Here is a 57,310-nt window from a genome sequence, read left to right as displayed (position 1 = left end):
ATGGGGATGGACTGGTGGACGAACGACCCGTTCTTCACGCCGAAAGCGGTGGAACCGGCGAGTGAGACGAACGAGCTCGCCCGCCAGAACGCCGTGCTGCGCGACCGCGTCGCGCAGCTGGAGCAGGCCGTGGCGGACGGGCGACGATGAGCCGCGGTCTGTACGCCTACGCGATCACCAGAGATCAGCCGGTCGATCTCGCCGGACCCTGGCTGATCGGCCATCGCGGGCTGGCTCTCGTCGTGGCCGAGGTCGAGCTGCAGCGGTTCGCCGGACTCGATGTCGAGGAGCCCACCGAGGACAGTCCGCTGGCCGTGCTGGCCCGCTACCACGACGCCGTGGTGCGTGCGGTGTTCCGCCACGCACCGGTGCTGCCGCTGCGGTTCGGCACCGTCCTCGACGGCGTCGACGCGGCCGTGCGGCTGCTCGCCGCTCGCCACGAGGAGGTGTCGGCCTGGCTGAGCCGCGTAGAGGGACGACAGGAGTGGGGAGTCAAGGTGCGTGCGGTGCAACGGGAACCGGTGCAGCTGGACGCGGTGTCCGGAACGGCCTACCTGACGCTGCGCCGTCAGCGGCTCGTCGACGCCGACCTCGCCCGCCGTTCCGCCGCGACACTGCACCAGGCGCTGAGCGAACGGGCGGACGAGAGCGCGTGCCGTGACCTCAGTCGCGATCTGCTGCTGGAAGCGGCGTATCTGGTCGGCGACGAGGACGGGTTCCACGCCGAGCTGGCCCGGCTGACCGCGGAACTGGGGCTGTCAGTGGAGATCACCGGTCCGTGGCCGCCGTACTCGTTCACGAAGGTGGAGTTCGCCGATGCCTGAGCACGGCACTGCGAGTCTGGTCGACCTGCTCGACCGGGTCGTGCACCGGGGTGCGGTCGTGCGCGGCGACGTGGTGATCACGCTGGCGGGCGTGGAACTGATCCGGCTCGACCTGAGGTTGCTGCTGGTCGGCATCGGTGGCGACGTCCGATGAGCGCGCAGGACGCGGGCCGCGGCCTGGGCCGGATCGTGGTGGCCGTGCTGGAGATCGTGTGTGAACTGCTCGAGCGTCAGGCGCTGCGCCGGGTGGACGCGGGCACCCTCACCGCGCAGGAGGTGGAGAACCTCGGTCAGGCCCTGATCTCGCTGCAGCGCCAGTTCGCGGCGTTGCGCGAAGCACTCGGAGATCCCGACACGTCCGGTGTCCGGCTTCCGGTCGACATCGCGGGCCTGTCGCACCAAGAGAGGACATCACCGTGACCGCACCAGCCATCCCGAACTCCGGCGGACTCGCCGACGTGCTGAACGTCCTGCTGGACAAGGGACTCGTGATCGACGCGTCGGTGAAGGTCTCGCTGATCGGCATCGAGATCCTGAGCATCGACATCAAGGTCGTGATCGCGAGCGTCGACACCTACATCCGTTATCTGGAGGCGATGCAACGGCTGGAGGCCGCCCGCCGCGGCCTGGTGACGTCACCGCCCGCCGCGCAGGGCATCGGCGGCACCTACGGCCTGCTGGCCTCGGCGGTCCCGGCCATGGTCACTCCCGCCGTGGTCACGCCCGCGCCCGCCATGGTCACGCCGGCACCCGCCCCGGTGGAGGAACCCCAGTCGTGAGCCTGTACCTGCACGGCGTGGTGCGGGCGGGGCACCGGCTGCCGGAGGGGTCGCCGTTCCGGCTGCTCGGCCTGGACGAGAACGCCGTCGTGGTCAGCGCCCGGCCCGCGGACCACGGGCTGACCGAACAGGAGGCCACCGCGCACCTGGCCGCGTTGTGCGCGCTGCTGCCGGGCGGGCCGGTGCTGCCGTTGCGGATCGGCACGACCGCGGTGGACGAGGCCGCCGCCCGCGCCGCCGTGCTCGCGCTGGGGCCGTCGGTGTTGCGGCACAACCTCGAACGGCTCGACGGAGTCGCGGAGATGCACGTGCGCCTGGTGTTCGACGAGGACACCGCGCTGCGCGCCGTCCACACCAAGGGGACGTTCACCGGACGGGGTGGCGACCTGACCTCCACCATCGCGCAGGGCGAGCTGATCGCGCGGGAAATCGTCGCCTGGCGCGAAAAGCAGGCCGACGTGATCCTCGCACCGGTGTCAGCGCTGGCACGGTCGGTGGCGGTGGCCACCGCGCCGGAACACACCGAGGAGGTCCGCGCGTTTCTCGTGCCGCTGGACCGGGTCGAGGCCGTGCGGAACGCGGTCGCCGGACTGGGCGACGCCGACGCCGTGGCGACGTGCACCGGCCCGCTGCCCGCGTTCCACTTCCTCGATCTGGCACCGCGAAACGCGCAACGGAACGAGGACCGACCGACGTCGCGGTGGGGTTGGTAGGTCGTGGGGCGGAGGCGCGTCCGCCCCACGACCGGTCGTGATCAGCGGGTCGGGCCGGTCCAGTCCGCTGAGATGCGGGCGACGCGAACGCGCTGCGGGTGGTCACCGACTGGCACGGAGACGACCTTCTGGCCGGTGCCGAAGTCGATCGCGGTCACCTGGTCGGAGCCGCTCTCGGAGATGACGCACGCGCGGCCGTCGCCGCTCACGGTGGCCCAGTACGGCTTGGAGGCCGTGACGAGCGGGCCTTCCTGCAGGGTGTCGCGGTCGACGACGGTGGCGTAGTCGTCCATCGTCCCGGCGACGCACAGCTTGCTGCCGTCCGGGCTCATCGACAGGCCGTGGTGGCGCGAGTCGTTGACGTACGTGGTGCGGTCGTCGCTGGTGTTGGAGTTCTTCGGCAGGGTCTTGACCCGCGTGACCTTGTCGGTGGCGACGTCGTACTCGACGAAGCCGTTGAAGAACGACACCTGGAAGTACAGCTTCGAGAAGTCCGGGCTGAACATCGCCGGGCGCACGGCGTTGGACAGGTCCTTGCGGCCGTAGGCGTCCAGCTTGCCGCGCATGTCGATGGTCCGGACGATCTGGAACGTCGTGGCGTCGACGACGGTGATGTGCCGGTCGCCCTTCATGAAGTCCTGCCACGGCGCGTCGAAGTTGTTGTTGACCTCGCCGATCGACATGTTCCAGATGTACCGGCCGCCGTTGGTGAAGACGTTCTCGTGCGGCTTGTCACCGGTCTTGAACGAACCGAGCTGCTGGCCGGTGTTGATGTCCAGCACGTGCACGGTGTTGGAGGTCGACGCCGAGACCGCGATCCTGGTGCCGTCCGGGGAGACGGCCATGTGGTCGGACCGGAAGCCCGACACCGGGAACCGCCACTTGATCTTCCCGGTGGCCAGGTCGAGGGAGACCACGTCGGCGAAGCTGGGCCGCGAGACGACCATGGCCGTGCCGTCGGGGGTGGCGTACATGTCGTCGACGAACTGGTCGTGCCCCTCGCCGGGGCCCGACCGGATGCCGAGGAAGAACGCCAGCTTGATCGGGTTGAGGTAGATCTCGGTCAGCCGCGCGTCCTTGTCCGGGATGACGTTGAGCCGGCCGATCTTGGCGAAGTCACCGGTGGACTTGATGACGTCGGCGGTGCCGTCCCAGTTGTTGCCGACGAACATCACCTCCCGCAACGGCGCCGCGGAGGCGGCCGGGGCGGTGACGCAGGCGGCGAGCACTGCCGCCGTGGCGGCGGCGTGGATGAGGCGACGGCGCCTGAGAGCGCTTCCGCGGGCTTTCCGGGCAGGGTCGGACATGGCATCTCCGAGTGAGGTGGGCGCCGGCTGGGAAGGCGCATGCCGCAGGGGAAATCTGAACTTGGCCAAGTTCAGATCTTGGCTACTGGATAGTAGGCTGGTGTGATGCCAGCCACAAGACCAGTGGAGAAAACCGGTCCGCAGCTCCGCTGGAGGCGCGATGGCAGGCAGGATCACGCCGGCGGAAGGCCGTTACGGGGGCAAGGACGCGGCGCAGCGCCGGGACGAGCGGCGCGGGCGGTTCCGGGCGGCCGGCCTGGAGACGTTCGGCGCGGAGCCGGGCTACCGGGGCACCCGCCTGGGTGATCTCTGCAAGGCCGCCGGGCTGTCGAGCAGGCAGTTCTACGAGGAGTACCGGACCCTGGAAGACCTGCTGGCCGACCTGCACCTGTACGTCAACGACGTGGCGGGCCAGGCGGTCGCCGCCGCGCTGCCCGCGCTCGGGCACCTGACCCTGGCCGAGTCGTTGCCCGCGATGGTGCACGCCTACGTGAAGGGCGCCTGTGCCGACCTGCGCCACGCCCGCATCGCCTACGTCGAGGTGGTCGGCGTCAGCCCGCGGATGGACCGCCAGCGCCTCGAACGCCGCGCCATCTGGGTGGAGTTGATCAACCGGCTCGCGGCGGAGGCGGTCAGCCGCGGGGAGATCCCGCCGGGCAACTACCGGATCACCGCGGCGGCCATCATCGGTGCCGTCAACGGGCTCATGCACGACTGGGTCGTCGGCTGGGTCGACGCGACGCTGGACGAGGTCGCGGACGAACTGGCCCAGATGGTGCTCGGCAGGTACCAGATCGCCACGTGAGCACGGCGAAGGACCGCCCGGGTCGCCCCGGACGGTCCGATGTGGACGGTCAGCCGGTGTAGCGGAGGTCCGCCTTCGGGGCGTAGCCGTAGCCGCCGGTGCTCAGGTACACCTCCCACCACGCGTTGTTGACGGGCACGCACGTGGCAGGTCCGGTCAGGTGCTCGCCCTTCACCTTGGTGCGCACGACGGGGTACGACGTGCCGGGGCCGCTGCGGATGGACGTCCTGGTCGCGACGACCACGTAGTTGCAGTCGGCCGCCACGGACACCTCACCCGTGCCGGCGGCGGAGGGTGCGGCCTGAGCGGCCGTGACGCCGACACCCAGCGCCATCAGCGCCGCCGCGGCGAACGTCGCCGTGCGCACCAGGAAGTTGTTACCAGACATGGTTTTCCTTCCCCCATCCTTGCTCGTCCCCGGCCAGTTCCGGGGCCGTGCCGACCACTCTGGCCGCGCCGGGCGCCGTGGCGGAGGGAGGAAACCGGGGAGGATTCGGCCGCTGATTCCTCCCCTCGCGGTTGACAACCCGTCCCGGCCTGCCGAGGCTGGTTGGCCTGGGGTGCCGCGACAGGGGGAGGTCCGCGGTAAATGGGGGAGAACGAGCTGTTGCGCGCTGCTCGTGAACGGACGGAGTCGAGACGACACGCGGGGGAGCGACTGTCCCGCCACGAACTGGCCGAGCTGGCGAACGCCCATCTCTGGACGCGCCACGGCAGGAAGGTGGAGCTGGACGCGCACTACGTGGCGAAGCTGGAACGTGGTGTGATCCGGTGGCCCAACGCCCGGTACCGCGAGGCGTTCCGGGCGATCCTCGGGAACGCCTCCGACGCCGAGCTCGGGTTCGTCAACCCGCGCCGCGCCGCCGAGCCGGTTCGCGAGGATTCCGTCGTGACACCGGTACCGCGCCAGCTTCCGCCCGCGTCGGGACGGTTCACCGGTCGCGCCGCGGAGCTGGCGGTGCTCGGGGAGTGCGGCGCGGGCGTCACGGTGCTGTCCGGTGCGGGTGGCATCGGCAAGACCTCGCTCGCCCTGCACTGGGCCCACCGCGCCGCCGGCGACTTTCCGGACGGGCAGCTGTTCGCGGACCTGCGCGGGTTCGGTCCCGACGGCCCGCCGATGGATCCTTCGGTGGTGCTGGGCGGTTTCCTGCGGGCGCTGGGGGTCGCCGCGGCCGACCTTCCGGCGGATTCCCCGGCACAGCAAGGTCTTTACCGCAGCCTGCTGGCCGGCAAACGCGTGCTCGTCGTGCTGGACAACGCCTCCGACACGGCTCAGGTGCTGCCGTTGCTGCCCGGCGCGGGTTCGTGTGCGGCCGTCGTCACCAGTCGCCGGGTGCTGACCGGTGTGGTCACCGCGGTGGGCGCGCACCACCTCGCCGTCGATCCGCTCGGCGACGACCAGGCACGTGCGTTGCTGGAAAGGCATCTCGGCGTGGCGAGACCGGCGGCGGAACCAGTCGCGACGGCGGAGCTGATCAGGTTGTGCGGCGGGTTTCCGCTCGCGCTGGCGGTGTTCGCGGCGAGAGCGGCGGCCAGTCCGCGCGTGCCGCTCGCCGCGTTCGCCGCGGAACTGCGCGATCTCGGCCTCGGCGCCTTCGAGAACGACGACCCGGCTGCCAGCCTGCCCGCCGTTCTCTCGTGGTCGTGCCGGGCGCTCACCGAGGAAGAACGGTTCGTCTTCGCCCACCTCGGCGTCGCTCCCGGCCAGGACATCGGGCTCGCGTCGGTGGTCAACCTGACCGCGCTGCGACCCGCCGGGGTCCGCAAGGCGTTGCGCGGCCTGACCGAGGCGTCGCTGGTCACGCGAAGCGCCCGGGACCGGTACGCGCTGCACGACCTCGTCCGGCAGTACGCGGCGACCTGTCTGCCGGGAACACCGGAGCCGGCGTTGCGGCGCCTGACCGATTTCCAGCTCGCGACCGGCCACGCCGCCGATCGGCTGCTGGCTCCACACCGCCCGCGCCAGGTGGTGTTCCCCGAGGTGACCCCGCACCACGCGGACCTGCCCGCCGACGCCACCGCCGCGCTCGCGTGGTTGGACGACGAGCACCAGAGTCTGCTGGCCGCCCAGCACGCGGCGCAGGAGAGGGGCTGGCACGACGTCGTGTGGCGCATGGCGTGGGTGCTGCACACGTACACATATCGCCCGGTCAGCTGTCCCACCGGATCGCCACGTGGGAGGCGGCGCTGGCCGTCGCCGGCCACCTGGACGAACGCGAGCGCGCGGTCGTGCATCGCTACGCGGGCAACGCCTACGTCGACGCACAGCGCGCGGAGGAGGGAGTGTGGCACCTGCGCCGCGCCCTCGACCTGGCCGAGCGGCAGGGAGACGTCGTCGCCATCGCGACCACCCACCACGACCTCGCGGGCGCCTGGGAGGAACGGGGCGACGACCGGCGGGCGCTGGCCCACGCCCGCCACGCCCTGAAGCTGTTCCGCACGCTCGGCAACCCCGTCTGGGAGGCCTTCGCCCTCAACGACGCGGGCTGGTACGCGGCCCGCGTCGGTGACCACGACACGGCGCGAAGACATTGCCGGGAAGCTCTGGAACTGCACCGCCGGCACGGCAACCACGTCGGCGAGGCCGCGACGCTGGACAGTCTGGGCTACAGCCACCACCACGGCGGCGAGCACGAGTCCGCCGCCGAGCACTACCGGGAGGCGTTGAACCTCTACCGTGCCATCGACCACCCGTTCCAGGTCGCTCGCACACTGGCCAGGCTGGGTGACGCCTACGCCGCCATGGGAGCGCGCGACGGTGCCAGGGAGGCGTGGCAGGAGGCGCTGGAGCTGTTCCGTTCCCAGCACCGCACTCGCGAGGCGGAGCGGGTGCGCGTCCGGCAGCGCGAAGTTCTGTTCGCCGGCAAGGTTTGAGCCCGGGACGGTCGACGCGGTGCGGTTCCAGCGGCTCGCGCGGGAAGGTCACACGACGCTGGCGGCTTCGCGCACTGATCCGCAATTCGGTGGACCGCAGGAGCCGGCCCGGCCACAGTGGTGATCGTGGACTCCAGCACCAGGCACAACCGGATCGCGTGGGAAACGGCGTCGCGGAAGTACGTTCACGAACACGAGGAGCTGCTCGAACAGGCCAGGAACACCTCGTCGCTGGTCGAGTGCGAGCTCGCCCTGCTGCGGCCTCTGCTGGCGTCCGCGCCCGCTGTGGTGCACCTGCAGAGCGGCCACGGACTGGACGACGTCGACCTGATCGCGCACGGCGCCCGGCAGGTCGTCGGCGTCGACTTCAGCGAGGTCGCGGCCACCGCGGCGCAACGCAGGGCGGACGAGCTGGGCGTGCGGTGCCGGTACGTGGTGGCCGCGCTGCCGGGTGCGCCGTTGCGCGACGGGTGCGCCGACCTCGTCTACACCGGCAAGGGCGCGCTGATCTGGATGCCGGACCTGGCAGCGTGGGCCGCTGACGCCGCCCGCCTGCTGCGACCGGGCGGTCACCTGTTCGTGCACGAGGCGCATCCGATGGTGCCGTTGTGGACGTGGGACGAGGACGAGCCCAGGATCCGGCCGGACCGCGGCTACTTCGAGCGCTCACACGTCAACGACTCGTTCCCCGCCAACGGCGCGGTGGAGTACCAGGCGACGCTCGGCGAGATCATCACCGCGGTCCTAGGAGCGGGGCTGGAGCTGCGGCACGTGGCGGAGCACCCGGAACCGTTCTACCGGTGGGGCGCGCTCGACGCGGCGGCGTGGCGCGGACGGCTGCCGAACACGTTCACCTTGCTGGCGCGCAGGCAACCCTGATCCGATACGTCCTAAGTAGACGGTGCCGTGGTGCCGCGCGGCAGGTATCGGGCGGTGGGGGACCAGCGCGGCGTGACGGGAACTCCGTCGACGCGTTCGAGCACCGACTCCGCCACCGACACGCCGAACTGGTGCACGTCCACGCTCATCGTCGTGAGCGCGGGGGAGGCCAGGCGGCACAACGTCGAGTCGTCCCACGCCACGAGGCTCAGTTCAGCCGGCACCGCGACGCCCAGTGCCGCGGCGGCGGCGAGCCCGGCCACCGCCATCACGTCGTTGTCGTAGAGGATCGCGGTCGGCGGTTCCGGACCGCTCAGCAGCGAGGTGGTCAGCTTGGCGCCCGCTTCCTCCGAGTAGTCGCCCTCCACGATCACCGGCTCGACGCCGGCCGCCGCGCAGCCCGAGAGCAGCGCGGCGGTGCGGGCGCGGGTGTGCTGGAGCGCGGAGGGTCCGGTGACCCTGGCGATCCGGCGGTGGCCCAGGTCGAGCAGGTGCCCGAGCGCCTCGGTCATCGGGCCGGCGTGGTCGGTGCGGACCGCGGGCAGGTCCGGGTCGTCACCGACGACGACGGCGGGCAGGCCGAGTTCCTGGAGGACGGCCGGGCGTGGATCGTCCACGACGGGATTGACCACGACGGTCGCGTCGACCAGGCTTCGGCTCGCCCAGCGGCGGTAGGCGGCGATCTCGGCCTCGTGGTCCGCCACCACGTGCAGCAGCACCGAGAGGTCGCGCTCGGCGAGCCGTTCCTCGATACCCGCGATGAACTCCATGAAGAACGGCTCGACGCCGAGCAGCCGGGCCGGCCGGGCCAGCACCAGCCCGACCGCACCGGTCGACTCCTCGTGCATCAGGGCACCACGCCGAGGTCGTTGGCACAGCGCAGCACCAGCGGATCGGTGAAGGCCGCGGGATCGACCACGGCGTCCGTGCGGATGTGGAACACGCGCACCTCGCCGGCGAGCATCGGCACGAGCATGTCGTCCACCACGGCGTCGGGCGCGACCCGGTCCGCCAGGATCGCCACGTCCTGGGCGAACGAACTCGCGCGCACCTCGACCTCGTAGCCGCCGGGCACGGCTTCCGCCTGGGCGGCAAGGGGATTCGGGTGGTAGTCCAGCTCGGTGTCCTGGCGGAACGGCAGGATCGCGCGCGCGTCGGCGGTGGTCGCCACCATCACCTCCGCGTCGTCGTGCGCCGGCTGCAGTAGAGCTTCGTCCAGGTCGAGCACCAGGGTGGACCTGGGCGGAACCGTCCGGCGCAGTCTAATCAGGTGCAGCGTGACACCGCGGAACGTCTGCCGGTCGAGCGTGATGTGCGCGTCCCACGGTTCGTCGTGGTCGTTCACCGCGACGAGCACGAGCCTGCCGTCACGCGGCTGGAAGGTGAGGATCCGGGGCGCGAACGCGTGCCGCAGCCCGTACCACAGGGGCTTGCGGCGCTCCTCGCTGTCGATCGCCGCCCACGACGTGACCGGCCAGCAGTCGTTGAGCTGCCACATGATCGCGCCGGCCGTGCGCGGCCACCAGGAGCGGAAGTGCTCGATGCCGAAGCTCACCGCGCGCGCCTGGTTGAGCTGCGTCGCCCAGTGCCAGTCCGGGAACCGTTGCGGGACCGGCAGGTGCGCCGCCAGGCCGCGGTCGAGCTTCCCGTTGCCGTCCTCGGCCTTCTGGTGGACCAGGAAGCTCGGTGAGGTCGGGCTGAGCGGCTCGTCGTGGATCCAGCGGGTGAGCGTGGCCCAGGCCGGCGGGCCCTGGAACCCGAACTCGGAGCAGAACCTCGGCACGTGGTCGCGGTAGTGCGTGTAGTCGACCTCGTTCCAGACCTGCCACTCGTGCCGCGTGCCGTGGTTCTCGTCGTTCGGGTGCAGGCCTTCCACCGGGCTGTACGGGCTGCTGGGGCAGTAGAACCGGGTCGGGTCGAGCTCGGCGACGATCCCCGGCAGCAGGTCTTCGTAGTAGCCCAGTCCCCAGGTCCGGCCCTCCAGCTGCCAGGGCCAGCCCCAGTCGGCGAACCCCCACAGGTTCTCGTTGCCACCGTTCCACAACGCCAGCGAGGCGTGCGACATCAGGCGGACGACGTTCTCGCGGGCCTCGGCCTCCAGCTCGCCGCGCACCGGCTCTTCCTCCGGGTACGCGGCGCACGAGAGTGGGAAGTCCTGCCACACCAGCACACCGCGTTCGTCACACACGTCGTAGAAGTCGTCGGACTCGTAGATCCCGCCACCCCACACGCGGAGCAGGTTGACGTGCGCGCCCACGGCCTGGTCGACGCGCCGGACCAGCCGCTCGCGGGTGATCCGGGTGAGGAAGTGGTCGTCGGGAATCCAGTTGGCGCCCTTGACGAAGATCGGCTTGGAGTTCACCACGACGGTGAACGGCGTGCCGATCTCGTCGGGCGTGGTGTCCACGGTGATCGTCCGGAAACCGATCCGCCGCGTCGCACCGTCCACAACGGCCGATCGGCCGCGCAGCACGACTTCGAGGTCGTAGAGCGGCTGCCGGCCGTATCCGGTGGGCCACCACAGGTCGACGTCGGGGACGTCCACGCGGGCGATGACCGTCGTCTGTCCGGCCGGGACGGTCACCGTGTGCTCGCGGGCGCCCACGGTGATCTCCAGGGTCAGGTTCTCGCGTGGTGCCGCCGCCCACTCGACGTCGACGTGCAGCTCGACGTGCCCGGTGCCGTCCGGGGACACGGTCACGACCGGGCGCACCTGAGCGAGCCGGGCGGTGTGCCAGCGCTCCAGCCGGACCGGCCGCCAGATGCCCGCGGTCTGCAGGTCCGGGCCCCAGTCCCAGCCGAAGCTGCACGCCATCTTGCGGATCATGTTGAACGGGTGTGCGTTGACGTGCGCGCGCGGCCCGAGCCCCGCCTCGACCTTTTCGGCGTGCGCCAGGGCGGACGAGAACGACACGGCGAGGTCGTTGCCGCCGTCGGTGAGGTGCTGCCGGACGTCGAAGCGGTAGCTCCGGTGCATGTTCGCGGTGTGGCCGAGCAGGTGGCCGTTGAGCTCGATCGCGGCCATGGTGTCCAGGCCGTCGAACACGAGGTCCACCCGCTCGTCCGGCGGCACCGGCGCGGCGAGGAACGTGGTGCGGTAGCGCCAGTCCGCGCGGTGCATCCAGGCCAGCTCGGTCTCGGCCTGGTCCAGGAACGGGTCGGTGATCAGCCCGGACGCCAGCAGGTCGAGGTGGGTACTGCCGGGCACGGTCGCGGGCACGGTCCTGCCCCTGACCTGGTCCGGTACCTCGTTCGTCGTCGCGGTCAGCTGCCAGCCGTCGTGCAGGTACTGGCGGATCAAGACGGACCTCCCTGGCGGAAACGGGCTTCGGGGTCGGGCGCGGCGGCGGCCAGCTGCCGGGTGTACGGGGCTTCTGGACGCACGAGCACGTCGTCGCTCGGGCCGCGTTCGACGATCCGGCCCCGATGCATCACCAGGACCTCGTCGGAGAAGTGCCGTGCGGTGGCCAGGTCGTGGGTGATGTAGAGGACGGCGAGGTTCTCCTCGCGTTGCAGGCGGGCGAGGAGTTTCAGCACTCCCAGCCGGATCGAGACGTCCAACATGGACACCGGCTCGTCCGCGATGATCACCCGTGCGCCCGGAGCGAGTGCGCGGGCGATCGCCACCCGCTGCCGTTGGCCGCCGGACAGCTCGTGCGGCCGCCGGCGCGCGAAGTCCGGGCTGAGGCTCACCTTCTCCAGCAGCAGAGGCACTTCCGCGCTCGTCCGCCCGTGCAGTCGCAACGGCCGGGCGAGGTGGTGCTCGACCGTGTGGAACGGGTTGAGCGAGGCGAACGGGTCCTGGAAGATCATCTGGACGTGGTCGCGGTAGTTCCGCCGGGGCACCGGTTCGCCGTCCGGCCCGGTCAGCAGGATCTCCCCGGAGGTGGGGCGGACCAGGCGGGCGATCATCCTGGCGATCGTCGACTTGCCGGAACCGGACTCGCCGACCAGCGCCACCGTGCGGCCGGGCGTGAGCGTGAACGACACGTCGTCCACCGCGCGCAACCTGTGGAACGTCTTGGTGAGGCCGCGAACTTCGAGTGTCGTCATCGGGTCAGTGCTCCCGGTTCGCCGGTCAGGCTGGGGAACGACGCCAGCAGCTCACGGGTGTACGGGTGCTGGGGCCGCAGGTACAGCTCCTCGGCCTCGGCGTACTCGACGACCTCGCCGTCGCGCATCACCGCGATCCGGTCGCTCAGCTCCAGCAGCAACGGCAGGTCGTGCGTGATGAACACGACCGCGAACCCCAGCTCGTCGCGCAAACGTTTGATCTCGTTCAGGATCTCGCGCTGCACCAGGACGTCGAGCGCCGTGGTGGGTTCGTCCATGATCATGACCTGCGGGTCGAGCAGCAGGGCCATCGCGATCATCACCCGCTGCCGCATGCCGCCGGACAGCTCGTGCGGGTAGGCGCCGAGCCTGGCCGGGTCGACGCCGACGAGCCGCAGCACCTCCGCACAGCGCAGCTCACGGTCCGGAGTGGACATTCCCGGTCGATGGGTGCGCAGGACGTCCTGCAGCTGGGCGCGGATCGGGGTGACCGGGTTCAACGAGTTCATGGCGCCCTGGAACACCATGGAGAGCCGCACCCAGCGGAACTCCCTGAGCTCCTCCGGCCCCAGCGCCAGCACGTCGACGTCCTCGAACGTCACGGAGCCGGACGTCACCTCTGCCGGTGGCCGGTGCAGGCGGTTGATCGCGTAGGCGAGCGTGGTCTTGCCGCACCCGGATTCCCCGGCCAGGCCCAGGATCTCGCCCCGCCGCAACGTGAACGACACGTCCTTGACGGCGTGCACCGGCTTTTCGCCCTGGTACACGACGTTCAGGTTCCGGACCGTGAGCACCGCATCGGGTTCCGCTGGGGTCGGTTCCGCGGCGACGACATCGCGTTCGCGCCGGGCCCGGTCACGCAGCTTCGGGTTGATGATCTCGTCGATGCTGAAGTTGATGAGCGCCAGCGCACCGCCGAACAACGCGATGATCAGCCCGGGCGGCACGAACCACCACCACGCTTCGCGTTGCAGCGCGAAGCCGTTCTGGGCGTAGTAGAGCATCGTGCCGAGGGTCGACGAGTTGGCCGCGCCGAGTCCGAGGAACGACAGTCCCGCCTCGCTGAGGATGGCCAGGACGACCGCGAACACGAACTGGGAGGCGAGGATCGGCAGCAGGTTCGGCAGGATCTCCACGCAGATCACCCGCCAGGTCTTCTCGCCGGACACCCGTGCCGCGGCCACGTAGTCCCGGTTGCGCAACGACAGCGTTTGCGCCCGCAGCACCCGTGCGGCCGCGGCCCACCCGGTGATCGCCAGCACCAGCGAGATCGTCCACGTGCCGCGCTGGTCCGCCGGGACGAACCCGGCGACCACGATGACCAGCGGCAGGCCCGGGATCACCAGCATGACGTTGGAGAACAACGAGAACGCCTCGTCGACGAACCCGCCGGCGTAGGCACCGACGATGCCGAACACGCCGGACAGCACGGTGGCCATGACCCCGACCAGCACCCCGATCCACAGCGAGCCGCGAGTGGCGTGGGCCAGCTGCGCGAGGACGTCCTGGCCGGTCAGCGTGGTGCCGAGCAGGTGCTCGCCGCCGGGCGGGGTGAGACCGATGTCCCTGATCGTGGCCGGATCGCCGGTGAGCAGCGGCCCGACGAGTCCGAACAGGACGATCAGCGCCGCCAGGCCGAGACCGGCGCCGAGTTTTCCTGACCAGGTCATGACACGCTGCTCCGATCCCTCGTGCGGGCGTCGATCAGCCCGTACAGCAGGTCCACGACGAGGTTCGCGCCGAGCACCGCGATGGTGATCACCAGGAAGATCCCCTGCATGAGCGCGTAGTCGTTGTTCTGCACGGCCTGCAGCAGCTTCGACCCGATGCCGGGGTAGGAGAACACCTGTTCGGTGACGATCGACCCGGACACCACGAAGCCGAGCGAGATCGCGAACCCTGCGACCGACGGCAGCACCGCGTTGCGGGCCGCGTACCGGATCATGATCCGGCTGTCGGTCAGGCCCTTGGCCCGCGCCGTGAGCACGTAGTCCTCCGACATGGCCGAGACCATCATGTTGCGCATGCCCAGCAGCCACCCGCCGATCGACGAGATGACGATCGTCAGCGCGGGCAACGCGCCGTGGTAGATCGCCGAGCCGATGAACTCCGGATCCCAGCCGGGATCCAGCACCACGTCGTAGCCGCCGTTGAGCGGGAACCAGCCCAGCCCCGACGAGAGCACCGCGACCAGGAGCAGCGCCAGCCAGAAGTACGGCACCGCGGACAGCACCGTGGTCGCCGGCACCAGCGAGTCGAGCCAGGTGCCGCGCTTCCAGCCGACGACCGCGCCCAGCCCGACACCGAGCAGGAACGAGATCAGGGTCGCGAGCCCGACCAGGACGACGGTCCACGGCAACGCGTCGGCGATCACGTCCGACACCTTCGCCGGGAACGCGCTGACCGACACCCCGAGATCGCCGCGCAGCAGGTTGCCGAGGTACGCCAGGTACTCCTCGGCGAACGACTCCTTGCCGCCCGTGCCGAGCAGGGTCTCGTAGGCCGTGCGGGCGGCGGGGTCGACCGATCCACCGCGCTGCTGGAGCTTGGCCATCAGGATGTCGACCGGGTTGCCCGGCAGCATCCGCGGGATGACGAAGTTCAGCGTCACCGCCGCCCACAGCGCCGTCAGGTAGAAGGCGAGCTTGCGCAGGTAATAGCCCATGGTCAGTTACCGGCGGGCTTGAGCTTCATGTACACCTGGGAGGCGTCCGGCCGCTTCCACACGGCGGGGAACGCGTAGAGGTCGTCCTTGCTCGGCCAGCCGGTGAAGGCCTTGGCGTTGAACTCGCTCGGGATCCCGCCGGTCAGCACCGGGATGTACGGCAGGTACTTCTCCAGCTCGACCTGGATGGCGTCGTAGTGCGGCTGCCGCGCGGGGTCGCCGCGGTCGGTCTTCTTCAGCGCGGCCAGCGCGTTGTCCACGATCGCGTTGCTGAACCGGGCGAAGTTCGGGTTCGCGGGCTGGCCGACCGGCGCCGTCGTCGCGGTCGAGAAGAAGTAGCTGTAGGTGTAGTACGGGTCCGGTGCGGGGCCCTGCTCCACCGAGTCGATCAGCAGCTCGTACTGGCCGCGGCCGCGGGCGTCGGCCCACTCGTTCCACGAAAGCTGCTGCGGGGTGATCTTGATGCCGATCTTGAGCAGCTGCTGGCTCAGCGTCTCGAGCGTGGTGATGTAGTCCGTCCAGCCGGCGACCACCTTCACCGTGAGCGCCAGTGGCTTGCCGTCCTTGGCGTAGAGACCGTCCGCGCCCTTGACGTAGCCGGCGGAGGTGAGGATCTGGTCGGACTTGGCGACGTTCGCGTCCATCGGCGCCATGCGGTCGGTGAGCTTGCTCGACAGCAACCCCGCGTCGCGCGGCTGCAGCGTGAAGCCGGGGGACATCTCGCTGTTGACGTTCTGGAACGCCAGCGAGTTGATCTGCGTCCGGTTCATGCCGTAGTAGATCGCCTTGCGCACGGCGGGGTCGGTCTGCGCGCCCTGGCAGCCGAGCTGCGCGTTGGAACAGGTGAACAGCGCGACCTGGTTGAGCGGCAACGTGATCGCCTTGTAGCCGGGGTAGTTCTTCTCGATGTCCTTGATGTCCGGGATCGGGCCGGTCTGCCAGTCCACGGACCCGGCCTTCAGCGCGTCGACGCCGGCCTGGTTGCCGGACAGCGACAGGTACCTGACCTGCTTGAGCGCCGGCTCGCCGCCCCAGTACTTCGGGTTGGCCTTGAGGGTGAACGACTGCGCCTTGAAGTCGCCGAGCTGGAACGGTCCGGTGCCGACCGGGTTCGGGTTCACCTCGGTCGCCGGCGTGGCGTAGTTCTTCCAGATGTGCTCGGGCATGATCCAGAGCTGGCCCAGCACCTGCGGTCCGTCCATGTAGGACGGTTCGGGGAACTTGACGGTGACGTGGGTGTCGTCGACCGCGGTGACCGTGCCCTTGAAGCCGGTCTTGTTGACGGCCGGGGTCTTGGCGACCATGTCGAGGGTGAACTTCACGTCCTCGGCGGTGAACTTCTCGCCGTCGGACCAGGTCACGTTGTCCCGCAGGGTGACCGAGAGCTCGGTGCCGTCCGCGTTCCACTTGAACTCGGTGCCCAGCATGGGTTTCGGCGGCTGGTCCTTGGCGATGTTGAAGAAGAACAGCGGCTCGTAGATCGTGCCCGGCCCCTCGATCTGGGTGGGGGCGTACGGGTTGAAGTTGAGCTGGAAGTCGCCTGCCTGCCCGGTGTAGACGACGAGGGTGTCCCGGCTGCCACCACCTCCGCCGGATCCCGAACAGGCCGCGGTGCCCGCAAGGACCACCGCCAGACCGAGTGCGCAGAGCTTCTTGAGCATCGTTGATCCTCCCCGTCGCTGGGTGGTTCGCGGCGAGGATTCTTCAGTTGATAAACAAAGAAAGTCAACGGTCCGAGATGCTTTACTGGTTGCCACTTGTCGATGAGGACAAGTTCGTCGTTCGACGGAGGAATGCGGTGAGCGGACCGGCGCGGGTGACCCACGCCAGCACCAGAGCGGCCGTGCTGGACCTGATCCGCGCGGCCGGCATGATCAGCCGCGTCGGGCTGGTGAACGCCACCGGTCTCACCGGCGGCACGATCTCCACCGTCGTCCGCGGCCTGCTCGACGAGGGTCTGGTCGCCGAGACCGGGCACGCCGAGTCCACCGGCGGCAAACGCCGAGTCATGTTGCAGCTCAACCACTTCGCGCGTTATGCCGTCGGCGTGCACCTCGACGACGCGCGGATCACCTACGTGCTCACGAACCTCGGCGGCGCCGTCGTCGCGCGCATCTCACGTGCGGGCAGCGGCACGGACGAACCCGCGGCCGTGGTCGCGCGGATGGCTCGCGAGGTCGGCGCGCTGATCGAGAGCGTCGGTGTCGAACGCGATCGAATCCTGGGCCTCGGCCTGGTGTCGGCCCGCCCGTCGGCGCACGACTCGTTCGCCCGCGAGGTCGAACTGGCCACCGGGCTGCCGGTGGTGCTGGACGACGACGCGACCGCCGCCGCGATCGGCGAGCACTGGTCCGGTGGCGTCGGGGCCACGTCGACGTTCGCCGCGATCTACATGGGCACCGGCCTCGGCGCCGGTGTCGTGCTGGGCGGCGCCACGCACCGGGGACCGAGTGGCCACGCCGGTTCGATCGGCCACACGTGCCTCGACGTGGACGGACCGCGGTGCTGGTGCGGCGGGTCGGGATGCCTGGAGGTGCTGGCAGGTCCCGCCGCGGTGGTCGCGCAGGCGCGGGCCGACCGGTCGCTGTCCCGCGCGGCCGGCCTGGTGGGTGGCCGGACCCGTGGCGTGGCACCGGTCGCGGCGGACTTCGCGGCGATCAGCAGGGCGGCCCGGCAGGGCAACGCGCGGGCGCTGGCGTTGCTGGAGCGGTCCGCCCGGTACATCGCGGTGGCCGCGCGCTCGCTGGCCAACGTGCTGGACCTCGAGGTGCTGGTGCTGACCGGCCCGAGTTTCGCCATCGCGGGCTCCGTCTACCTGCCGGTGCTGCGCGCCGAGCTGGACAGCGCGTTCATCGCCCGCGACGCGCACCCGGTCTCCGTGCGGTTGTCGGCCTCGGCCGCGTCGGCCCCGGCGATCGGGGCCGCGGCGATCGTGCTGCAGTCCGAACTCGTGCCGCGCCGGCAGGCCCTCCGCCTACCGGACGACCTGGCCGCCGACGAACCCCCGGTCTTCGTCCGCTGACCGTGACGGCCGCCCGCCCCGAAGCGCCCCTGTTGCCGGCCGGCACGCGGGGCCCCTTCGTGCTCTCATGCGAAACGAAAGGTCCCCGCGTGTCCAAAAATGGGGCTGGTGGGGAGCATGTGGGTGAACGGGCACTAGGCCTTACGGGCAGACGTTCGAGGTGCTGTTGTTCAGCTTGAGGTTGCGGAACGTCGTGTTGGTGCCGCAGGGGCTTTCGCGCACCGACGAGTTGGTGACGGTCAGGTTCTGGATGGTGATGTCGCTGTTGTTCGGGAACTCCGAGCGCGCGGCCAGCCGGATCTCCCCGCCGCCGGTCACGGTGCCGCTCTGGGCCGCGAGGTTCACGTTGTAGCAGTTCTCGATCAGGACGGCGTTGTTGCCGGTGTTCGCCAGATCGATCCGGTCGATGGTGAGCCCGCCGCTCTCCGACACGCAGAACACGCCGCGGCCGCCGCCACGGGCCCGGACCGTGCCGACCCGGATGTTGGTCGGATAGCCCGAGCCGACGCGCCCGTTGCGGTTGGCCGTGCGGAACGCCGCGTACCCGGTGCCCGCGCCGGCGTTCTCGGCGTCCACCGTGCCGACCGTGGCGTTGATGGTGTCGTTGAGCAGCAACCCGGACTCACCGACGTTGCGAGCCGTCACTGTGCCGACGGTGAGGCCGTCCACGCCGTACGTCTCGACGGCGTGGCTGCCGGCGCCGGACACGAAGACGTTGTCGATCCTGATGTTGCGGCTGCGCACGCTGGTGTTGCCGCGGTTGTCGATCCGCACGCCGAGGCCGCCGGACAGCCTCATGTCGATCTGCCCGAGGACGAGGTTGTCGACGTTGCGCATGAAGATCCCGTACAGCGGGCGTCCGGTGAGGCTGAGGTAGCGGACCTCGACGTCGCGGGTGCCGCGTGAGTAGATCGGGGCCTGGTCTCCGGAACCGGTGCCGGTCACGTTGATCGTGCCGCAGACGTCGATGCCGGTGTAGCTGGGCAACGAGATCCGGGCGCCCGCGCTCACCGAACCGTTGCCGCGCACCACGACCCACTGTTTCGAGGTGCGTCCCGCCGTGAGGCTGTCCACCGCGGCCTGGACGGCCGACCGCATGTCGCCGCCGGTGTAGACGGTGCGGCCGCCGTTGCGGGCGGTCCACGTGCTGCCGCTCAGCACGGCCTCTGCGTTGAACGCCTGGTCGCCACAGGCCAGGAGCCGCGGCTCCGCGTGTGCCGGCGGCACGCCGCCGAGCATCGCCGACACGGCCACGATCGCGCCTGCTCGCCACCTGGTCGAGAACATGGGGAAATCTCCCTTCCGCCAAGAGAATTTGGGGAATCGACGGGGCTTCCTCGTCAGGCATGTTATCGCTAACATTCGTATCAGAAAAGGTAATCGAAGCGATTCGATTCGAATTCGAACGGTGAGAGCGGTCGAATGAAATTCAGCAACGGGTACTGGCTGCTGCGCGACGGCGTCAAGGCGGCGCATCCGGTCGAGGTCTACGACATCACCCAGACGGCGGGGAAGTTGGTGGTGCACGCGCCGACCCGCCCGATCCGCCACCGCGGTGACCTGTTGCAGGGCCCGGTCGCGACGGTCCGGTTCTCCTCACCGATGCCGGACGTGATCGGGGTGAGCCTCACGCACTTCGAGGGCGAGCGACCCAGACAGCCGGAGTTCGCGCTGGCCACCGGGGAACCGCACGTGCACCTCACCGACGAGAGCCTGACCTCCGGCGCGCTGCAGGTGCGGATCGGGCGCGACTGGAAGGTCGAGTTCGTCGCCGGCGACCGGGTGCTGACCGCCAGCGAGGGCAAGGGCATGGGCTTCCTGACGCTGGACGACAAGCACTACGTCCGCGACCAGCTGTGCCTCGGCGTCGGCGACGTCGTGTACGGGCTCGGTGAGCGTTTCGGGCCGTTGGTGCGCAACGGCCAGGTGGTGGACATCTGGAACGCGGACGGCGGCACGAACAGCGAGCAGGCGTACAAGAACGTGCCGTTCTACCTGACCAACGCGGGTTACGGCGTGTTCGTCAACCATCCGGGACACGTGTCGTTCGAGGTCGCCTCGGAAAAGGTGACCTGCGTGCAGTTCAGCGTCGAGGGGCAGTCGCTGGAGTACTTCGTGATCTACGGTCCGAGCCCCAAGGAGATCCTGCGCAAGTACACGTTGCTGACCGGCAGGCCGACGGTGCCGCCGATGTGGTCGTTCGGCCTGTGGTTGTCGACGTCCTTCACCACGTCGTACGACGAGCAGACGGTGTCGAGCTTCATCGACGGCATGATCGAGCGCGACCTGCCGTTGAGCGTGTTCCACTTCGACTGCTTCTGGATGCGCGAGTTCAACTGGTGCGACTTCGAGTGGGACCCGCGCATGTTCCCGGACCCGGTCGGCATGCTCGACCGGCTGAAGTCGAGGGACCTGCGGATCTCCGTCTGGATCAACCCCTATGTGGGGCAACGGTCCCCGCTGTTCGCCGAGGGGGTCGAGGGCGGTTATCTGCTCAAGCGGCCCAACGGTGACGTGTGGCAGTGGGACCTCTGGCAGCCGGGCATGGCCCTGGTGGACTTCACCAACCCGGCCGCCCGCGAGTGGTACGCGTCCAAACTGGACGCTCTGCTCGACCAGGGCGTCGACTGCTTCAAGACCGACTTCGGCGAACGCATCCCCACCGACGTCGAGTACTTCGACGGCTCCGACCCCGAGCGGATGCACAACTACTACACCTACCTCTACAACAAGACCGTCTTCGAGGTGCTGCGCAAACGCCGTGGTGACGGGGACGCCGTGGTGTTCGCCCGTTCCGCCACCGCGGGCTCGCAGCAGTTCCCGGTGCACTGGGGCGGTGACTGCGAGTCGACCTACGAGGCCATGGCCGAGAGCCTGCGCGGCGGGCTTTCCCTGGGGCTGTCCGGGTTCGGCTTCTGGAGCCACGACATCGGCGGGTTCGAGGGCACGCCGAGTCCGACGTTGTACAAGCGGTGGATCGCGTTCGGCCTGCTGTCGTCGCACAGCCGTCTGCACGGCAGCTCGTCGTACCGGGTGCCGTGGCTGTTCGACGAGGAAGCGGTCGACGTGCTGCGGGTGTTCGCCAAGCTCAAGGCCCGGCTGATGCCGTATCTGCACCACACCGCGCTGCAGGCCGCGACAGAGGGAACGCCGATGATGCGGGCGATGGTGCTGGAGTTCCCGGACGATCCGGCGTGCACCCACCTCGAACGGCAGTACATGCTCGGCGACAGCCTCCTGGTGGCGCCGGTGTTCTCGGACAGCGGCGAGGTGTCGTTCTACGTGCCGGAGGGCACCTGGACCGACTTCTTCACCGGTGCCGAGGTCGTCGGGGGCCGGTGGACAACGATGTCTTGCGACTTCCTGACCGTGCCGTTGCTGGTGCGGCCGAACACGGTGCTGCCGCTCGGTGCCGTGGACGACCGCCCGGACTACGACTACGCCGACGGGGTCACGTTGCGGATCCACCACCTCGACGACGGTGCCTCGATCACCACCGAGGTCGCCGGTGCCACGTTCCACACGCGCCGCACCGGCGACCGGGTCGAGATCGAGGCCGAGTCACCGCCGGCCGCGTGGCAGGTTCAGCTCCGCACTGGGGAACCGGTTCCCGCCACGGGTGGCGCGGTGACCATCGAGCTCACTTGAGGTAGCCGGACAGGGGGATGCGCTGGTCGCGCAGGGCTTTCGCGACGACCCCGGCGATCTGCCTGGCACCGGCCGCCTCGAAGTGGGTGTGGTCGTTGCAGAAGAAGTCGCCGACCGGGCCTTTGGTGTAGTCACCGTCGTTGGGGCACAGCTTGAGCGTGTTGTAGAGCGTGTAGCTCAGCTTGTGCAGGTCGATGACGGTGACACCACTGGCCCGGGCCGCGTCGGCGGTCTCGGTGAGGAAGCCGCGGGTGGCGACGGCGGAGTTGCCGCTGCACCTGATCGCCGAGACGGGGGTGAGGAAGATCGGGGTGACGCCGCGGTCCTTGGCGGCCTTGGCCATCACGGTGAGGAGTTCCTTGTACCGCGCGGAACCCACGTGCCGGGGGCAGGCGCGGTCACCGTCGTTGATCCCGAACTGGATCATCAGGTAGTCGCCGGCCTTCATCCCGTTGGTGGGATCGAGCATGCTGAGCCAGCGCTGGTGGTACGTCTTCGGGTCCACCACGCATTCGCCGGCCGAGTCCATGGTGCTCTTGACGTTGGACTCGTACAGCCAGGTCTGGATGCTCCGGCCCGCCACGGCGCTGTTCACCACAGTGACGTCGTCCTTGAACAGCGCGTCGAACTGGTTGCCCCAGCCGACCGGGCAGCTGGACCTCGGGTCGGCCATCGTCGAGTCGCCGGCGAGCCACACCTTCACGCTCGCGGCGCTGGCGGACGCGCCACTGGCGGCGGGGACGCAGTCGGGTCGTTCCGCCGAGGCAGGAGCGGCACTGGCGACGAACGGCAGGACGGCGAGCGCGACCAGGGTCAGAATTCGTTTTCGCACAACGGTCTCCAGACAGGGTTGTCGATCTGCGTGCCGCGGGCGATCACCGGCGAACCGGAGCGCATGGGACGAGGCTAGGGCGAGTTCGTCGATTCGAGCAATTGTGTCGAATCGAGTCGATTCCTTGGTCGCAAAGGAGTTGAGCGCGAGGATGCGGCCTTTCGAATTCGTCGAAGCGCATCGATTTCCGCCAGAATGCCTTGACGAGTGCGAGGCGTCGTGCCAGCTTTCGGTTCATGTCACGACTATTCGTTGGTGGGCGGTCGATCCGCTGGCTCATCGGTTCGGTGGTCGGTGCGGTGATCGCCGCCGGCGTCACGCCGGCGGCCTCGGCGGACGTCCAGGCGCGCAGCGCGATGGACCAGGTCGCGGCGATGCAACCGGGGTGGAACCTCGGCAACACGCTCGACTCGACCGGCGCCGACGAGACGTCGTGGGGCAACCCGCGCATCACCGAAGCGTTGCTGGACAACGTGAAGAGGCAGGGCTTCAAGAGCATTCGGCTGCCTGTCACGTGGAGCGCGCACCTGGCACCGGACGGCACGATCGAGGCCGCGTACCTCGACCGGGTCAAGGAGGTCGTGCGCTGGGCGTTGGCGCGCGGTCTGTCCGTGATGGTCAACATCCATCACGACTCGTGGCAGTGGATCAACACCATGCCGGCGGACCGGACCGGCGTGTTGAGCCGCTTCAACGCCGTCTGGACGCAACTGTCCGCCGCTTTCCGCGATTTCGGGCCGAAGCTGTCGCTGGAAAGCGTGAACGAGCCGCAGTTCGCGAACAGTTCCGGGCAGGCACAGGAAATCCAGCTGCTGAACGAGCTCAACGCGTCGTTCCGGGACATCGTGCGGCGGTCCGGCGGCAACAACGCGAACCGCCTGCTGGTCCTGCCCACCCTGCACACGTCGGCCGACCAGCCGCTGGTCGACGCGCTGGCGAACCAGATGCAGGGCCTCAACGATCCCAACCTGGCCGCGACCGTGCACTACTACGGTTACTGGCCGTTCAGCGTGAACATCGCGGGCGGCACCCGGTACGACGCCACCGCGCAGAACGACCTCACCGGCTACTTCGACCGGGTCTACAACGCCTTCGTCGCGAAGGGCGTCCCGGTGATCCTCGGCGAGTACGGGCTGCTCGGTTTCGACCGGCACACCGGGACCATCGAACAGGGCGAGAAGCTCAAGTTCTTCGAGCACCTCGGCCACTACGCGCGGACCAAGAAGATCACCACGATGCTGTGGGACAACGGCCAGCACTTCGGTCGCACCTCGTTCCAGTGGAAGGATCCCGACCTCTACGCGCAGATCAGGTCCAGCTGGACGACCCGCTCCGGCACCGCGTTCACCGACCAGGTGTTCACCGAGCGGTCGAGCACCATCACCGCCAGGACGATCGCCCTGAACCTCAACGGAACCTCGTTCACGGGGCTGTGGCAGGGCAACACCGCGTTGGTCCGCGGCCGGGACTACACCGTCACGGGTGACCAGCTCACGCTCACCGCGCAGGCGTTGACGAAGCTGAGCGGATCGCGGCAGTACGGCACGAACGCGGTGCTGACGGCCCGCTTCTCCCGAGGCGTGCCGTGGCAGCTGAACCTGATCACCTATGACCGTCCGGTGCTCTCGAACGCAAGCGGCACAACGGCTTCGTTCGCCATCCCGACGAACTTCCGCGGCGACCTGCTCGCCACGATGGAGGCCAAGTACGCCGACGGCACGAACGCCGGGCCGAACGACTGGACCTCCTTCAAGGAGTACGACCGCACCTTCGCGCCCGACTACCCGGCCGGGACCACCCTGCTGAGGCCCGACCTCCTCAACAGCCTCAGGGACAACGCACGAGTGACGCTCACGTTCCACTACTGGAGCGGCACCAAGGTGACCTACTACGTCACCAGGTCGGGCAGCAACATGACAGGAGCGATCGCATGATCCGTACAACGGCCGTCGTCCTCGTCGCCGCGCTGCTCGGCGCGCCCGTCGCCCAGGCGGCACCGGGTGTCCTGGACCAGGCGCACACCGCGGGCCGGGTCACGAAGTCCGGCCAGTACACCTGGCCCGGCGTCTACTTCGAGGGCCGGTTCCGCGGCACCAGCGTCGGCATCTCGCTCAACGACTCGACGAACTACTACGACGTGCAGATCGACGGGCGAACCGTGGCGACGCTGACGAAATCGGGCCGCACCACCTACTGGGTGCGCGGCCTGAGCAACGCCGAGCACCGCGTCCGGCTCGTCAAACGGTCGGAGAGCCCGTGGGCGGCGGGAGAGTTCGGCGGGTTCGTGGGCACCGTGCTGCCGAAGCCGGCGGCACGAGCCCGGCAGATCGAGTTCATCGGCGACTCGCTGACCGCGGGCTACGGCAACCTGTCCACCACCCGCGACTGTTCGGCGAACGGTGGCGTGGACCGCAACACCAACACCGACCTGAGCTTCGGGGCGCTCACCTCGCGCGCGCTGAACGCCGACTACCAGGTCAACGCCATCTCCGGTCGCGGCATGGTGCGCAACTACGGTGGCGGCGATCCAGGCGTCAGCTACCGCACCTTCTACGACCGGGCGTTGCTCAACGTCGAAGGCGACGTGTGGCAGAACCCCGGCAACTGGCGGCCGCAGCTCGTCGTGGTCGGACTGGGCACCAACGACTTCTCCACCGCGCTCAAGCCCGGCGAGCAGTGGCCCGACACGGCCAGCCTCGTCACCGCCTACAAGTCCGCCTACCAGGGCTTTCTGAACAAGCTGCGGGCTCGCTTCGGCGCCGGCACGACGATCGTCGTGTCCGTGCCGGAGGGGTCCGGCACGTTCGCCGACGCCGCCAGGCAGGTCGTACAGGAGCGGGGCGACAGCCGGGTCCGCTACTGGAACTACGCTGACCCGGCACTGGACCGGCTCGGCTGCGACTGGCACTTCTCACAGCACGACCACCAGTTGATCTCCAAGCTGCTGAACGACTACATCAGAGGATTGAGGCTGAACTGGTGAGAAGGCGTGGACTCGCGGTACTGGTGGTGGCCGTGTCGGCAGTGGCGATCGGTGGTCTGGCGGTCCGGGGCAACGCGGACGTGACCGGCCGCGCCGTCGCCGCCGCGATCACCACGACCACGGCGCCACCACCGACGGTGCCGCAGTCCACGCCGACCACCTCGTCACCGTCCTCCACGCCGCAGTCCTCCTCCGCACCACCGGCGACCGTCGCGGCGGCCGGCGCGCCACTGGCAGGGAAGATCAAGCCGGGCGTCACCCGGAACGCGCCGGCCACGTTCTACGGCACCGATGGCGGCGGCGCGTGCTCGTACGACCCCGGCCCGGACCCGTTGACGGTCGCGATGAACTGGTCGGACTACGAGGACTCGAAGGCCTGCGGTGCGTACATCCTGGTGCGCGCCAACGGCAAGAGCCTCACGGTGCGGGTCACGAACCTCTGCCCGGCGCCGTGCCGGGTCGGGCAGCTGGACCTGAGCCGCGAGGCGTTCGCCCGGCTCGCCGACCCGCAGCAGGGCGAGATCCCCGTGACGTGGACGCTGGTCAGCCCGCCGCTGGAGAAGAAGATCTCGGTGCGCTACAAGACCGGGTCCAGCCAGTGGTGGTGCGGCATCCAGGTGATCGACCACCGCAACCCGGTGGCACGGCTGGAGGTGCAGGCCGGCGGGCAGTGGAAGGAAGTCCGGCGCGCCGAGTACAACTACTTCCTCTCCGAGAACGGAGCCGGTTGCGGTGGCGCCCTCGCGGTCACCGACATCTACGGCGAGCGTCTCGTCGTGAACCCGCTGCCGGTCAAACCGGACGTGGTTCAGCCCACGAGCGTGCAGTTCGCCGTGCGCTGACGGCTCGCTCTCGGCACCGGCGGGACCGCCACCATCGGCTCCAACGCGACCTATGGGTGGCGGCACCCGCCGTTCGGATCACCAACCCTGAACGGGCTCGTGTGTGAGGGCTGAGCAGGCTGCCGGAAGTTGTGTCCGTTACTCGTCTGGTGCTCTGCCTTGGGCTCTCATGGCGTCTGCAAGTACCACCAACTCAACATCAACAGGCGTGTTTCTACACCCAACAGGGGTCGCTTCCCGCTGAGAACACCGCAGCGGCTCGACAGGCGGCGACGAGATCGGGTGTAGTTGACGGCGATTCGATCAAGAGTTGGTGGTACTTGCAGGTGTGGGCACCCAGCGAGGCCAGAGGTTTCGGATACCACTTTCGGCCAGGTGCTTAGCAGCCGATCCGGTTGGTCGCGAGCGTGATGTCGTCCATCCAGAGGTCGTACGCGCCGTCGTTCGGCTGGTAGAGCTGCCAGCCGAACTTGACGGTGTTGAAGCGCGGGAACACGAAGTCCACCGGGTTTCCGCCGTGGCTGCGCGTCGACACGGTGAGATCAGGCTGCGGGACGCCGTCGAACCAGAGCTCGATCCGGTTGTCGGTGGCGTCCATCCGCCACTCGACGCACTGCCAGACGTCCTCACGCGACGGTGCCGACTCGCGCCAGTTCGTCCAGTCGCCAGTCGGTCCGCCGTCGGCGCCGACGCCCCAGAACGCACCGTCCGAAGTGGGCGCGTACTGACCACCCAGTGGCCGCACGATCTCCGCACCCTGACCGGTGGCCTCGATCAGGGTGTAGTGGGCCCAGTCGGGCCGGCGCGGAAAGGCGTCGACCTTGAGGCGCACCCGCCCGTAGAAGCTGTTGCCCGGCGCCGAGAAGTCCTCGACCCGGAGGAACGCACGGCCGTTGCGTTCGGTGTGCACACGGAGAACCCGTTGCCCGCGTGGGGCTTTCTCCACGGTGAGGGTGCCGTGGCTGGTGTCGACGCCCCAGTTGAGACTGGTGGCGCCGCCGAGCGGGACCTTCTGGAAGTCCTCGCAGAACAACACGTCCTGGCGGGCGCAGCTGGAGGGGGAGTGGGAGGGGGCCGCGACGGCCGGTGCGGCCGCGGTCGCGAGTTGGAGTGCCAGGAGCACTGAGAGCGCTTTCCACATTGGCATGACTGGAGACTAGGAGATCCTCCTTGGGGAAAGCACTACTTGACACTGGGCGTCACCGAGGCCAACGGCCGGAGGTTCGTGCTGCGCGGGGCGGACCATCCCCAGCCGCACCGCGCGATGGTGGCATAGGCTGCCGGGCATGGCGGGTCCGCGGAAACGTTCTGCGTTGATCGCCCGGCTGGTCAGCGACCAGCCGGGCGGTTCCCAGGCCACCATCCTCGACGAGCTGCGCCGGTGCCTGCTCGACGGCGACGTGCCGCCGGGCACCGAGATCCCGCTGGACGCGGTCGCGCAGGTGTTCGGGGTGAGCCGCATCCCGGTGCGCGAGGCGCTCAAGACGCTGATCGGCGAGGGCCTGGTCGAGCACCAGCCCAACCTGGGCTATCAGGTCGCCCGGCTGACCACCCACGAGCTGCACGAGTTGTACGTGGTGCGCGAGGTGCTGGAGGTGGCGGCGCTGACGGCCGCGGTCGCCGCGGCGGGGGAGCAGGACGACCTGGAGGCGACCGCGACGCACGAGGCGCTCGGCCAGGCCATCGAGGCCCACGACGTGCGCGGTTACCACCGCAACAGCAGGCGGTTCCACCTCGCATTGGTACGGCCGTGCGGAATGCATCGGCTGCTGGCGATGCTGGAGTCGGCGTGGAACACCACGGAGCCGGTGCGGCCCATGGCCCACGTGTCCGACGGTGCGAAGGCCGAGATGCACCGCGACCACGAGGAGATGCTCTCGGCGTTCCTCGCCAGGGACGTGGACAGGCTGGTCACGGCGGCACGGGCGCACCACGGCCGGCTGCGGGCGTCACTCGCCGCGTTGCCTCGTGACACAGGGTTGTTCGTCGACTCCGAATAGCGAGGCCGGAAAGATATACGGTTCGCGTCATGACGGCGTAACACGGCGGGACCAGGCTGCTCGCACCCCACCCGGAGGGCACGAGGAGTTGGTGATGACCGATACAGTCTCCCGCCCGGCGACGAGCACGACGCCAAAGTACGACCCGCGCCTCACCAACGAGGACCTGGCGCCCCTGAAGAAGCAGACCTGGGGCTCCTACAACATCTTCGCGTTCTGGATGTCCGATGTGCACAGTGTCGGCGGGTACGTCACCGCGGGCAGCCTGTTCATGCTCGGCCTGTCCAGCTGGCAGGTGCTGCTGGCGCTGCTCGTCGGAATCGGCATCGTGCAGGTCTTCTGCAACCTGGTCGCGAAACCGAGCCAGGTGACGGGCGTGCCGTACCCGGTCATCTGCCGGGCGTCGTTCGGTGTGCTGGGCGCGAACGTCCCGGCGATCATCCGCGGGCTGATCGCGGTGGCCTGGTACGGGATCCAGACCTACCTGGCGTCCGCGGCGCTGAACGTGGTGCTGCTCAAGCTCTTCCCGGCTCTCATGCCGTACGCGGACGTGCAGCAGTACGGGTTCCTCGGGCTGCCGTTGCTCGGCTGGGGCTCGTTCGCCGTGCTGTGGGTCGTGCAGGCGGCGGTGTTCTGGACCGGCATGGAGACGATCCGCCGGTTCATCGACTTCTGCGGTCCCGCGGTGTACGTGGTGATGTTCCTGCTCACCGGCTACCTGATCTACCGGGCCGGCTGGGGCGCGATCGACCTGAGCCTCGGCGAGGTCCGTCACACCGGACTGGCTTCGGTGCCGGTCATGCTCGGCGCGATCGCCCTCGTCGTCTCGTACTTCTCCGGTCCGATGCTGAACTTCGGCGACTTCTCCCGCTACGGACGGTCGTTCGCCGCCGTCAAGCGAGGCAACCTCCTCGGCCTGCCGGTGAACTTCCTGGTGTTCTCGGTGCTGGTGGTCGTGACCACGTCGCTGACCCTGCCGGTGTTCGGCGAGCTCATCACCGACCCCGTCGAAACGGTGGCGCGCGTCGACAGCACGTTCGCGATCGTGCTGGGTGCGCTGACGTTCACCATCGCGACCATCGGGATCAACATCGTGGCGAACTTCATCTCGCCAGCGTTCGACTTCTCCAACGTCAGCCCGCAGAAGATCAGCTGGCGCGCGGGCGGCATGATCGCCGCCGTCGGGTCGGTGCTCATCACGCCGTGGAACCTCTACAACAGCCCGGAGGTCATCCACTACACGCTGGAGGTGCTCGGCGCGTTCATCGGCCCGCTGTTCGGTGTGCTGATCGCGGACTACTACCTGGTGCGCAAGCAGAAGGTGGTGGTGGACGACCTGTTCACCATGTCGCAGGGCGGCCGCTACCACTACCGCAAGGGCTACAACCCGAAGGCGATCGGCGCGACGGCCGCCGGCGCGATCCTGGCGGTGCTCCCGGTGCTGGTGCCCGCGCTGTCCGGTGCCGCGCAGTACACCTGGTTCATCGGCATGGCCGTGGCCCTGGCGGTGTACGCGCTGGCGTCCAGGAGTGCCCGGTGATCATCAAGGTCGTGAACCCGAACACCAGCCTGGAGATGACCGGGCTGGTGGAACGGTCGGCCAAGGCCGTCGCGGCGCCGGGGACCGAGGTGTACGCGGTGAGTCCGGCGATGGGGCCCGAGTCGATCGAGAGCCACTACGACGAGGCGCTCAGCGTGCCGGGGTTGCTGGAGGAGATCCGGGGCGGTGAAGAGTCCGGTGTGGACGGTTACGTGGTGGCGTGCTTCGGCGATCCGGGACTCGACGCCGCGCGGGAGGTGGCGCGCGGCCCGGTCGTGGGCATGGCGGAGGCCGGAATGCGCACCGCCGCCTACCTGGGACGGGGTTTCACCGTGGTGACCACCCTGTCCCGCAGTCGCGGCCGCACGTGGGAACTCGCCGAACGCTACGGGATGCGCGACCTGTGCCGGGGTGTGCACGCCTGTGACATCCCGGTGCTCGAGCTGGAGGGCGACGCGCTGGACGTCGTCACGGCCGCCTGTGCCCGCGCCGTCGAACAGGACGAGGCGGACGCGGTGGTCCTCGGCTGCGCGGGCATGACGGACTGGGCGGCGCCGATCGCGGCGGCGATCGGCGTGCCCGTCGTCGACGGCGTCCAGTCCGCCGTCCTCACGGTGCAGGCGCTGGTGGAGATGGGGTTGCGCACCGGCAAGCGGGACGAGTTCGCCACCCCGCTGCCGAAGCGGTACACGGGGATGTTGCGCGACTTCGGTTGCTGAGTGCTCTTCTCCGGCCTCTTGCGCAGAACATTGGTAAGCGCTTTCCTGTCATGGTGAGTATGGCGTCGGCTGGCGCGGAAATCACGACAGGGCGGTGAGTTTTGGCTATTCGACGGTCGAATCGATGGTCGAACAAGTTCTGGGGGCTCGTGCTCGGCTGCGTTGTCGTGGCCGGACTGTGCACCGCTCAGGCGGCGGTGTGGGCAGAGCAGGTCCGGCCGGCCGGGCGGACGGTCGACTTCACCGGATCCTGGCAGTTCGCCCTGGTCAACACCACTGGTGAGGACGCGCCACAGCCCGGTGAGCACGACCCGGCGTGGCGGGACACCCGGCTGCCGCACGACTGGAGCATCGGGCTCGACCCGGTGCAGAGCCCGCACACCAACGCCGGAACCGGCTTTCTGCCAGGCGGTCTCGGCTGGTACCGCAAGACTTTCACGCTGCCGCGGTCGATGGCCGGAAAGAAAGTGTCGATTGAATTCGACGGCGTCTACATGGACTCCGAGGTGTATCTCAACGGCGTATTGCTCGGCCGTCATCCCTATGGCTACACCGGATTCGCCTACGATCTCAACGCGCACGTGGATGGCACGCCGAACGTCCTCGCGGTCAAGGTGCGCAACCAGGTGCCCAGCAGCCGGTGGTACTCCGGCAGCGGCATCTACCGCGACGTCCGGCTGGTCGTCACCGAGCAGACCCGGGTCACGCGCCACGGCGTGCAGGTGACGACGCCCGATCTGGCGAACACGATCAAGTCGGGGTTCGCCACGATGCGCGTGGCCACGACGGCGGTCGGCGACGGTCAGGCGGAGATCGTCTCGACGGTCCGGGATCCGCGCGGCCGAATCGTCGGCAGGGGAACGACGCGGGCGGCACTGGGCACCACCCCGAGCACCGCCACCACGGACATCAGGATCGCCCGGCCGTCGCTGTGGTCGGTGGACCGGCCTCAGCTGTACACAGTGGACAGCGAGATCCGGGTGGGCGGCAAGGTCGTCGACACGGTCAGCACGCGCACGGGCATCCGGTACTTCGGCTTCGACCCCGACAACGGCTTCTCGCTCAACGGCGTGGAGATGAAGCTCAAGGGCGTCAACCTGCACCACGACCTGGGCGCGCTCGGCTCGGCGGTCTCGTCCGACGCGATCGTCCGCCAGTTGCGGATCATGAAGAGCATGGGTGTGAACGCCGTGCGCACCTCGCACAACCCGCCCTCACCGCAGTTCATCCGGGCGTGCGAGGAACTGGGCATCCTGTTGCAGGTCGAGGCGTTCGACACCTGGCGGACGCCCAAGGTCAAGTACGACTACGGGCGGTTCTTCGACGCCAACAGCAGCGCCGACCTCAGCGAGATGGTGCACGCCGCCAAGAACTCGCCGTCGGTCGTGATGTGGTCCATCGGCAACGAGATCCCCGACTCCGGTGCTGCCGCGGGTCCGCCGATCGCCCGGCGCCTGATCGACGTCGTGCGCGCCATCGACACCACCCGCCCGATCGTGATGGGCTCCGACAAGTACCGGCGGGTGCCCGCGATCGGCTCGCCGCAGGACCAGATCCTGCAGATGCTCGACGGGCTGGGCCTGAACTACAACAACGCCTCCTCGATCGACGAACTGCACGTCCGTTACCCCACCAAGTTCTTCTTCGAGGGCGAGTCGTCGTCCTCCACCTCGACTCGCGGCTACTACCAGGACCCGGAACAGCTCAACACCGGTGAGAACTACACGCCGGGAAGGCGCAACACGTCCTCGTACGACAACAACCTCGAAACGTGGACGTACAGCGGTGAATACGGGTTGAAGAAGGACCGCGACCGCAAGTGGTTCGCCGGGCAGTTCCTGTGGACCGGCATCGACTACATCGGTGAACCGACGCCGTACGACGTGTTCCCGGTGAAGTCGTCGTTCTTCGGCGCGGTCGACACCGCCGGGTTCCAGAAGGACTTCTACCACCTGTTCCGCAGCCAGTGGAGCAACGAACCGATGGTGCACCTGCTGCCGATGGACTGGACCGCCCACCGGCCGGGCGAGCCGGTGTCGGTGTGGGCGTACAGCAACGCGGACACCGTCGAGCTGTACCTCGACGGCAAGTCGTTGGGGGAGCGGAAGTTCGACACCAAGACCACCGTCTCTGGCGCGAAGTATCTCGAGACCACCGAGGCGACCGGGGACGACAAGACGGTCACCACCGGCCCCTTTCCGGGCAGTTACACCAGCCCGAACGGCAGCGCGGGCAAGCTGCACCTGACGTGGTCGGTGCCGTTCCAGCCCGGCCGGCTCACCGCGGTGGCCAAACGGGGTGGCGTGGAGGTCGCGCGGGACGAGGTCCGCACCGCGGGTGAGCCGCACGCTCTCCGGCTGACCCCGGACCGGAGGGTGACGAAGGCGGACGGCAAATCGCTCACGTTCGTCACCGCCGAGGTCGTCGACCGCGCGGGCGTCGTCGTGCCGGACGCGGACGACCTGATCTCGTTCCAGGTCCGCGGCGGCACCCTGGCCGGCCTGGACAACGGCCGTCAGGAGAGCGCGGAGAACTACCAGGCTTCGTCGCGGACCGCGTTCAACGGCAAGGCGCTCGCCATGGTCCGATCAGGACAGTCGGCCGCGATCACGGTGACGGCACGGGCACCGGGACTGCGCGCCGCGAGCACCGTCGTCGTGGCGGCCGGCGGGCGACCAGGCAGGGCGCAGGTCACCGCCGATCCGGGACCCGCACCGGTACCGGCACCGGCGGCCGACGCGAGCTACTCGGGTGCCCGCGACACGATCCCGGCGGCGATGCTCGACGGGAACGCTTCGACGTACTGGTCGAACTACTACCTCAAGCGCGCCACGGGCCTGCTGCCGGCGGTGAGCCGGGCGCACGCGGCGGACTGGGTCTCGTTGCCGGCGCCGGACGGTCCGGTGAGCTCGGTACACGCCTCGTTCGTCGCCGACGCGGCACACGCCCTGCCCGCCTCGATCTCGGTTTCGTACTGGAACGGCGCGAAGTTCGTGCCGGTGCGCGACGCGAAGATCGAGTGGGGCAGCGCGGTGAACATCACCTTCGCCCCCGTGCGCACTGACCGCCTCCGGCTGGATCTCACCAGCTCCGCACCGGGAACCACTCAGGGGTTCCTCGGCATTTCGCAAGCCTCGGTAGGAAGTTAGGAGCGCGCCATGTTACGCACAGCTTTGGCTTTGGCCGTCCTGCTCGGTCTCGTCGTCACACCCCAGGCCTCCGCCGCCTCGCTCGTCGAGGTGACGAACTTCGGTCCGAACCCCAGCAACCTCCGCCTGCACGTGTACAAACCGGACCGCGTCGCCGCCAGGCCCGCCGTCCTGCTGGCTCCGCACTACTGCACCGGTTCGGGCCCGGACATGTATCGCGGCACGGAGTTCGCGAAACTGGCGGACCAGTACGGGTTCGTCGTGCTCTACCCCTCGGTCACCCGCGCGGACAAGTGCTTCGACGTGTCGTCACCGCAGGCGTTGCGGCGGGACGGCGGGAGCGACCCGGTCGGGCTGGTGTCGATGGTGCGCTGGGCGCTGCGGCAGTACCAGGGCAATCCGGCCCGCGTGTACGTGACGGGCATCTCGTCCGGCGCCATGATGACCAACGTGATGGTCGCCAACTACCCGGACGTCTTCGATGCCGGCGCCGCGTTCGCCGGTGTGCCGGACGGCTGTTTCGCGACGAACAACGGCTCCTCCTGGAACAGCGAGTGCGCCAACGGCCAAGTGCTCAAGACGCCGCAGCAGTGGGGCGACATCGCGCGGTCGGCCTTCCCCGGCTACAACGGCAAACGGCCGCGCATGCAGCTCTGGCACGGCACCGCCGACGACGTCCTGCGCTACCCGAACTTCGGCGAGGAGGTCGACCAGTGGACCAACGTCCACCGGTTGTCCACCACGCCGACGTCCACCGACTACCCGCAGGCCAACTGGACCCGCCGCCGCTACAGCGACAAGGTCGAGTCGATCTCGCTGCAGAACGTCGGCCACAACCTGATGGCGTCCGGGATGGCGTTGCGCGCCGTTCAGTTCTTCGGTCTCGACCGCCGGGCGTGAATACGCGTATGGGTGGGAGCTCGCTCCCACCCATGCACTTCCGCTGATGAAATGCACGTCACAACGCGGAACGAATTGAGACGCATTCAACAGTTGAAACTTCACACACATTCCGGTTGACGTTGTGAGCGTGCACATCAAAACTGCGGAGGTGGTCACTCCTACCCCTTCACCCGGCTGGAAAGCCGACTCCGCGCACGCTCTGCGCCTGGCCGGCGAGCGCGAACGGCGGCTCGCCGAGTTCCGCGCGAAAGTGCGGGCGGCGGGTGAACAGTGGGCCTGGAACCGGCCGGCGGGGCTGACCGAGCTGTTGTGCGCGGCCGCGGCCGACGACCCGGAACTCCTCCGGCTCGCGCGCGCCAGTGCGCAGGTGCTCGAGGACTTCCTCGACGGGCATTGCCGCAACATCGTGCCGCCTCTGTCCGGTGATCTCGCCGCCGACCTGATCGACGGCAAGACGGTGCCGCACGACGTGCTGGACCGGCTCGCACCGGACTACGTGGTCCTGATCTCCGACCAACGTGACGCGTGGGTGCACGAGCACGAGTGCGATGGCGTTCTCCGCACGACCAGGTCCGGCCTTCTCGTGCTGCTCGTGCCGGAACGCGAGACCGAACTGCTGGACCGGATCACCGGGCAGCTGGTGGGCGGCAGCAGGTGGGTCGCCACCGCCAGGCGGCCGGTGGCAGGCCTCGCGGACGCCTACGCCGAAGCCGTCGAGGTGCTGCGGCTCGTCTCGGCCGGCTGCCGGCCCGTCGGCACGTACACGGTGGCCGACGTGCTGGTGGAGCAGGCGATCGCCGCCAACACCGCGGTCGCCAGCCAGTTGGCCGAGGTCATCAGGCCCGTGCGGCAGAACCAGGTCCTGTGGGAGACCCTGGTCGCCCTCGTCCACGCGGACTTCAACCGCAACCAGGCGGCCCGCGACCTGTTCGTGCACCGCAGCACGATGGACTACCGGTTGCAGCGCATCGCGAAGATCACCGGCTGGGACCCGGCGGGAGGCCAGGGCGTTCAGCTGCTGAGGGCGGCGCTGTTCGCCGACGCCGTGGCCTGAACGTCAGCGCATCCTGCTGGCCGCCACCACCGCACCGACGCCGAGCAGCACCAGTGCCGCCGCCGGGAACACGACCACCCAGGGCGCCCGCTCGACGTTCGGCATGCCCTCCGCCAGCAGCACTCCCCACTCGGGCTCGGGTGGCTGGGCGCCGAGCCCGAGGTAGCCGAGCGACGCGAGGGCGAGCGCCACGCCGGGCAGGCGCACGAAAGCGTTGCGCAGCACCGGGGGCACGACGGCGGGCAGCACGTGCCGGAACATGATGTGCCAGTTGCTCGCGCCCAGCGCGCGGGCGGCGGTGAGGTGGGCGCTGCCGCGTTGCTCCAGCGCGAGTGACCGCGCGTGGGCGGCAGGGGGAGCCCAGGCCACCGCGGCGACCGCGATCACGGCACTCGTCCACCCCGGACCGGCGGTCGCGGCGACAGCCAGCGCGACCACCACCGTGGGGAGCGCGTTCACCAGGTCGGCGGCGCCGGAGCCACGTCGCCCCGTCACCCCGACCAGCAGGGCGATCACGACGACCAGCGCCGTCACCCCCGCCGCCAGCGCGGCCGTGTGCAGCGCACCGTGCGCCACCCTGGCAAGCAGATCACGGCCCAGCGCGTCGGTCCCCATCGGATGCGCCGCCGACGGTGACAGCAGCCGCGCCGAAAGGTCCACTGTGAACGGATCGCGCCAGATTCCCCACAGCACCACGGCGACCACCGCCACCGCGGGCAACGCGAGGCTCAGCCGTCCGCCGGACGTGATCTCGCGCGGCGCGGCCGACTCCAGCGCTCCGTCGGTGAGCGCCGGACCGAGCAACAACCGTTGTGCCACCGTCCCGAGCGCGCCCGCCGCCGTACCCGCGAGCAGGATCACGAGCACGCACGCCTGGACGACCGGCACGTCCTGCGCCAGCGCCGCGTCCACCGCGAGCCGGCCGAGCCCCGGCACGCCGAACACCACCTCGACGGTCGCGGCACTGCCGAACATGGCCGCGACCACGATGCCGAACTGGCCGGCCACGACGGACCCCGCGCGCCGCACGACCGCCAGCGCGATCGTGCGCGCCCGGAAACCCGCACCCGTCCACGACCGCCGCCACGGCGCGGCGAGCGCGTCCCGCACGGCGTCACCGGCCACCACAGCGAGCACCGCCCCGGCCGGCGTGCCCAGCGCGATCGCGGGCAGCACGGCGTAGCGGAGATCGCGCCAGCCGGACGTCGGCAACCACCCCAACCGCACGGCGACGACGAGCAGCAGAACCGCGCCGATGAGGAACTCGGGCAGCGCCGCGAGCACGGCGGCGAAGCCCGCGCGTCCGCCGACGGACTGCCCGCGCAGGCCGCGCACGAACGGCCTGGCTACCAGCGCGGTCATCACGAGGACCGCGACCAGCGCCGCGAGGGCCGTCAGGGTGACGGACACCGCGATGGCCGGCCCCAGCTGACCCGTCACTGGTTCACCTGACACCCATGAGGTGCCGAGATCGCCGTGCAGGGCTCGGCCGGACCAGCGGGCGAGCAGTTCCAACGGGCCGGCGTCCAGACCGAGTTCGCGTCGCACGGACGCGATTGCCTCGGCGTCGGGCTCGCGGTCTGCGGAACGGGCTCGCAGCACTGTGAGTGCCGGGTCGCGGCCAGACAGGAGGGGTAGGAGGCCGATCACCGCGGTGAGGCCCAGGAGGGCGCAGAGTCGTGCGAGCGGTCTCATGAGGCGTGGGTCTTGTCGGTGATCGGTCGGCGCTGGGACCTGCCCGCGGCACCCGTGAGGCTGGGCAGGGCGCAGTGCCGGCCGAGCGCTCGGGCCGTGTCGGTGATCAGCGGGCGCTCGTACCTGCCCGCGGCACCCGTGAGGCCCGGCAGGGCGCAGCGCCGTCCGAGCACGTTCATGAGACGCGGGTCTTGCCGGTGATCAGCAGGCGTTCGTACGGGTCCGTGGACAGGCCGCTGACCCCGGCCGAGTGCCCGATGGCGGTGCGCTCGTGCACCAGCGGCACCACGGCGTTGGTGGCGAGGACCGCGTCCTGGGCCCGCATCGCCGCCTCCTGGCGCGCGGAGACGTCCTCGATGGCCATCGCCTGGCCGATGGCGGCGTCCAGGGCCGGGTCGCAGACCTTGGTCAGGTTGAAGCCGCCGGCGCAGCTGAAGTCGGTGCTGAGGTTCGCGGCCAGGTCGCCGGTGTCCATCGCGTACGAGCGGGAGAAGACCACCGCGTCGAAGTTGCCCGCGAGCAGGTCGGGTTCGAGCTGGCTGTACTTGCGCACCACCTGCTCGACCTGGAAACCCTTGCCGCGCAACGACTCGGCGACGGCGGTGACGACGCCGGTGAGTTCCGGACGGTCGCTCCACGTCGCCAGGGCGATCTTCGGGGAGCCGCCCGCGACAGCGCCCGTCGGGGTGACCTGGCGGGCCGCCGTGTTGCGGAAGACGCCGGTGGCGGCGTCGGCGTGGCCCTCGTAGACACCATGAGCGAGCGCGGCGGGATCGACCGCTTCCCGCACCGCCGCGCGCGACCGCGGGTCCGCGAACGGTGGCTTGGCCGTGTTGAGCAGCAACGACACCGTGCGAGGCAGCGGCACCTCCTCTGCGGTGACGTTGGCGAGTGCGCTGATCGGCACGGTCGTGGCGACGTCGACCTCGCCCGCGCGCAGGGCGGCGGCGCGGGTGTTGCCGTCGGGCAGGAACCGGACGTCGATGCCGGCCAGCGCGGGCACGCCGTCCCAGTACCCGTCGAACCGGCTCAAAGCCGTGCCGGCTGCGACGTTCAGGTCCGCCAGCACGAACGGGCCGGTGCCCGCCTTCGCCGGGTTCACCCGCTCGCCCTGGTAGGCGGCAGGGGCCAGCACTACCAGGTTCGCCGACGAAAGGCGTTGCGGCAGCGTGGGATCGGGCGCGGTCGTGCTCACCTCCAGGTCGAGGTCGCCGACGGCCTTCGCGGTCACGCCGACGCCCTTGATCGCGCGGGGCACCGGGCTCGCGGCCGCCGCGCGGCTGAGCGCGTCGGCGGCGGCCGCGGCGGTGAGCGCGCTGCCGTCGTGGAACTTCACGCCCGCGCGCACGTGGAACGACCAGGTGGTCGGGGACTTGGGCGTCCAGCTCTCCGCCAGCAGCGGCTGCGGCTTGCCGGCGGAGTCGAGCCGCACGAGGGTTTCCGCGATGCCGAGCCTGGTGAGCGTGACGCCGTCATCTCCCCAGGGCGACAACGACTGCACGGGCGCGAACGGCAGTGCGACGCGCAACCGTGCCGGTCCTTCCGCCTGGCTGCCGGCGAAACATCCCGCGGTCAGCGAGAGCACCGCCACGGCGAGCAGGGTCCGTCGCAACAACATGGTGAGCCTTTCGATCATGAGAGGAACGCGCGTCGCCTGGCCGCGATTGCCATCACGCAGGCGCCGGCCAACGGCAGGAGGCCGAGCAGGATCCACGCGACGCGGCCCTGTCCCAGCAGGGCACCGCTCGCCGTGCTGCCGACGAGCACCGCCACGCCACCCGCGGACGCCAGCACGCCGAAGTGCGCGCCGAGCCTGCGGTCGCCCGCCAGCAGCGGCACGAGCTCCATGGCGAACGGGACGACCAGCATCTGGCCGAAGATCAGCAGGACGACGAACACGGTAGCGCCGGTGAGCCCCGGCGGCCGCACCGCGACCACGAAGAACGCGAGCGCCATGACGGTGAAGCCCGCCACCAGCGCCCGGTCGCGGCCGAGCAACCGCCGGGCGAGGCCGGTCGTCGGCAGCTGACCGCAGACCACGAGCACCGACGCGAGCGCGAACAGCAGCCCCAGCGCCGCGTCCGGCGCGCCGACGCGGCGCAGTTCGGCGGGCAGTCCGAGGTAGAGCTGGTTGTACGAGACGAGGTAGGCCGAGTACCCGGCCGCGAACAGCAGGAACGCCCGGTTGCCGAACACCTCGCGCCAGCCGTCGAAGATGCCCTCGTCACGGTGTTCGCCCGGCCGCCGCGGCAGGAACCTCAGGTGCAGCAACGCGATCAGGCCGAACAGCACCGCGCCGATGACGCAGGTGACCGAAAAGCTCGCGGACAGCACGACGCCGAGCAGCGGTCCGATCACCGTGCCGGTCTCGCCCGCCATCGAGCGGATGGCGAACGTGTCCGCGCGTGTGCCCGGATCCGCCTCGCGCGCCAGCGACGCGTCGGCCGCGGGGGAGAACAACGCTCCGGCGAACCCGACGAGCACGACTCCACAGAGGACGGTGGGCAGCCCGGTCGCCACGGCCAGCACGGCGAAACCGGCGGTGCGCACCAGGCAGCCCGCGATGATCAGCGGCTTGGCGCCGAACCGGTCGGTGAGGACACCGCCGAGGGCGAACAGGCCCTGCTGGCTGAACGTCCGCACGCCGAGCACCAGGCCGACCAGCCAGCCGGCCAGCCCGAGGTCGTCGGCCAGGTGCCCGGCGAGGTGCGGCAGCACGAGGAAGAAGCCGATGTTGAACAGAAGCTGGCTGAGCACGAGCAGCCGGGCGGTCCCGGTGAGCGCGCCGAACTGGCGCAGCGCTCGCGAACGACCGCGAAGTGCTGCGCCCACGCTTTGCCTCGTTCCCGCTGGTCAAGTGATTCCCAGCGAGCCTAAGTGAGCCTTACCTGAGCCCTGGTCCCCGTTCGTCGGTTGCCGGAAGATCTTCCGCGTAGTTCGGGTTGCCGCATGCGCACGTCTGCACACGTCAGACGGCGACTCCGTCGAGCTGGAACGTCTGCACCTGGCCCGCCGCGAACGAAGCCCGCAGCAGCTTTCCGTCCAGCCGCACGTCGGTGCGCTGCACGTACCGGTCGCTGCCGCTGGTCGTCGAGGTCGACCACCTGGTGATCAGGCCGGTGGGCAGGGTGCCGAACCTGGTCAGGTCGAACGTGATCGTCTGCGCCGAGGTCGCGGTGTTGACGCCGACGAGCACCAGCCGGCGGGCGGCGGGATCGAAGGCCACGGCGGCGTTTCCGGTGGACGCGGAGATGATCCGCATGCCCGGCCGGATGTGCCGGGTGAACTGCGCCAGCACGTAGAGCTTGTTCTGCACCGCACCCGCTTGCAGCGTGTTCGCGTCGTAGGCGATCAACGCCCACACCGGGGTGGGGTCCATCACCTGCCAGTAGCACCACGCCGTCGGGTGCAGCCAGCGCCAGTCGAGGCACAGGTTGCTGGCCATGGAGAGGCCGGTGCCGTCCTTGTCGCCGTACTCGGAGTTCCAGAGCGCCTTGCCCGCCGCCCGAGCGTCGGAGTGCAGAAGGTCACGGCGACCACCAGAACCCTGGTAGCCGTGCACGTTGATCTGGTTCACGACGGACTTCGTGGTGGCGTCGAAGGAGTTCCACGTGCTGCGCGCGGCGTCGTAGCTGGTCTCGTCGGACGCCGAGATGCGGGTTCCGGACAGGCCGCGGTTGTTCAGCTCCTCACGCAGGTACTGCAGCACGGTCCGTTGAAGCGACGGGTCGAAGTGGCAGCCTTCCTGCTTTCCGGTCGCCGACCAGTAGTCCGACGCGGGCTCGTTGAACGGGTCCACCGTGCGGAACCCGATGCCCCAGCGGTCGCGGAACTGCCGCACGACTTCGGCCATGTACGAGGCGTGGGTGCGGTAGTTCCACGACTGCAGGTTGTTGCTGTTCGCGTTGGCGGCGCCGGACGGGTTGTGGTTGATGCACATCCACCACGCCGGTGAGTTGGCGAACAGCTCCGTCATGGCGCCGCGCGCCGCGGCCTTGACCAGGGACGCGCGCTGTTTCGCGTCCGCGCCCCATTGCCACGAACCGGGGTCGGTGTTGCGCCAGTCCTGCCAGAAGGTCTCGATCTGCTTGAAGCGGGGGATGTTCGGGGAGGCGACCATGGTCTGGCCGTCCACGCTGTTCCAGCTGCACGCGCCGAGGTTGTAGCGGGCGATGTTCATGCCCAGCCCCGGCAGCGTCGTGCCGTTGTAGGTGACGGACTTCGTGGTGAACCAGAGGTCGGCGAAGTCGTCCCGGTCGCCGAACACGTTGGCCCACCAGGCGAGCGACGTGCCCCAGCCCTCCCATGTGCCGTAGCTCGTGCTGGGGTCGATCGCGATGGTCTGGTCGGCACTGGCGTTGGTGCCGATGGCTGTCGCCGCGACGGCGGCCGCCGCACCGGACAACACTGTCCTGCGGGTGACCATGTGTCCTCCTAAGGACTTGGCAGGGTGATCCTCGAATCGAGTCCATCGCTCCACCGCAGCACGATCTCGTTGCCGTGCACGGTGAACAGTGGGGTGGCCAGGGCGTCGCGGCCCCGGTCCAGGCGCACGACGGCGGCGAACACCGCACCGGGTGCCACGGGACCGGTCGTCGCCAGCCAGGGGACCGCGACGTACTTGCCCAGCGGCGACGTGCCGGTGCCGGTGTGCACGCCGGCCTGGTCGAACCCGCGCACGCCGTGCAGCGAGGAGCGCAGGCGCGCACCGCAGACCACGACCTCGGTCCGGGACGCGGTCTCCTCCCGCGGTCGGCTGTCGGCGGCGACCGGCCAGCCGGAGAGCCGCAGCCGGGCGTCCGTTTCGCCGTCCACGCGCACGATCCGGATCTCGGCACCGTCGCGCACCACCGACACCACCAGCACGGGCGGTCCCTCGACGATCTCGCCACCACGGCCGGAACCGTGGTCGGGGGAGTCGTCGGCGCTCGTGTCGACCCAGCGCACGGGTCCCCGCGACGCACCGGCCACCACACCGCCGGGCAGCTCCTCGGTGAACAACGTCCGGAAGCCCGCGCGGTGGCTGGCCGCGCCCGCGGCGTCGAGCAGCACCACCGAGTTGTCCGTGGAGGTCGGCATCGTCGCCGTGGAATAGCCCAGTTTCGCGTACAGGGGCGAGTCCGCCCGCTGGTCGCCGGGCAGCGCGTGATCGGTGCCGTGGTTGATCGTCGTGACGATGCCGTCGGTCCGGCGGGCCGACACCAGCCAGCCCGGCGCCGTGATGACGCGGGTGTGGTCCATCCGCTCGACCGGCAGCGGCCGCTCGTCGTCCGTCCACACGGGATGATCGGCGGGCAGGGCCAGGCCCAGCATTCCCTTGGCGGCCCAGTAGGGCGATCCCGGTCCGGAGTACGCCTGCCGGAGCGCGGGCCAGCCGCCGTGCCAGCCGAGGCGCAGCAGGCCGTCGGGTTCGAGCGCGCCGTGGTCGACGAAGTGCCGCAACACACCGGACGCCGCACGCCGGAGCAGACCGGGCGCCGGCCCCTGGACACCGGTCATCGCGGCGACCCAGAACGGTGCGGCGGCGGCGAACCGGTAGGTGAGGCTGCGGCCCTGCATCAACGGCGACCCGTCGGCGCCCAGGAGTGCGACCGCGTCCTCCAGGTACCTGGCCAGATCGTCCGACCAGGTCCGGCGCACCTGTTGCGAGCACAGCGAGTCCGGGACGTCGAACAGATGCGTCCACAGCAACGGGTACAGGTGCAGCGCCCAGCCCGTGTAGTGGTCGTACGCGCGTTCCTCGCCGTCGCTGAGCCATCCGTCCGCGCGCCGGAACGACGCGTGCACGGCGAGGTCGTGCTCGACGTCCTCCGCCGACCAGGGACCGCCCACCTCGCGCAGGAACGACTCGACGACGATCCGGAACCACACCCAGTTGATCGGCGGGTACGGCTGGCCGACCACGGTGCCCAGCCAGCCCACAATCCGTTCGCGCACGCTGTCGTCGAGCTGGTCCCACAACCACGGTTTGGTCAGTTGTAGCATCAGCGCGATCGACGCGGCCTCGACCTTGGCCTGCCCCAGTTCGTCGGGACGGGGCCAGGCTTCCGGCGAATGCGGGTCGGTGCCGGCGGCGAGGCCCCAGGCGTACCGCTCCAGCAGCGCCGGGTCACCGCCGCCCGCGACCCGGAACCCGGCGAGCAGGAACGTGCGCGCGAACCCTTCCAGCCCGTCGGAGACCGGCCCGTACCGGCTCGGTTCGCCGGGCAGGTCGATCCGCGCGCACCGCGGGGACCAGTGCTGGTGCACGGCGGCGAGCAGGCGGTCGGCGACCGCCTCCCAGTGCGCGCGGGTCCAGCCCGTGCGCGGGGAGAGGAAGCGGTTCTCGGGTGGGAGGATCATGCCTGCACCGCGAGTCCGTGCCTGGTCACCGGTTCGAGCGGCGGCTGCCCGGCGACGTAACGCTCCAGTTCGTCGAGCGCGGCCGCGGTCATGAGCCTGGTCTCCGAGCCGAGCGACCCTGCCACGTGCGGGGTGATCACGACGTTCGGCAGGTCGTACAGCCGCGACCAGGCGGGCAGCGGTTCGGGCTCGGTCACGTCCAGCACGGCGTGCAGACGTCCGTGCGAGCACGCCTCCTCCAGCGCCGCGGTGTCCACAAGGGACCCTCGGGCGGTGTTGACCAGCGTGGCGTACTCCGGGAGCGCGGCCAGTTCCGCGGCACCGATCAGGTGGCGGGTCTCCGGCAACGCGGGCGCGTGCAGGCTCAGCACGTCGGCCTGGGGCAGTGCCTCGGCGAGCGTGACGACCTCGGCGCCGGCCGCCCGCACCAGCGCGGGGTCGACGACGGGGTCGACGACGAGCAACCTGCCCACCTGGAGCCGTCGCAACAGTTCCACCACCCGCCGGCCGACCCGGGAGAACCCGACCAGCACGATCGTGCGGCCCAGCCCGGACAGCTCGCCCCGGCGCTCGCGATAGCCCCAGTCCTCGCGGAACCGGCGGGCGTCCGCGGCCAGGAACGGCACCTTCTTGAACGCCCACAGGATCGACGCCACGGTGTACTGCGCGACCGGCTCGGCGTTGACGTGCGCGGCCGTCGTGACGAGGACGTCGCGGTCGAACACGGCGTCACCGACGTGCGACCGCACGCTGCCCGCCGCGTGCAGGGCGGCACGCAACGCGGGCGCCGCTTCGAGCACGCCGGAGTCGATCGGCGGACAGCCCCACGAGGTGATCAGCACCTCGACCGAGGCCAGCCGGCGGCGCACGGCCGGTGACGAGAAGTCGTGCGCCACCAGGGGGTTGCCGAGCTTGGCCAGCCTGCCGAGCCGCTCCAGCTCGCGCGGGCCGAACTGCAGATCGGCGACGTCCGGGCTCATGGCGAGCAGGACCTCCGGCCGGTGAGCGGTCACTTGACGCTCCCCGCGGCCAGACCCTTGCGCCACTGCCGGTTGAGCACCAGGAACGCCACCACCAGCGGCAGCACCGCGAGCAGCGACCCGGTGATCACCAGCGGGGTGTACTGCGGGAACTGGGTCTGCCGGGTGCTCCACTGGAACAGCCCCAGGCTGACCGGGAAGAGCTTCGGATCGGTGAGCAGGACCAGCGGCAGGAAGAAGTTGTTCCAGATCCCGATGAACTGGAACAGCAGCACGGTCACCACACCGGGCCGCATCATCGGCAGCGCCACGGTGAAGAACGTGCGCAGCTGGCCCGCCCCGTCGACCCGCGCCGCCTCCAGCACCTCGTCCGGCACCGACGCGTCCGCGTACACCTTGGCGAGGTAGACGCCGAACGGGTTGGTGAGCAAGGGGATGAACACCGCCCAGAACGTGTCCACGACCCGCAGTTCCGACGCCAGCAGGTACATCGGCAGCGCCAGCACCGTCGTGGGTACGAGCACGCCCGTCAGGGTCAGCCCGAACAGCACCCGCCGGCCGGGAAAGCTCGTCTTGGCGATGGCGTACCCGCACGAGGCGCAGATCAGCGCGCCGAGCACCGCCCCGCCACCCGCGTACAGCACGGAGTTGAGCAGCCAGTGCCAGAAGATGCCGTTCTCCTGCGTGAACAACGTCTTGACGTTGGTCCACAGGTTCCACTCGCCGAACTCGAACGCGCCGGTGGTGGAGAAGTCGCCGAGCGACTTGGTCGCGGAGGTGACGAGCCACACCAGCGGCAGCAGGCTGTACAACGCGGCGACCACGAGGATCAGGTGCACCGCGGGCACGGAGACCCAGCGGGACTTGCTGTCCACAATGGACGTGCTCATCACGACCTCCTCGTCGAGAAGCGCATGACGACGGCGGACAGCAGCGCGCAGATAACCGCGAGCAGCACCGACGCCGCCGCGGCCCGGCCGTTGTCGCCGGCGACGAACGCGGCTTCGTAGACGTACATGCTCGGCGACCAGGTGCTGGTCACCGTGCCGGTGAAGCCCTTGAGCACCATGGGTTCGGTGAACACCTGCAACGACCCGATGACGGTGAACACCGCTGCCACGAAGATCGTCGGACGGATCACCGGGATCTTGATCGACCACGCGGTGCGGAACCCGCCCGCGCCGTCGGCCCGAGCCGCCTCCACGATCTCCCTGGGGACGGCCTGCAGTGCGGTGTAGAAGATGATCATGTTGTAGCCGACCCACTGCCAGGTCGCGATGTTCGCGATGGACGGCAGCAGCGCGCCGTCGCTCAGCGGGTCGACGCCCAGCACGTTCTTGATCGGGCCGATCGTGGGGCTGTAGAGATAGGCCCAGATCAGGCCGCCGATGACCACCGGCACCGCGTACGGCACGAACACCGCCAGCGACCACATCTGCCGCAGCCGCACGACACCGGAGTCCAGCAGCAGCGCCAGCACGAGCGAGCCGATCAGCATGCTCGGGATGTGGATGAACGCGAACAGCGCGACGTTGCCCAGGCTCTTGTGGAAGGCGGAGTCCGCGATCACCGTGAGGTAGTTGCCGAGCCAGACGAACACGTTCTCGGGACCGGAGAAGCCCAGGCCCTGCAGACGTTCGGTGAACAGGCTGAGGTACAGCGCGTACGCCACCGGCACCAGCACGGTGCACAGGAGCAGCACCGCGAACGGCACGGCCAGCACCGCTCCCGCGAAGTCCTTCTTGCGGGCCCGGTCGGTGACCGGGACGTCTCGGGGCGTTTCCCGTGGTGTTGTTCGCTCGGGCGCGAGGACGCTCATGCCGTCTTCCCTTCTCGTACCGAGAGTCCCCTGGCGCGCATGTCGGCCACGGCGTGCTGCTGGACCTTCCGCAGCGCGTCGGGCAACGTCGTCCCGCCGCTGCGGACCGGCCCGAAGGAGTCCGAGATGGTCGAGAACAACCGCAGGGCGTTCGGGCCCCACGTCCAGTCCGGCACCCGCTTCGCCGCCTCGTCGAGCACGTCGTAGACCGGGTCGCCGAGGAAGAAACCGCCCTTGTACGCCTGCCGCGCGACGGCGCGGTTGGGCAGGTGCGCGGGGAACGGCGTGCTGAACGCACTGCCGATCTTCGGCACCTCGGGGTTGGTGCTGAGCCAGCGCAGGAACTTCAGGGCGGCTTCCGGCTGCTTGCTCTCCGCGGAGATCCCCCAGGCCGTGCCGCCCTGGATCCCGTTGGCGGGCTTGCCGTCCCAGGTCGGCATGGTCGCCACGGCCCAGCGGCCGGTGTCCTTCGGGATGGACCGGTTGAGCGTGCCGACGCTCCACGACGCGCCGAGCACGCCCCACAGCTTGGCGTCGTGGATCCCGGCGATCCAGTCCTGCGAGCCGTAGACGACCCCGGCGACCTGGTTGTCGGTGATCATCGACTGCCAGTACGACGCGGTGCGCAGCGTGCCCTCACCGGTGATGTCGACGGCCCAGGTGTCGCCCTGCGCCGTCCACCACGGATCGCCCGCCTGCCACGACATGCCCGCGAAGAACGAGCCGTCGTTGAGCGGGAACGAGCAGATGCGCGCCTGCGGGTCGACCTTCTTGACGGCCGCGGCCGCCGTGCGGAAGTCGTCCCACGTGCGCGGCAACGCGATGCCGTGCTGGTCGAACAGGTCCTTGCGGTAGTAGAAGACCATCGGCGCGAGGTCCATCGGCACGCCCCACGTCCGGCCGTCCGGCCGCACCCCGCGCCACGCGGCGGGGGAGTACTGGCTCTCCAGGTCGGCCATGTCCGCCGTGAGGTCGCGCAGCCCGCCGGTGAGCAGGATCTGCGGCAGACCCTGGTACTCGACGTGCAGCACGTCCGGCGCGTTGTGCGCCCGGATGGCGTTGGTCTGCTGGGCGTAGCCGCCGGACAGGCCCGCCGCGATCACCCGCAGCTCGACGAAGACGTCCTTCTGCGCCGCGTTGAACGCGGCGACGTACTTGTCCATGCCGGTCAGCCACGACCAGATGGTGATCTTCGTGGCGCCCGGAGGCGCGGCGGTGGCTGTGCAGCCGCCGACGAGACCCGCCGCGCCCAGGGCGGCGGAAGCGCGCAGGAAGCCGCGGCGGGACATGCCGCGGGCCTGCAGCGCAGGGGAAAGCTCCATTGCTGACCCTCCTGCTGGAGTGATGTGGCACACCTCACCCCGTGGCACACTCAGCGGTCAACGAAACGATCAGAAACGCTCGTAACCGACCAGAAGCGAAGAGATGAACCAGAAGTTGGCTGCTCAGCGCCATGAGCTGATCCTGCGCGCCGTCCGGACGCACGGCACGGTCCGATTGCAGGAGCTGGTGGACCTGCTCGGCGCGTCGGCGGTGACGGTCCGCCGGGACGTGACCGCGCTCGCCGACCGCGGACTCGTCGTGCGCGTGCACGGCGGCATCACCATGCCCAAACACGCCGAGCCGTTCCCGCGCGGCGCGCAGTCCGTGGTGGGCCCCACACCGACGCACCCGCTGGTCGGCATGGTGGCGCCCTCGGTGGAGTACTACTGGCCGGCGGTGATCCAGGGCGCGCAGACCGCCGTGGCCGCGGCGGGCGGACGCCTGGTGCTGCGCGCGTCCAGCTACGACGCAGCCGAGGACCGCCGCCGGGTCCACGAACTGCTCGATCGCGGCGTGCAGACCCTGCTGGTGGCCCCGAGCACGACCGGACGCGCCGGCGTCGAGCTGCTGCGCTGGCTCGGCGCGCAGAACGTGCCGGTGGTGCTCGTCGAACGCCTGCCACCGCCCGAACTCCCCACGATCGCGCTGGACGCCGCGGTGACCGACCACGCGATCGGCGCCGGGCTCGCCGTCCGGCACCTGGCCACGCTCGGCCACCAGCGCATCGGCCTCGTCACGTCCCGGCAGAGCCCGCACAGCGACGCCATCCGGACGGGCTGGACCACCGCCGTGTCGTCGTTGGAGCTGCCGTTCCACGGGGTTCCGATGCTCGACGTCCCGCCGTACGGCTCTCCACAGTGGACTCGCGCGGTCGACGAGGTGATCGACGAGTGCCTCGCCGCCTCCGTGCACGCGGTGCTGGTGCACGCCGACCGCGAGGCGATCGGGTTGCTCGAACGCACCCGCGAGCGCGGCATCCGGGTGCCGGACGACCTCGCCGTCGTGTCGTACGACGACGAGGTCGCGGCCGCGTCCGACCCGCCGCTGACGGCCGTGCGGCCGCAGAAACACCGGCTCGGGGCGTTGGCCGCGCAGCTCGCGCTGGCCCGGCTCGCGGATCCGCTGGACCGCCCAGTGCACCGCGTGGTCCTCTGGCCGACCCTGACCGTGCGCGAGTCGTGCGGAACAGCCCTCACCGCGGTGTGAGCTGGCCATGAACGGCGCTTTTGTGGACCTGAGGTCCACAAAAGCGCCGTTCATGGCAGTCATGGGGTGAGCCGGTAGGTGATCAGGGAGCGGGCGGGGATGGTTGTGGTGAATTTGCCGCCGGTCAGGCGGATGGGGGACTGGGCTGTGGTGTTGCCGGTTGTGTTGGTGAGGTAGGGGGTTGCCTTGGTGGCAGCGGAGTTCTTCACGGCGTACGAGACCGATTCCTCGGTGCCGCCGGTGTTGAGGGCGACAACGGCGAGCGAGCCGTCGGTGTTGCGGAACGCGGACAGCAGCAGGTTGCCGTTCGAGGTCGTCGCACCCACGCGGGTCGCGTTGGGACGGATGAACCGGCTGTAGTTCGCCAGCGCCCACAACCGTTTCGAGACGTGGTAGCCGTCGCCGTCCATCTGGATCAGGCCACGCGTCGCGCCGACCGACGCGCCGTACCAGTACACGTAACCGTTGGCGTTGCCGGTGGTGAGCGCGGTGTGCACGGCCTTGGCGATGGTGAAGCCGTCGTATCCGCTGCCGTCGTCCCAGTTCTCGTTCCACGTCGTGCCGTTCGGCGACCACTCCGACATCCAGGTGCGGCGCGAGGTCGGCAGCGGGCCGGTGATCGGGGACGCGTAGGTGTGGCCGGTGTGCGTCGCGACGATGCGGCGCGCCACCGGGTCGGCCTCGATCGCCTTGGTGTAGGTGCTTTGCTGGTCCCAGCCGAACGAGTCGCAGCAGGCGACCTTCAGGCCTCCCGCGACCGGTCCGAGGACCTTGGTGAACTCCGCCGCCTGTGCCGGGGTGAAACGCATCGACGAGTAGGTGGCGGTGTAGTCGGGTTCGTTGGTGAACCCGATGTCGGTGATCCGGATGCCTTCCTGCGCGTAGAACTTGGTGTACTGCACCAGGTAGTTCGCGTAGGCGCGGCGCCAGTCACCGCTCGTGCAGGAGGCGCCGGACAGACCGCAGAGACTGCCGCCGTTGGCCTCGTCGCCGTTGGTCTTCATGTAACCGGGTGCGCTCCAGGCGTTGGCGTAGAAGCGGTTCACCCCGTACGCCTTGGCCTGCTGGGCCAGCCAGACCTGGCTCTCGTCGTCGCGGTCCCAGACGTAGCGCGGGGTCGCGTCCGGGCCACCCGGATCGACCGGCTGGATGGAGTTGGCGGAGGTCGATCCGATGCCCAGCCTCAGGATGGACATGCCGGCACCGGAGGTGCGCGACAGCAGCAGATCGAGGATCTCGCGCTGTTTCGGCGCGGACAGGCCCTGCGAGCCGTGCATGATGTCGCCACGGCCGAACGCCTCGGAGAACCCGAAACCGTCGATCTGCTGGAGTTGGTGCGAGGCGTCGATGGTGGCTGTGGTGGCCGCGGCCGGAGTGGTGAGCGAACCGAGGAGGACCAGCGCTGCGACTGCTACCGCTGAAGTCATTCACTCAGAATGCTGTAGCCCTTGCGGCGCAAGCAATCCGAAGGGAACTCTTCGACTCGAATTCGACGCGCTCAGCCGACCGAGAGCTCGTACACGGTCTCCTGCGTGTAGGTCTCGCCGGGACGCAGCACGGTGCTGGGGAAGTCCGGGCGGTTCGGCGAGTCGGGGAAGTGCTGTGCCTCCACCGCGAATCCCGCGCGGTGACCGTACGGACGGCCGCTCGTACCGACCAGCGCGTCGGTCAGGAAGTTGCCGGAGTAGAACTGCAGACCCGGCTCCGTCGTCCGCACCGTGAGCGTCCGGCCGGAACCCAGGTCGTGCACGCGCGCGGCGAACGCGGGGTCGTCGAGCACCCAGTTGTGGTCGTAGCCGTGACCGATCCGCAGCTGGGGGTCGGCTGCGTCGATGCGGGCGCCGATCGGCGTCGGCTCGCGGAAGTCGAACGGGGTACCGCCGACGGGAACCGGAACGCCCTGGGGGATCAGGGAGTCGTCGACCGCGCAGAACGTGTCCGCGCGGATCGTCAGCAGGTGGCCGGTGATGTCACCGGAGCCTTCGCCGGCGAGGTTCCAGTACGCGTGGTTGGTCAGGTTCAGCACCGTCGGCGCGTCGGTTTCCGCGTGGTAGCCGATGGTCAGCCGGTTCCGGGTGTCCAGGCGGTACGTCACGGTGGTCGTGACCCGGCCGGGGAAGCCCTGGTCGCCGTCCGGGCTGACATGGCTCAGGCGCACCCCGACGGAGTCCTCATCGCTGAACGTGCTCGCCTGCCAGACGTGCGTGTCGAACCCCGAGACGCCGCCGTGCAGGCAGTTGTCGTTCTCGTTGGCTGAGACGCGGTACTCCGTGCCGTCGAGGCTGAACTTCGCCTCCGCGATCCGGTTGGCGTAGCGGCCGATCAGGGCGCCGAGGAACACCCGGCCCGCGTCCGGCTGGTTGTTGGCGACGTAGCTGTCGAGGTCCGCGAACCCGAGTATCACGTTCGCCGGCACGCCTTCGCGGTCCGGTGCGTCGAGCGACTGGATCACGCCGCCCAGGTCGAGTACCCGAACGGTGATCCCGCCCGGGTTGACCAGCGCATATCGGTGCACATTCGTCTCACCGACCGTGCCGAAGAGCTCGGTGGTGACCGTGGGGGTGGCGGTGCCGGAACGGTGCATCCCGCCATGTTAGCGCTAACAGTCGATCTCGAACTCCGGCGTGAGGACGCGGTCGAAGCCGACCTGCCGCCGAGGTCCGACCAGCGTCGTCCGCACGGAGGCGTGGAGGTCCGTGCTGGACCGCCCGATGCGCAGCTCGACCTCGCCCGGATCGACCTGGCGCTGCCCCGCGCGGCCGGTGTAGGAGGTGAGATCGGCGTGCAGGATCGCGGTGACCACCCTGGTCTGGCCGGGCGCGAGATCGGTCTTGACCGCGCCGATCAGCTGCTGCACGGGCCGGGCGACCTCGGCCACCGGGTCGTGCAGATAGATCTGGACGACCTCGGTGGTGGCGATCTCCGTGTCGTTGCGCAGGACCGTGACCACCCGGCAGACGCCGTCGGTCGGCCATTCCCGTGCTTCGACGCCCGCGGTGACCCAGGTGACCGGGGCGTAGGACAGCCCGTGCCCGAACGCGAACAGCGGCGTCGGGTCGACGGTGCTGACCTCGCTGCGGCCGCCGAGCGGAGCCGAGAGATACGTCGACGGCTGACTGGCGCCGGCACCGGGAAAGCTCACCGGGAGCCGGCCGGACGGGTTGATCCGTCCACTGAGGACGCCGGCCAGTGCCGCCGCGCCGTCCTCTCCCGGGTAGAAGCCGCACACGACCGCGGCGAGCCGGTCGATCTGCCGGGACAGCTCGTACGGCCGGCCGGACAACAGCACCAGCACGACCGGGGTACCGGTGGCCAGCAGGGCTTCCAGCAGCTCTTCCTGCCGGCCGGGCAACCTCAGGTCGGCGGCGTCGCAACCTTCGCCGGACGTGCCACCGCCGAACAGACCGGCCTGGTCGCCGAGCACCACGACGCAGACCTCCGCGCTCCGGGCGGTGTCGACGGCTTCGGCGATCTCCTCGTCGGTCCCGGCGAGCACCGGGCAACCCAGCGCGAAGGTGACGTCGTGGTCGGTGCGCAGGACGTCCAGCACCGTCGGCACCTCGATGCCCATCGGCACGTCCGGATGGTGGACGCCGACGTGCAACGGGAACGAGTAGCAGCCCATCATCGCGCCGGGATCGTTCGCTCGTGGTCCGACGACGGCGACGCGGCGCCTACCGGTCAACGGCAGCACGCCGTCGTTGTGCAGCAGGACGATCGAGCGTTCGGCGACCTCGCGGGCCAGGGCGCGGGACTCGTCGTCGTCGAGCTCCAGGTCCGCGGCGGGGTCGGGGGAGTAACCGGGGTCGAGCAGCCCGAGCTCGCACTTCTGCAGCAGCACGCGTTCCAGCGCTCGGTCCACCAGCGCCAGGTCGACGCGGCCGGACTCGAGCCCGGCCAGCAGCGGATCGCCGTAACAGTCCACAGTGGGCAGTTCGACGTCGATGCCCGCGGCCAGCGCCTGCCCGGCCGCGTCCTCGCGATCCGCCGCCACGGAGTGCAGCTTGTGCAGGAACGCCACCGAGAAGTAGTCCGCCACCACGGTTCCGGTGAAGCCGTACTCGTCGCGCAGGAGGCCGGTCAGCAGGGCCGCGTCCGCCGCGGCCGGAACACCGTCGGTGTCGGTGTAGGAGTTCATCACCGACCGGGCGCCGGAGCGCAGGGCCATCTCGAACGGCGGCAGGATCACGTCCGCGAGCTCGCGCGGACCGATCGACACCGGCGCGAGGTTGCGGCCGGCCCTGGACGCCGAGTACCCGGCGAAGTGCTTGAGCGTGGCGACGATGCCCGCCGACTCCAGGCCGCTGACGTACGCGGCGCCGATCGTGCCGACGAGCAGCGGATCCTCGCCGATGGTCTCCTCGATCCGGCCCCACCGCAGGTCGCGCGCGACGTCGAGCACCGGCGCGAGCCCCTGGTGCACGCCGAGCCGGCGCATCGCGGTGCCGATGCGGAAAGCCATGCGCCGCACCAGGTCTGGCTCGAAGGTGGCACCCCAGCACAGCGGCGACGGGTACGCCGTCGCCTGCCACGCGGCCAGGCCGGTGAGGCACTCCTCGTGCACCATCGCCGGGATGCCGAACCGGTTGCCCGCGATGATCTTGCGCTGGGTCCGCGCCAGGCTGTGCGCGCCCACCTCCGGCGCGATCGGCCGGGTGCCGAACACGCGGGTGAGCTGGCCGATGCCGTGCCGGGACAGCTCGTCGAGGTCGGGCGGGTCCACCACGAAGTCGTGCTGGTGCGGCGCCATCTCGCCGCCGGAGTCGATCCCGACCCAGACGCCGTGCAACTGGGCGATCTTCTCGCGCGGGGTCATCCGCTCCATCAGGTCGCGCACGCGCTCGGCGGGGGAGAGGCCGGCGTCCCGCCAGCCCGAAGTCGCTTCGATGGTCACGAAAGCCGCCTCGTCGAGTGCCGGACCACCAGATCGGTGCCGAGCGTGATGTGGGTGTCGCCGGGCTCGTCCCGGTTGATCAGCTTCACCAGCAACGAGATCGCGCGGTAGCCCATCTCGCGGATCGGCTGCTGCACGGTGGTGAGCGGTGGTCTGCACAACGCCGATTCCGCTATGTTGTCGAACCCGACGACCGAAAGATCGTCGGGTACCCGCAGGCCGAGCTCCAGCGCCGTCTCGATGACCGCGATGGCGCTGATGTCGTTGGCGGCGAACACGGCGGTCGGCCGGTCGGGCCCGCTCAGCAGTTCGCGCGCGGACTGTGCGGCGACGTCGTGGTCGTAGTCACCGCGCCGGACCAGGCTCGTGTCCACCGGCACGCCGGCCGCGACCAGCGCGCGGCGGTAGCCCGTTTCCCGTTGCTGGGCCGACTTCAGGTCCGCGCGGCCGGTGATCAGGGCGATCCGGCGGTGACCCAGTTCGAGCAGGTGCTCGGTCGCGAGCTGTCCGCCGCGCAGGTTGTCGGAGTCGATGGTGGGCAACGGAGAACGCCCGGTGTGCGGGTCGACCGCGACGACCGGCGTGCCCGGCAGACCTTCGAGGTCGACCGCGGGCGTGACGAGCACGGCGCCGTCGACGAGGGTGCCGCTCAGCCGGGTCAGGTAACGCTGCTCCCAGCCCTGCGGATCGCCGGTGCGCCCGCCGGCCGAGTACACGACCAGTTCGAAACCGGTGCCGCGGATCGCGTCCGCCGCGCCCTTGAGCAGTTCGGTGCTGAACGGCTCGATGTCCGCGACCAAAATCCCGATCACGTTCGTCCGGTGGTTGCGCAGGCTCTGCGCGACCAGGCTCGCCTCGTAACCGAGTTCCTTGATCACCGCGGTGACCCGCGCGAAGGTCTCCGCGGAGACGCCGTAGCGCTGGTTGAGGACCTTGGACACGGTGGCGACCGAGACGTTCGCGTGAGCAGCGACGTCACGGATGGTGACGCGAGAACGTGGAGGCACCGACACAGGCTAGCCGTGTAAAACGTTATCGACAACGATTGACACGACGGTTTCGAGGGTGGAGTCTCACTGGCGTCTCACGCATCGTCACACCCAGTCCAACTCGGCCGACGTCGTCAGGAGTGGACCCATGCGTTCTGCAACCCTGCGTTCCGGGCGAAGGCTTTCGCTCGCCCTGGTCGCTCTGCTGCTGGCCGCCTGCAGCGGTTCTGGGGGAGAAACCAGCGGACCCGCGACGCTGACCTGGTGGCACAACCGCACCACCGAGCCGATGAAGTCGAAGTGGCAGCAGATCGCCGACGACTACCACCAGGCTCACCAGGACGTTTCGTTCACGATCGAACCGATCCAGAACGAGCAGTTCCAGACCAAGGTGCCGCTGGCGCTGCAGTCGAGCACGCCACCGGACCTGTTCCAGCAGTGGGGCGGCGGCGCGCTCGCCGACCAGATCCGCTCCGGCAAGATCGCCGAGATCGCGCAGGCGCAGCTCGGCGAGTACGGCAAGGGCTGGCAGGTGAACGGCAAGCAGTACGGCCTGCCCTACCAGATGCACGCGGTCGGGTTCTGGTACCGCAAGGACCTCTTCACCCAGGCCGGCGTCACCAGTCCACCGTCCACATTGGACGAACTGAACGCGGCCGTGACCAAGCTCAAGACCGCGGGCCTGGTGCCGATCGCGATCGGCGGCAAGGACCGCTGGCCGGACGCGTTCTACTGGGGTTACTTCGCCGTCCGGCAGTGTTCGGTCGACGCGCTGAAGAACGCCGTGGCCAAGACCGAGCTCGCCGACCCGTGCTTCACCAAGGCCGGGGAGAACCTCAAGACGTTCCTGGACACCAAACCGTTCCAGGACGGGTTCGTCGGCACGCCGGCCCAGCAGGGCGCGGGCAGCTCGGCGGGCATGCTCGCCAACGGCAAGGCCGCCATGGAACTGCAGGGCGACTGGGATCCGGACGTGATGACCGCGCTCACCGAGGACAAGCAGCTCGACTCGAAGCTCGGCTGGTTCCCGTTCCCGACGGTGCCCGGCGGGCAGGGCGACCCGAGCGTGCTGCTCGGCGGCGGCGACGGCTTCTCCTGCACCACCCGCGCGGCCAAGGCGTGTGAGGGATTCCTGCAGCACCTGGTCAGCGACGAGATCCAGAAGAAGCTGGCCGAGACCGGTTCGGGCCTGCCCGTCAACCCGGCCGCGGTGGCGTCGCTGAAGACCGAGACGCACAAGACGATCTCCGAGCACATGGCCAAGGCGAAGTACCTGCAGTTCTACTTCGACACCGCGTTCCCCACCAACGTCGGCCAGGCGCTCAACGACGCGATCGCGAACTTCTTCGCGGGGCAAGGGGATCCGTCGACGATCACACAGTCGGTGAGCAAGGCAGCCGCCGGTAACAAGTGATGACCACGGCGACCAGCACCGGTACCGGCGAAAGGTCACAGACCGCCCCCGCGCCGCACGCGCCAGCGGCCGGGGGCACCCGCCGGAGATCCCGCACCCGCACCCGTCTCGAACTCGCTCTGCTGTTAGGACCGGGCCTGCTGCTGTTCGCCGGGTTCGTGCTCGTGCCGATCGGCGTGGCCGGGTTCTACAGCCTCTACTCGTGGAGCGGGTTCGGCCCGCTGACGGACTTCGTCGGCCTGCGCAACTACATCGACGCGCTGTCCGGCTCGGTGTTCCAGGGCGCGATCGGGCACAACCTGATCATCGCCGCGTTGTCGATCGTCGTGCAGCTGCCGTTGAGCATCGGGCTTGCCCTGCTGCTCAACCGGAAGCTGCGCGGCCGGACGTTGCTGCGGATGGTGGTCTTCGCACCGTACGTGCTGTCCGAGGCCGTCACGGCGGTGATCTGGCTGCTGATGCTGCAACCCGGCGGGTTCATCGACGAGCTGCTGCGCGGTGTCGGCCTCGGCTGGATGGTGCAGCAGTGGCTGGCCGACCAGTCGATCGTGCTCTACACGTTGTTCGTCGTGATCACCTGGAAGTACATCGGGTTCGGTGTGATCCTGCTGCTCGCCGGGCTGCAGGGAATCCCGGTCGAGCTGCGCGAGGCCGCCGCGCTGGACGGCGCGTCCAGCTGGCAGATCACCCGCAACGTCGTACTGCCGTTGCTGGGCCCGACGATCCGGATCTGGATCTTCCTGTCGGTGATCGGGTCGCTGCAGCTGTTCGACCTGGTCTGGATCATGACCCTGGGCGGACCGGCCAACGCGTCCACGACGATGGCGACCTACCTGGTGGACCACGGTTTCAAGCGTTACGAGTTCGGGTTCGGCAGCGCGGTCGCGGTGATCCTCTTCATCATCTGCTTCCTGTTCGCGTTGCTGTACCAGCGGTTCGCGTTGCGCCGTGACACGGAAGGAGCGATCGGGTGATGCGTCGCAACGCCGTCGGCTACCTGGCCGCGTTCGCCGTCGTCGGTGTCACGGTCGTGCCGCTGCTGTTCGTGCTGCTGGGC

Annotated in this window: 50 protein-coding genes (2 of these 50 only partly in view); 25 read left to right on the top strand and 25 right to left on the bottom strand. The window is 69.7% G+C overall.

The annotated features are described in order from the left end of the window. The 6 genes in view from B0F77_RS21520 to B0F77_RS21495 are tightly spaced (each overlapping or abutting the next) and all read left to right on the top strand, a layout consistent with a single transcriptional unit that may run on beyond the window. Positions 1-150 carry the end of a gas vesicle protein gene (locus B0F77_RS21520; protein ID WP_086664791.1) on the top strand. The gene continues 156 nt to the left of window position 1, outside the view, so only the last 150 of its 306 coding nucleotides appear in the window; its start codon lies beyond the left edge, outside the window; the stop codon is at positions 148-150. Further along, a complete protein-coding gene (locus B0F77_RS21515) occupies positions 147-824 on the top strand; it encodes a GvpL/GvpF family gas vesicle protein (RefSeq protein ID WP_086664739.1) in 678 nt (225 codons plus the stop codon). The genes B0F77_RS21520 and B0F77_RS21515 overlap by 4 nt, the downstream gene beginning before the upstream one ends. Next, positions 817-978, top strand: coding sequence for a gas vesicle protein GvpJ (gene gvpJ, locus B0F77_RS21510; RefSeq protein ID WP_086664738.1), 162 nt, complete (start codon positions 817-819; stop codon positions 976-978). Before B0F77_RS21515 ends, gvpJ (B0F77_RS21510) begins: the two co-directional genes overlap by 8 nt. Continuing rightward, on the top strand, positions 975-1,244 hold the full coding sequence (locus B0F77_RS21505) for a gas vesicle protein K (protein WP_086664737.1): 270 nt from the start codon (positions 975-977) through the stop codon (positions 1,242-1,244). Before gvpJ (B0F77_RS21510) ends, B0F77_RS21505 begins: the two co-directional genes overlap by 4 nt. Next, positions 1,241-1,603, top strand: a complete 363-nt coding sequence (gene gvpJ / locus B0F77_RS21500; protein ID WP_086664736.1) for a gas vesicle protein GvpJ — start codon at positions 1,241-1,243, stop codon at positions 1,601-1,603. Before B0F77_RS21505 ends, gvpJ (B0F77_RS21500) begins: the two co-directional genes overlap by 4 nt. Continuing rightward, positions 1,600-2,316 (top strand): GvpL/GvpF family gas vesicle protein, encoded by a 717-nt coding sequence (locus B0F77_RS21495; RefSeq protein ID WP_086664735.1) that lies wholly within the window; start codon positions 1,600-1,602, stop codon positions 2,314-2,316. Before gvpJ (B0F77_RS21500) ends, B0F77_RS21495 begins: the two co-directional genes overlap by 4 nt. Before the next feature lie 41 nt (positions 2,317-2,357). On the opposite strand, the gene B0F77_RS21490 is transcribed toward B0F77_RS21495, so the two are convergent. Further along, complete coding sequence (locus B0F77_RS21490; protein WP_086664734.1) at positions 2,358-3,623, bottom strand: PQQ-binding-like beta-propeller repeat protein; 1,266 nt, start codon at positions 3,621-3,623, stop codon at positions 2,358-2,360. 160 nt (positions 3,624-3,783) lie between these two features. On the opposite strand from B0F77_RS21490, the gene B0F77_RS21485 reads away from it, so the two are divergent. Continuing rightward, positions 3,784-4,428 carry a TetR/AcrR family transcriptional regulator gene (locus B0F77_RS21485; RefSeq protein ID WP_086664733.1) on the top strand — a complete coding sequence of 215 codons (645 nt, stop codon included), beginning with the start codon at positions 3,784-3,786 and terminating at the stop codon, positions 4,426-4,428. A 49-nt stretch (positions 4,429-4,477) separates the two neighbouring features. Here the strand turns inward: B0F77_RS21485 and B0F77_RS21480 are convergent, their stop codons facing one another. Continuing rightward, complete coding sequence (locus tag B0F77_RS21480; RefSeq protein ID WP_086664732.1) at positions 4,478-4,816, bottom strand: SH3 domain-containing protein; 339 nt, start codon at positions 4,814-4,816, stop codon at positions 4,478-4,480. A 201-nt stretch (positions 4,817-5,017) separates the two neighbouring features. Here B0F77_RS21480 and B0F77_RS49920 point away from each other — a divergent pair, with 201 nt between their 5' ends. The 3 genes from B0F77_RS49920 (at position 5,018) to B0F77_RS21470 (ending at position 8,181) form a co-directional block, all read left to right on the top strand. Next, positions 5,018-6,856: an NB-ARC domain-containing protein gene (locus B0F77_RS49920; RefSeq protein ID WP_245848504.1), complete on the top strand. Its 1,839-nt coding sequence runs from the start codon at positions 5,018-5,020 to the stop codon at positions 6,854-6,856. After that, entirely contained in the window at positions 6,739-7,302 is a 564-nt protein-coding gene (locus B0F77_RS48015; RefSeq protein ID WP_245848519.1) for a tetratricopeptide repeat protein, read from the top strand. Before B0F77_RS49920 ends, B0F77_RS48015 begins: the two co-directional genes overlap by 118 nt. A 126-nt stretch (positions 7,303-7,428) precedes the next feature. After that, a complete protein-coding gene (locus B0F77_RS21470; protein WP_086664789.1) occupies positions 7,429-8,181 on the top strand; it encodes a class I SAM-dependent methyltransferase in 753 nt (250 codons plus the stop codon). 11 nt (positions 8,182-8,192) lie between these two features. Here the strand turns inward: B0F77_RS21470 and B0F77_RS21465 are convergent, their stop codons facing one another. Genes B0F77_RS21465 through B0F77_RS21440 form a run of 6 tightly spaced genes read right to left on the bottom strand, consistent with a single transcriptional unit; the run spans position 8,193 to position 16,560 of the window. Next, entirely contained in the window at positions 8,193-9,029 is an 837-nt protein-coding gene (locus tag B0F77_RS21465) for a LacI family DNA-binding transcriptional regulator (RefSeq protein ID WP_086664731.1), read from the bottom strand. Continuing rightward, a complete protein-coding gene (locus B0F77_RS21460; protein ID WP_086664730.1) occupies positions 9,029-11,482 on the bottom strand; it encodes a glycoside hydrolase family 2 protein in 2,454 nt (817 codons plus the stop codon). The genes B0F77_RS21465 and B0F77_RS21460 overlap by 1 nt, the downstream gene beginning before the upstream one ends. Then, positions 11,479-12,234 carry an ABC transporter ATP-binding protein gene (locus B0F77_RS21455; RefSeq protein WP_086664729.1) on the bottom strand — a complete coding sequence of 252 codons (756 nt, stop codon included), beginning with the start codon at positions 12,232-12,234 and terminating at the stop codon, positions 11,479-11,481. The genes B0F77_RS21460 and B0F77_RS21455 overlap by 4 nt, the downstream gene beginning before the upstream one ends. After that, the gene (locus B0F77_RS21450; protein ID WP_086664728.1) at positions 12,231-13,904 is read right to left on the bottom strand and encodes a dipeptide/oligopeptide/nickel ABC transporter permease/ATP-binding protein; all 1,674 of its coding nucleotides are present in this window, start codon (positions 13,902-13,904) and stop codon (positions 12,231-12,233) included. The genes B0F77_RS21455 and B0F77_RS21450 overlap by 4 nt, the downstream gene beginning before the upstream one ends. Beyond that, positions 13,901-14,899, bottom strand: coding sequence for an ABC transporter permease (locus B0F77_RS21445; RefSeq protein ID WP_086664727.1), 999 nt, complete (start codon positions 14,897-14,899; stop codon positions 13,901-13,903). Before B0F77_RS21445 ends, B0F77_RS21450 begins: the two co-directional genes overlap by 4 nt. 2 nt (positions 14,900-14,901) lie before the next feature. Next, the gene (locus B0F77_RS21440) at positions 14,902-16,560 is read right to left on the bottom strand and encodes an ABC transporter substrate-binding protein (protein WP_086664726.1); all 1,659 of its coding nucleotides are present in this window, start codon (positions 16,558-16,560) and stop codon (positions 14,902-14,904) included. 137 nt (positions 16,561-16,697) lie between these two features. On the opposite strand from B0F77_RS21440, the gene B0F77_RS21435 reads away from it, so the two are divergent. Then, a complete protein-coding gene (locus B0F77_RS21435; protein WP_086664725.1) occupies positions 16,698-17,921 on the top strand; it encodes an ROK family protein in 1,224 nt (407 codons plus the stop codon). A gap of 141 nt (positions 17,922-18,062) precedes the next feature. Here B0F77_RS21435 and B0F77_RS21430 read toward each other — a convergent pair whose 3' ends face one another. Next, positions 18,063-19,208: a hypothetical protein gene (locus B0F77_RS21430; protein WP_245848503.1), complete on the bottom strand. Its 1,146-nt coding sequence runs from the start codon at positions 19,206-19,208 to the stop codon at positions 18,063-18,065. 135 nt (positions 19,209-19,343) lie between these two features. Here B0F77_RS21430 and yicI point away from each other — a divergent pair, with 135 nt between their 5' ends. Beyond that, on the top strand, positions 19,344-21,569 hold the full coding sequence (gene yicI, locus B0F77_RS21425; protein WP_086664724.1) for an alpha-xylosidase: 2,226 nt from the start codon (positions 19,344-19,346) through the stop codon (positions 21,567-21,569). Here the strand turns inward: yicI and B0F77_RS21420 are convergent. Further along, complete coding sequence (locus tag B0F77_RS21420; protein ID WP_211293912.1) at positions 21,562-22,401, bottom strand: GDSL-type esterase/lipase family protein; 840 nt, start codon at positions 22,399-22,401, stop codon at positions 21,562-21,564. The genes yicI and B0F77_RS21420 overlap by 8 nt on opposite strands. 236 nt (positions 22,402-22,637) lie before the next feature. Here B0F77_RS21420 and B0F77_RS21415 point away from each other — a divergent pair, with 236 nt between their 5' ends. The 3 genes from B0F77_RS21415 to B0F77_RS21405 are packed head-to-tail and all read left to right on the top strand — an operon-like array spanning position 22,638 to position 26,226. After that, complete coding sequence (locus tag B0F77_RS21415; RefSeq protein ID WP_086664723.1) at positions 22,638-24,335, top strand: cellulase family glycosylhydrolase; 1,698 nt, start codon at positions 22,638-22,640, stop codon at positions 24,333-24,335. Next, positions 24,332-25,384, top strand: coding sequence for an SGNH/GDSL hydrolase family protein (locus B0F77_RS21410; protein WP_086664722.1), 1,053 nt, complete (start codon positions 24,332-24,334; stop codon positions 25,382-25,384). Before B0F77_RS21415 ends, B0F77_RS21410 begins: the two co-directional genes overlap by 4 nt. Next, the gene (locus tag B0F77_RS21405) at positions 25,381-26,226 is read left to right on the top strand and encodes an expansin EXLX1 family cellulose-binding protein (RefSeq protein WP_245848502.1); all 846 of its coding nucleotides are present in this window, start codon (positions 25,381-25,383) and stop codon (positions 26,224-26,226) included. The genes B0F77_RS21410 and B0F77_RS21405 overlap by 4 nt, the downstream gene beginning before the upstream one ends. A gap of 379 nt (positions 26,227-26,605) precedes the next feature. On the opposite strand, the gene B0F77_RS21400 is transcribed toward B0F77_RS21405, so the two are convergent. Further along, positions 26,606-27,373, bottom strand: coding sequence for a hypothetical protein (locus B0F77_RS21400; RefSeq protein WP_211293911.1), 768 nt, complete (start codon positions 27,371-27,373; stop codon positions 26,606-26,608). A gap of 139 nt (positions 27,374-27,512) precedes the next feature. Here B0F77_RS21400 and B0F77_RS21395 point away from each other — a divergent pair, with 139 nt between their 5' ends. The 6 genes from B0F77_RS21395 (at position 27,513) to B0F77_RS21370 (ending at position 35,591) form a co-directional block, all read left to right on the top strand. After that, positions 27,513-28,226 carry a GntR family transcriptional regulator gene (locus B0F77_RS21395; RefSeq protein ID WP_086664719.1) on the top strand — a complete coding sequence of 238 codons (714 nt, stop codon included), beginning with the start codon at positions 27,513-27,515 and terminating at the stop codon, positions 28,224-28,226. Positions 28,227-28,320: 94 nt separating this feature from the next. After that, the gene (locus B0F77_RS21390) at positions 28,321-29,766 is read left to right on the top strand and encodes an NCS1 family nucleobase:cation symporter-1 (RefSeq protein WP_086664718.1); all 1,446 of its coding nucleotides are present in this window, start codon (positions 28,321-28,323) and stop codon (positions 29,764-29,766) included. After that, positions 29,763-30,485, top strand: a complete 723-nt coding sequence (locus tag B0F77_RS21385; protein ID WP_086664717.1) for an aspartate/glutamate racemase family protein — start codon at positions 29,763-29,765, stop codon at positions 30,483-30,485. The genes B0F77_RS21390 and B0F77_RS21385 overlap by 4 nt, the downstream gene beginning before the upstream one ends. Positions 30,486-30,652: 167 nt before the next feature. Continuing rightward, on the top strand, positions 30,653-33,634 hold the full coding sequence (locus B0F77_RS21380) for a glycoside hydrolase family 2 TIM barrel-domain containing protein (RefSeq protein ID WP_245848501.1): 2,982 nt from the start codon (positions 30,653-30,655) through the stop codon (positions 33,632-33,634). Positions 33,635-33,643: 9 nt separating this feature from the next. Continuing rightward, complete coding sequence (locus B0F77_RS21375; RefSeq protein ID WP_086664715.1) at positions 33,644-34,534, top strand: extracellular catalytic domain type 1 short-chain-length polyhydroxyalkanoate depolymerase; 891 nt, start codon at positions 33,644-33,646, stop codon at positions 34,532-34,534. A gap of 130 nt (positions 34,535-34,664) precedes the next feature. Further along, entirely contained in the window at positions 34,665-35,591 is a 927-nt protein-coding gene (locus tag B0F77_RS21370) for a PucR family transcriptional regulator (protein ID WP_158102782.1), read from the top strand. Positions 35,592-35,594: 3 nt separating this feature from the next. On the opposite strand, the gene B0F77_RS21365 is transcribed toward B0F77_RS21370, so the two are convergent. The 10 genes from B0F77_RS21365 to B0F77_RS21320 all read right to left on the bottom strand — a co-directional run bounded on the left by B0F77_RS21365 (position 35,595) and on the right by B0F77_RS21320 (position 47,749). Then, on the bottom strand, positions 35,595-37,286 hold the full coding sequence (locus B0F77_RS21365) for an ABC transporter permease subunit (protein WP_086664713.1): 1,692 nt from the start codon (positions 37,284-37,286) through the stop codon (positions 35,595-35,597). Beyond that, positions 37,283-37,465 (bottom strand): hypothetical protein, encoded by a 183-nt coding sequence (locus tag B0F77_RS21360; RefSeq protein WP_086664712.1) that lies wholly within the window; start codon positions 37,463-37,465, stop codon positions 37,283-37,285. Before B0F77_RS21360 ends, B0F77_RS21365 begins: the two co-directional genes overlap by 4 nt. Then, positions 37,462-38,922 (bottom strand): ABC transporter substrate-binding protein, encoded by a 1,461-nt coding sequence (locus B0F77_RS21355; RefSeq protein ID WP_086664711.1) that lies wholly within the window; start codon positions 38,920-38,922, stop codon positions 37,462-37,464. The genes B0F77_RS21360 and B0F77_RS21355 overlap by 4 nt, the downstream gene beginning before the upstream one ends. Further along, positions 38,919-40,118: an MFS transporter gene (locus B0F77_RS21350; protein ID WP_211293910.1), complete on the bottom strand. Its 1,200-nt coding sequence runs from the start codon at positions 40,116-40,118 to the stop codon at positions 38,919-38,921. The genes B0F77_RS21355 and B0F77_RS21350 overlap by 4 nt, the downstream gene beginning before the upstream one ends. 136 nt (positions 40,119-40,254) lie before the next feature. Then, positions 40,255-41,712, bottom strand: a complete 1,458-nt coding sequence (locus tag B0F77_RS21345; protein ID WP_086664710.1) for a glycoside hydrolase — start codon at positions 41,710-41,712, stop codon at positions 40,255-40,257. Positions 41,713-41,720: 8 nt separating this feature from the next. Then, the gene (locus B0F77_RS21340; protein WP_245848500.1) at positions 41,721-43,628 is read right to left on the bottom strand and encodes a DUF2264 domain-containing protein; all 1,908 of its coding nucleotides are present in this window, start codon (positions 43,626-43,628) and stop codon (positions 41,721-41,723) included. After that, positions 43,625-44,641: a hydroxyacid dehydrogenase gene (locus B0F77_RS21335; RefSeq protein WP_245848499.1), complete on the bottom strand. Its 1,017-nt coding sequence runs from the start codon at positions 44,639-44,641 to the stop codon at positions 43,625-43,627. Before B0F77_RS21335 ends, B0F77_RS21340 begins: the two co-directional genes overlap by 4 nt. Beyond that, complete coding sequence (locus B0F77_RS21330; RefSeq protein ID WP_086664783.1) at positions 44,638-45,447, bottom strand: carbohydrate ABC transporter permease; 810 nt, start codon at positions 45,445-45,447, stop codon at positions 44,638-44,640. The genes B0F77_RS21335 and B0F77_RS21330 overlap by 4 nt, the downstream gene beginning before the upstream one ends. Before the next feature lie 50 nt (positions 45,448-45,497). Then, the gene (locus B0F77_RS21325; protein WP_086664709.1) at positions 45,498-46,427 is read right to left on the bottom strand and encodes a carbohydrate ABC transporter permease; all 930 of its coding nucleotides are present in this window, start codon (positions 46,425-46,427) and stop codon (positions 45,498-45,500) included. Next, positions 46,424-47,749, bottom strand: coding sequence for an ABC transporter substrate-binding protein (locus B0F77_RS21320; protein ID WP_086664708.1), 1,326 nt, complete (start codon positions 47,747-47,749; stop codon positions 46,424-46,426). Before B0F77_RS21320 ends, B0F77_RS21325 begins: the two co-directional genes overlap by 4 nt. A gap of 103 nt (positions 47,750-47,852) precedes the next feature. Between B0F77_RS21320 and B0F77_RS21315 the strand changes: the two genes are divergently transcribed. Continuing rightward, positions 47,853-48,956 carry a substrate-binding domain-containing protein gene (locus tag B0F77_RS21315; protein ID WP_086664707.1) on the top strand — a complete coding sequence of 368 codons (1,104 nt, stop codon included), beginning with the start codon at positions 47,853-47,855 and terminating at the stop codon, positions 48,954-48,956. Positions 48,957-49,015: 59 nt separating this feature from the next. Here B0F77_RS21315 and B0F77_RS21310 read toward each other — a convergent pair whose 3' ends face one another. The 4 genes from B0F77_RS21310 to B0F77_RS21295 form a co-directional block, all read right to left on the bottom strand. Further along, entirely contained in the window at positions 49,016-50,383 is a 1,368-nt protein-coding gene (locus B0F77_RS21310; RefSeq protein WP_086664706.1) for a glycoside hydrolase family 30 protein, read from the bottom strand. Between the two features lie 71 nt (positions 50,384-50,454). Beyond that, positions 50,455-51,540 (bottom strand): aldose epimerase family protein, encoded by a 1,086-nt coding sequence (locus tag B0F77_RS21305; RefSeq protein ID WP_086664705.1) that lies wholly within the window; start codon positions 51,538-51,540, stop codon positions 50,455-50,457. A 15-nt stretch (positions 51,541-51,555) separates the two neighbouring features. Beyond that, on the bottom strand, positions 51,556-53,850 hold the full coding sequence (locus B0F77_RS21300; protein WP_483868448.1) for a beta-xylosidase/alpha-l-arabinosidase: 2,295 nt from the start codon (positions 53,848-53,850) through the stop codon (positions 51,556-51,558). Further along, entirely contained in the window at positions 53,847-54,857 is a 1,011-nt protein-coding gene (locus tag B0F77_RS21295; protein ID WP_086664781.1) for a LacI family DNA-binding transcriptional regulator, read from the bottom strand. Before B0F77_RS21295 ends, B0F77_RS21300 begins: the two co-directional genes overlap by 4 nt. 130 nt (positions 54,858-54,987) lie before the next feature. Between B0F77_RS21295 and B0F77_RS21290 the strand changes: the two genes are divergently transcribed. The 3 genes in view from B0F77_RS21290 to B0F77_RS21280 are tightly spaced (each overlapping or abutting the next) and all read left to right on the top strand, a layout consistent with a single transcriptional unit that may run on beyond the window. Further along, positions 54,988-56,253 carry an ABC transporter substrate-binding protein gene (locus B0F77_RS21290; protein WP_086664704.1) on the top strand — a complete coding sequence of 422 codons (1,266 nt, stop codon included), beginning with the start codon at positions 54,988-54,990 and terminating at the stop codon, positions 56,251-56,253. After that, positions 56,253-57,227 carry a carbohydrate ABC transporter permease gene (locus B0F77_RS21285; RefSeq protein WP_086664703.1) on the top strand — a complete coding sequence of 325 codons (975 nt, stop codon included), beginning with the start codon at positions 56,253-56,255 and terminating at the stop codon, positions 57,225-57,227. Before B0F77_RS21290 ends, B0F77_RS21285 begins: the two co-directional genes overlap by 1 nt. Next, a protein-coding gene (locus tag B0F77_RS21280; RefSeq protein WP_086664702.1) for a carbohydrate ABC transporter permease crosses the window boundary here: on the top strand, positions 57,227-57,310 show its 5' end (the start). Its footprint extends 729 nt past the window's final position; 84 of the gene's 813 nt are visible here — the first part of the coding sequence; its start codon is at positions 57,227-57,229; its stop codon lies beyond the right edge, outside the window. The genes B0F77_RS21285 and B0F77_RS21280 overlap by 1 nt, the downstream gene beginning before the upstream one ends.

It is taken from the genome of Lentzea kentuckyensis (assembly GCF_002150765.1).
Classification (GTDB): Bacteria; Actinomycetota; Actinomycetes; order Mycobacteriales; family Pseudonocardiaceae; genus Lentzea; species Lentzea kentuckyensis.
Note: the sequence above shows the minus strand (reverse complement) of the source record. Positions and strands in the feature narration are given on the sequence as shown.

Coding starts and splice junctions, on each gene's coding strand:
- B0F77_RS21515 (WP_086664739.1), top strand. CDS start 147: ATGAGCCGCGGTCTGTACGCCTACGCGATCACCAGAGATCAGCCGGTC.
- gvpJ (WP_086664738.1), top strand. CDS start 817: ATGCCTGAGCACGGCACTGCGAGTCTGGTCGACCTGCTCGACCGGGTC.
- B0F77_RS21505 (WP_086664737.1), top strand. CDS start 975: ATGAGCGCGCAGGACGCGGGCCGCGGCCTGGGCCGGATCGTGGTGGCC.
- B0F77_RS21490 (WP_086664734.1), bottom strand. CDS start 3,623: ATGTCCGACCCTGCCCGGAAAGCCCGCGGAAGCGCTCTCAGGCGCCGT.
- B0F77_RS21485 (WP_086664733.1), top strand. CDS start 3,784: ATGGCAGGCAGGATCACGCCGGCGGAAGGCCGTTACGGGGGCAAGGAC.
- B0F77_RS21480 (WP_086664732.1), bottom strand. CDS start 4,816: ATGTCTGGTAACAACTTCCTGGTGCGCACGGCGACGTTCGCCGCGGCG.
- B0F77_RS49920 (WP_245848504.1), top strand. CDS start 5,018: ATGGGGGAGAACGAGCTGTTGCGCGCTGCTCGTGAACGGACGGAGTCG.
- B0F77_RS21465 (WP_086664731.1), bottom strand. CDS start 9,029: ATGCACGAGGAGTCGACCGGTGCGGTCGGGCTGGTGCTGGCCCGGCCG.
- B0F77_RS21455 (WP_086664729.1), bottom strand. CDS start 12,234: ATGACGACACTCGAAGTTCGCGGCCTCACCAAGACGTTCCACAGGTTG.
- B0F77_RS21450 (WP_086664728.1), bottom strand. CDS start 13,904: ATGACCTGGTCAGGAAAACTCGGCGCCGGTCTCGGCCTGGCGGCGCTG.
- B0F77_RS21445 (WP_086664727.1), bottom strand. CDS start 14,899: ATGGGCTATTACCTGCGCAAGCTCGCCTTCTACCTGACGGCGCTGTGG.
- B0F77_RS21440 (WP_086664726.1), bottom strand. CDS start 16,560: ATGCTCAAGAAGCTCTGCGCACTCGGTCTGGCGGTGGTCCTTGCGGGC.
- B0F77_RS21430 (WP_245848503.1), bottom strand. CDS start 19,208: ATGTTCTCGACCAGGTGGCGAGCAGGCGCGATCGTGGCCGTGTCGGCG.
- yicI (WP_086664724.1), top strand. CDS start 19,344: ATGAAATTCAGCAACGGGTACTGGCTGCTGCGCGACGGCGTCAAGGCG.
- B0F77_RS21415 (WP_086664723.1), top strand. CDS start 22,638: ATGTCACGACTATTCGTTGGTGGGCGGTCGATCCGCTGGCTCATCGGT.
- B0F77_RS21410 (WP_086664722.1), top strand. CDS start 24,332: ATGATCCGTACAACGGCCGTCGTCCTCGTCGCCGCGCTGCTCGGCGCG.
- B0F77_RS21400 (WP_211293911.1), bottom strand. CDS start 27,373: ATGCCAATGTGGAAAGCGCTCTCAGTGCTCCTGGCACTCCAACTCGCG.
- B0F77_RS21395 (WP_086664719.1), top strand. CDS start 27,513: ATGGCGGGTCCGCGGAAACGTTCTGCGTTGATCGCCCGGCTGGTCAGC.
- B0F77_RS21390 (WP_086664718.1), top strand. CDS start 28,321: ATGACCGATACAGTCTCCCGCCCGGCGACGAGCACGACGCCAAAGTAC.
- B0F77_RS21375 (WP_086664715.1), top strand. CDS start 33,644: ATGTTACGCACAGCTTTGGCTTTGGCCGTCCTGCTCGGTCTCGTCGTC.
- B0F77_RS21365 (WP_086664713.1), bottom strand. CDS start 37,286: ATGAGACCGCTCGCACGACTCTGCGCCCTCCTGGGCCTCACCGCGGTG.
- B0F77_RS21360 (WP_086664712.1), bottom strand. CDS start 37,465: ATGAACGTGCTCGGACGGCGCTGCGCCCTGCCGGGCCTCACGGGTGCC.
- B0F77_RS21355 (WP_086664711.1), bottom strand. CDS start 38,922: ATGATCGAAAGGCTCACCATGTTGTTGCGACGGACCCTGCTCGCCGTG.
- B0F77_RS21345 (WP_086664710.1), bottom strand. CDS start 41,712: ATGGTCACCCGCAGGACAGTGTTGTCCGGTGCGGCGGCCGCCGTCGCG.
- B0F77_RS21340 (WP_245848500.1), bottom strand. CDS start 43,628: ATGATCCTCCCACCCGAGAACCGCTTCCTCTCCCCGCGCACGGGCTGG.
- B0F77_RS21325 (WP_086664709.1), bottom strand. CDS start 46,427: ATGAGCGTCCTCGCGCCCGAGCGAACAACACCACGGGAAACGCCCCGA.
- B0F77_RS21320 (WP_086664708.1), bottom strand. CDS start 47,749: ATGGAGCTTTCCCCTGCGCTGCAGGCCCGCGGCATGTCCCGCCGCGGC.
- B0F77_RS21315 (WP_086664707.1), top strand. CDS start 47,853: ATGAACCAGAAGTTGGCTGCTCAGCGCCATGAGCTGATCCTGCGCGCC.
- B0F77_RS21310 (WP_086664706.1), bottom strand. CDS start 50,383: ATGACTTCAGCGGTAGCAGTCGCAGCGCTGGTCCTCCTCGGTTCGCTC.
- B0F77_RS21305 (WP_086664705.1), bottom strand. CDS start 51,540: ATGCACCGTTCCGGCACCGCCACCCCCACGGTCACCACCGAGCTCTTC.
- B0F77_RS21290 (WP_086664704.1), top strand. CDS start 54,988: ATGCGTTCTGCAACCCTGCGTTCCGGGCGAAGGCTTTCGCTCGCCCTG.
- B0F77_RS21285 (WP_086664703.1), top strand. CDS start 56,253: ATGACCACGGCGACCAGCACCGGTACCGGCGAAAGGTCACAGACCGCC.